This is a genomic window from Streptomyces sp. NPDC002463 (assembly GCF_042889835.1).
Classification (GTDB): domain Bacteria; phylum Actinomycetota; class Actinomycetes; order Streptomycetales; family Streptomycetaceae; genus Streptomyces; species Streptomyces nymphaeiformis.
The window spans coordinates 169,955-225,459 of sequence record NZ_JBIARL010000006.1 but is presented as its reverse complement, the minus strand read 5'-3'; the positions used below and the strand labels follow the sequence as shown (position 1 = coordinate 225,459).

49 protein-coding genes and 2 pseudogenes (2 of these 51 running past the window's edge) are annotated in these 55,505 nt (G+C 73.4%); 29 read left to right on the top strand and 22 right to left on the bottom strand.

The window, feature by feature from the left end; translation table 11 throughout:
- Nucleotides 1-1,039: the start of an FHA domain-containing protein gene (locus ACFYX3_RS15025; RefSeq protein WP_389012877.1), read on the bottom strand. 1,562 nt of this gene lie to the left of the window's left edge; only the first 1,039 of its 2,601 coding nucleotides appear in the window; the start codon lies at nucleotides 1,037-1,039; its stop codon lies beyond the left edge, outside the window.
- 223 nt (nucleotides 1,040-1,262) lie between these two features.
- On the opposite strand from ACFYX3_RS15025, the gene ACFYX3_RS15020 reads away from it, so the two are divergent.
- Nucleotides 1,263-1,925 carry a TetR/AcrR family transcriptional regulator gene (locus ACFYX3_RS15020; protein WP_116165691.1) on the top strand — a complete coding sequence of 221 codons (663 nt, stop codon included), beginning with the start codon at nucleotides 1,263-1,265 and terminating at the stop codon, nucleotides 1,923-1,925.
- Here the strand turns inward: ACFYX3_RS15020 and ACFYX3_RS15015 are convergent.
- The gene (locus tag ACFYX3_RS15015) at nucleotides 1,889-2,695 is read right to left on the bottom strand and encodes a class II aldolase/adducin family protein (protein WP_389012874.1); all 807 of its coding nucleotides are present in this window, start codon (nucleotides 2,693-2,695) and stop codon (nucleotides 1,889-1,891) included. The two genes, ACFYX3_RS15020 and ACFYX3_RS15015, sit on opposite strands and share 37 nt — an antisense overlap.
- A gap of 172 nt (nucleotides 2,696-2,867) precedes the next feature.
- Complete coding sequence (locus tag ACFYX3_RS15010; protein ID WP_389012871.1) at nucleotides 2,868-3,683, bottom strand: DUF3626 domain-containing protein; 816 nt, start codon at nucleotides 3,681-3,683, stop codon at nucleotides 2,868-2,870.
- 133 nt (nucleotides 3,684-3,816) lie between these two features.
- Between ACFYX3_RS15010 and ACFYX3_RS15005 the strand changes: the two genes are divergently transcribed.
- Entirely contained in the window at nucleotides 3,817-4,509 is a 693-nt protein-coding gene (locus ACFYX3_RS15005) for a ThuA domain-containing protein (RefSeq protein WP_389012867.1), read from the top strand.
- Here ACFYX3_RS15005 and ACFYX3_RS15000 read toward each other — a convergent pair.
- Together ACFYX3_RS15000 and ACFYX3_RS14995 are read right to left on the bottom strand one after the other, a co-directional pair.
- Entirely contained in the window at nucleotides 4,482-4,751 is a 270-nt protein-coding gene (locus tag ACFYX3_RS15000; RefSeq protein WP_389012864.1) for a helix-turn-helix domain-containing protein, read from the bottom strand. The two genes, ACFYX3_RS15005 and ACFYX3_RS15000, sit on opposite strands and share 28 nt — an antisense overlap.
- 28 nt (nucleotides 4,752-4,779) lie before the next feature.
- Nucleotides 4,780-5,043: pseudogene (locus ACFYX3_RS14995) on the bottom strand (cupin domain-containing protein); the annotation flags it as partial.
- 361 nt (nucleotides 5,044-5,404) lie between these two features.
- On the opposite strand from ACFYX3_RS14995, the gene ACFYX3_RS14990 reads away from it, so the two are divergent.
- From ACFYX3_RS14990 to ACFYX3_RS14975, 4 genes are all read left to right on the top strand, one after another.
- Complete coding sequence (locus ACFYX3_RS14990) at nucleotides 5,405-6,415, top strand: aldo/keto reductase (protein WP_389012861.1); 1,011 nt, start codon at nucleotides 5,405-5,407, stop codon at nucleotides 6,413-6,415.
- A 47-nt stretch (nucleotides 6,416-6,462) separates the two neighbouring features.
- Entirely contained in the window at nucleotides 6,463-6,882 is a 420-nt protein-coding gene (locus tag ACFYX3_RS14985) for an SRPBCC family protein (RefSeq protein WP_389012858.1), read from the top strand.
- A 64-nt stretch (nucleotides 6,883-6,946) separates the two neighbouring features.
- Complete coding sequence (locus ACFYX3_RS14980; RefSeq protein ID WP_389012855.1) at nucleotides 6,947-7,084, top strand: hypothetical protein; 138 nt, start codon at nucleotides 6,947-6,949, stop codon at nucleotides 7,082-7,084.
- 107 nt (nucleotides 7,085-7,191) lie between these two features.
- The gene (locus ACFYX3_RS14975) at nucleotides 7,192-8,589 is read left to right on the top strand and encodes an NADP-dependent succinic semialdehyde dehydrogenase (RefSeq protein ID WP_389012852.1); all 1,398 of its coding nucleotides are present in this window, start codon (nucleotides 7,192-7,194) and stop codon (nucleotides 8,587-8,589) included.
- A 12-nt stretch (nucleotides 8,590-8,601) separates the two neighbouring features.
- Here the strand turns inward: ACFYX3_RS14975 and ACFYX3_RS14970 are convergent, their stop codons facing one another.
- On the bottom strand, nucleotides 8,602-9,630 hold the full coding sequence (locus tag ACFYX3_RS14970; RefSeq protein WP_389012849.1) for a PHP domain-containing protein: 1,029 nt from the start codon (nucleotides 9,628-9,630) through the stop codon (nucleotides 8,602-8,604).
- Between the two features lie 10 nt (nucleotides 9,631-9,640).
- Complete coding sequence (locus ACFYX3_RS14965; RefSeq protein WP_389012846.1) at nucleotides 9,641-11,725, bottom strand: SpoIIE family protein phosphatase; 2,085 nt, start codon at nucleotides 11,723-11,725, stop codon at nucleotides 9,641-9,643.
- Between the two features lie 126 nt (nucleotides 11,726-11,851).
- On the opposite strand from ACFYX3_RS14965, the gene ACFYX3_RS14960 reads away from it, so the two are divergent.
- On the top strand, nucleotides 11,852-15,190 hold the full coding sequence (locus ACFYX3_RS14960) for an ATP-binding protein (protein WP_389012843.1): 3,339 nt from the start codon (nucleotides 11,852-11,854) through the stop codon (nucleotides 15,188-15,190).
- Here the strand turns inward: ACFYX3_RS14960 and ACFYX3_RS14955 are convergent.
- Nucleotides 15,173-16,018: a siderophore-interacting protein gene (locus ACFYX3_RS14955; RefSeq protein WP_389012840.1), complete on the bottom strand. Its 846-nt coding sequence runs from the start codon at nucleotides 16,016-16,018 to the stop codon at nucleotides 15,173-15,175. The two genes, ACFYX3_RS14960 and ACFYX3_RS14955, sit on opposite strands and share 18 nt — an antisense overlap.
- Nucleotides 16,019-16,209: 191 nt before the next feature.
- Here ACFYX3_RS14955 and ACFYX3_RS14950 point away from each other — a divergent pair, with 191 nt between their 5' ends.
- The gene (locus ACFYX3_RS14950) at nucleotides 16,210-16,413 is read left to right on the top strand and encodes a hypothetical protein (RefSeq protein WP_116162880.1); all 204 of its coding nucleotides are present in this window, start codon (nucleotides 16,210-16,212) and stop codon (nucleotides 16,411-16,413) included.
- Nucleotides 16,414-16,624: 211 nt separating this feature from the next.
- Nucleotides 16,625-17,803, top strand: coding sequence for an acyl-CoA dehydrogenase family protein (locus tag ACFYX3_RS14945; protein ID WP_389012835.1), 1,179 nt, complete (start codon nucleotides 16,625-16,627; stop codon nucleotides 17,801-17,803).
- A gap of 59 nt (nucleotides 17,804-17,862) precedes the next feature.
- Here ACFYX3_RS14945 and ACFYX3_RS14940 read toward each other — a convergent pair whose 3' ends face one another.
- The 5 genes from ACFYX3_RS14940 to ACFYX3_RS14920 form a co-directional block, all read right to left on the bottom strand.
- Nucleotides 17,863-18,639: an alpha-ketoglutarate-dependent dioxygenase AlkB gene (locus tag ACFYX3_RS14940; protein WP_389012832.1), complete on the bottom strand. Its 777-nt coding sequence runs from the start codon at nucleotides 18,637-18,639 to the stop codon at nucleotides 17,863-17,865.
- Nucleotides 18,623-19,843, bottom strand: coding sequence for a hypothetical protein (locus ACFYX3_RS14935; protein ID WP_389012829.1), 1,221 nt, complete (start codon nucleotides 19,841-19,843; stop codon nucleotides 18,623-18,625). The genes ACFYX3_RS14940 and ACFYX3_RS14935 overlap by 17 nt, the downstream gene beginning before the upstream one ends.
- Before the next feature lie 23 nt (nucleotides 19,844-19,866).
- Nucleotides 19,867-20,148, bottom strand: coding sequence for a pyrimidine/purine nucleoside phosphorylase (locus ACFYX3_RS14930; protein WP_116162889.1), 282 nt, complete (start codon nucleotides 20,146-20,148; stop codon nucleotides 19,867-19,869).
- Nucleotides 20,149-20,295: 147 nt separating this feature from the next.
- Nucleotides 20,296-20,853, bottom strand: a complete 558-nt coding sequence (locus ACFYX3_RS14925; RefSeq protein ID WP_389012825.1) for a YciI family protein — start codon at nucleotides 20,851-20,853, stop codon at nucleotides 20,296-20,298.
- A gap of 52 nt (nucleotides 20,854-20,905) precedes the next feature.
- On the bottom strand, nucleotides 20,906-21,796 hold the full coding sequence (locus tag ACFYX3_RS14920) for a potassium channel family protein (protein WP_389012822.1): 891 nt from the start codon (nucleotides 21,794-21,796) through the stop codon (nucleotides 20,906-20,908).
- 142 nt (nucleotides 21,797-21,938) lie between these two features.
- Here ACFYX3_RS14920 and ACFYX3_RS14915 point away from each other — a divergent pair.
- The 3 genes and pseudogenes from ACFYX3_RS14915 to ACFYX3_RS14905 all read left to right on the top strand — a co-directional run bounded on the left by ACFYX3_RS14915 (nucleotide 21,939) and on the right by ACFYX3_RS14905 (nucleotide 26,073).
- Nucleotides 21,939-22,461: pseudogene (locus ACFYX3_RS14915) on the top strand (GNAT family N-acetyltransferase).
- 484 nt (nucleotides 22,462-22,945) lie between these two features.
- Complete coding sequence (locus ACFYX3_RS14910; RefSeq protein ID WP_389012819.1) at nucleotides 22,946-23,860, top strand: oxygenase MpaB family protein; 915 nt, start codon at nucleotides 22,946-22,948, stop codon at nucleotides 23,858-23,860.
- On the top strand, nucleotides 23,842-26,073 hold the full coding sequence (locus ACFYX3_RS14905; RefSeq protein WP_389012816.1) for a tetratricopeptide repeat protein: 2,232 nt from the start codon (nucleotides 23,842-23,844) through the stop codon (nucleotides 26,071-26,073). Before ACFYX3_RS14910 ends, ACFYX3_RS14905 begins: the two co-directional genes overlap by 19 nt.
- Before the next feature lie 67 nt (nucleotides 26,074-26,140).
- Here the strand turns inward: ACFYX3_RS14905 and ACFYX3_RS14900 are convergent, their stop codons facing one another.
- Entirely contained in the window at nucleotides 26,141-26,803 is a 663-nt protein-coding gene (locus tag ACFYX3_RS14900; protein WP_389012813.1) for a M15 family metallopeptidase, read from the bottom strand.
- Nucleotides 26,804-26,874: 71 nt separating this feature from the next.
- On the opposite strand from ACFYX3_RS14900, the gene ACFYX3_RS14895 reads away from it, so the two are divergent.
- From ACFYX3_RS14895 to ACFYX3_RS14880, 4 genes are all read left to right on the top strand, one after another.
- Nucleotides 26,875-28,482 (top strand): phytoene desaturase family protein, encoded by a 1,608-nt coding sequence (locus tag ACFYX3_RS14895; protein ID WP_389012810.1) that lies wholly within the window; start codon nucleotides 26,875-26,877, stop codon nucleotides 28,480-28,482.
- A gap of 323 nt (nucleotides 28,483-28,805) precedes the next feature.
- Nucleotides 28,806-29,840: an L-threonine 3-dehydrogenase gene (gene tdh, locus ACFYX3_RS14890; RefSeq protein ID WP_359516343.1), complete on the top strand. Its 1,035-nt coding sequence runs from the start codon at nucleotides 28,806-28,808 to the stop codon at nucleotides 29,838-29,840.
- A gap of 3 nt (nucleotides 29,841-29,843) precedes the next feature.
- Nucleotides 29,844-31,043 carry a glycine C-acetyltransferase gene (locus ACFYX3_RS14885; protein ID WP_376585357.1) on the top strand — a complete coding sequence of 400 codons (1,200 nt, stop codon included), beginning with the start codon at nucleotides 29,844-29,846 and terminating at the stop codon, nucleotides 31,041-31,043.
- Nucleotides 31,044-31,069: 26 nt separating this feature from the next.
- Nucleotides 31,070-31,993 carry a LysR family transcriptional regulator gene (locus tag ACFYX3_RS14880; protein ID WP_389012806.1) on the top strand — a complete coding sequence of 308 codons (924 nt, stop codon included), beginning with the start codon at nucleotides 31,070-31,072 and terminating at the stop codon, nucleotides 31,991-31,993.
- Nucleotides 31,994-32,070: 77 nt separating this feature from the next.
- Here the strand turns inward: ACFYX3_RS14880 and ACFYX3_RS14875 are convergent, their stop codons facing one another.
- Nucleotides 32,071-33,861: a serine hydrolase gene (locus ACFYX3_RS14875; protein WP_389012803.1), complete on the bottom strand. Its 1,791-nt coding sequence runs from the start codon at nucleotides 33,859-33,861 to the stop codon at nucleotides 32,071-32,073.
- Nucleotides 33,862-33,978: 117 nt separating this feature from the next.
- Here ACFYX3_RS14875 and ACFYX3_RS14870 point away from each other — a divergent pair, with 117 nt between their 5' ends.
- The 3 genes from ACFYX3_RS14870 (at nucleotide 33,979) to ACFYX3_RS14860 (ending at nucleotide 37,391) form a co-directional block, all read left to right on the top strand.
- Entirely contained in the window at nucleotides 33,979-35,091 is a 1,113-nt protein-coding gene (locus tag ACFYX3_RS14870; protein WP_389012800.1) for an NAD(P)H-dependent flavin oxidoreductase, read from the top strand.
- Nucleotides 35,088-36,647, top strand: a complete 1,560-nt coding sequence (locus ACFYX3_RS14865; RefSeq protein WP_389012797.1) for an acyl-CoA synthetase — start codon at nucleotides 35,088-35,090, stop codon at nucleotides 36,645-36,647. Before ACFYX3_RS14870 ends, ACFYX3_RS14865 begins: the two co-directional genes overlap by 4 nt.
- Before the next feature lie 78 nt (nucleotides 36,648-36,725).
- Nucleotides 36,726-37,391 carry a hypothetical protein gene (locus ACFYX3_RS14860; RefSeq protein ID WP_389012794.1) on the top strand — a complete coding sequence of 222 codons (666 nt, stop codon included), beginning with the start codon at nucleotides 36,726-36,728 and terminating at the stop codon, nucleotides 37,389-37,391.
- On the opposite strand, the gene ACFYX3_RS14855 is transcribed toward ACFYX3_RS14860, so the two are convergent.
- Nucleotides 37,388-38,227, bottom strand: coding sequence for a nitroreductase/quinone reductase family protein (locus ACFYX3_RS14855; protein ID WP_389012791.1), 840 nt, complete (start codon nucleotides 38,225-38,227; stop codon nucleotides 37,388-37,390). The two genes, ACFYX3_RS14860 and ACFYX3_RS14855, sit on opposite strands and share 4 nt — an antisense overlap.
- 153 nt (nucleotides 38,228-38,380) lie before the next feature.
- On the opposite strand from ACFYX3_RS14855, the gene ACFYX3_RS14850 reads away from it, so the two are divergent.
- Entirely contained in the window at nucleotides 38,381-38,785 is a 405-nt protein-coding gene (locus ACFYX3_RS14850) for a MarR family winged helix-turn-helix transcriptional regulator (protein ID WP_389013210.1), read from the top strand.
- Between the two features lie 42 nt (nucleotides 38,786-38,827).
- Nucleotides 38,828-39,934 carry a calcium:proton antiporter gene (locus ACFYX3_RS14845; protein ID WP_389012788.1) on the top strand — a complete coding sequence of 369 codons (1,107 nt, stop codon included), beginning with the start codon at nucleotides 38,828-38,830 and terminating at the stop codon, nucleotides 39,932-39,934.
- On the opposite strand, the gene ACFYX3_RS14840 is transcribed toward ACFYX3_RS14845, so the two are convergent.
- On the bottom strand, nucleotides 39,924-42,368 hold the full coding sequence (locus ACFYX3_RS14840) for a penicillin acylase family protein (protein WP_389012785.1): 2,445 nt from the start codon (nucleotides 42,366-42,368) through the stop codon (nucleotides 39,924-39,926). The genes ACFYX3_RS14845 and ACFYX3_RS14840 overlap by 11 nt on opposite strands.
- Before the next feature lie 156 nt (nucleotides 42,369-42,524).
- Here ACFYX3_RS14840 and ACFYX3_RS14835 point away from each other — a divergent pair, with 156 nt between their 5' ends.
- Nucleotides 42,525-44,036: a fatty acyl-CoA synthetase gene (locus tag ACFYX3_RS14835; RefSeq protein WP_389012782.1), complete on the top strand. Its 1,512-nt coding sequence runs from the start codon at nucleotides 42,525-42,527 to the stop codon at nucleotides 44,034-44,036.
- On the opposite strand, the gene ACFYX3_RS14830 is transcribed toward ACFYX3_RS14835, so the two are convergent.
- Both ACFYX3_RS14830 and paaK read right to left on the bottom strand, forming a co-directional pair.
- The gene (locus ACFYX3_RS14830; RefSeq protein WP_116162927.1) at nucleotides 44,027-44,410 is read right to left on the bottom strand and encodes a VOC family protein; all 384 of its coding nucleotides are present in this window, start codon (nucleotides 44,408-44,410) and stop codon (nucleotides 44,027-44,029) included. The genes ACFYX3_RS14835 and ACFYX3_RS14830 overlap by 10 nt on opposite strands.
- Nucleotides 44,411-44,433: 23 nt before the next feature.
- Nucleotides 44,434-45,720, bottom strand: coding sequence for a phenylacetate--CoA ligase PaaK (paaK, locus tag ACFYX3_RS14825; RefSeq protein ID WP_389012779.1), 1,287 nt, complete (start codon nucleotides 45,718-45,720; stop codon nucleotides 44,434-44,436).
- A 287-nt stretch (nucleotides 45,721-46,007) separates the two neighbouring features.
- Here paaK and ACFYX3_RS14820 point away from each other — a divergent pair, with 287 nt between their 5' ends.
- On the top strand, nucleotides 46,008-47,429 hold the full coding sequence (locus ACFYX3_RS14820) for a family 2B encapsulin nanocompartment shell protein (RefSeq protein ID WP_389012776.1): 1,422 nt from the start codon (nucleotides 46,008-46,010) through the stop codon (nucleotides 47,427-47,429).
- 71 nt (nucleotides 47,430-47,500) lie between these two features.
- On the top strand, nucleotides 47,501-48,286 hold the full coding sequence (locus ACFYX3_RS14815; protein ID WP_389012773.1) for a GNAT family N-acetyltransferase: 786 nt from the start codon (nucleotides 47,501-47,503) through the stop codon (nucleotides 48,284-48,286).
- 6 nt (nucleotides 48,287-48,292) lie between these two features.
- Here ACFYX3_RS14815 and ACFYX3_RS14810 read toward each other — a convergent pair whose 3' ends face one another.
- Entirely contained in the window at nucleotides 48,293-48,634 is a 342-nt protein-coding gene (locus ACFYX3_RS14810; protein WP_389012770.1) for an ArsR/SmtB family transcription factor, read from the bottom strand.
- 147 nt (nucleotides 48,635-48,781) lie between these two features.
- Here ACFYX3_RS14810 and ACFYX3_RS14805 point away from each other — a divergent pair, with 147 nt between their 5' ends.
- Entirely contained in the window at nucleotides 48,782-49,786 is a 1,005-nt protein-coding gene (locus ACFYX3_RS14805) for a zinc-dependent alcohol dehydrogenase family protein (protein WP_389012767.1), read from the top strand.
- A gap of 7 nt (nucleotides 49,787-49,793) precedes the next feature.
- Here ACFYX3_RS14805 and ACFYX3_RS14800 read toward each other — a convergent pair whose 3' ends face one another.
- Complete coding sequence (locus ACFYX3_RS14800) at nucleotides 49,794-50,609, bottom strand: pentapeptide repeat-containing protein (RefSeq protein WP_389012764.1); 816 nt, start codon at nucleotides 50,607-50,609, stop codon at nucleotides 49,794-49,796.
- 151 nt (nucleotides 50,610-50,760) lie between these two features.
- Between ACFYX3_RS14800 and ACFYX3_RS14795 the strand changes: the two genes are divergently transcribed.
- From ACFYX3_RS14795 to ACFYX3_RS14780, 4 genes are all read left to right on the top strand, one after another.
- On the top strand, nucleotides 50,761-52,281 hold the full coding sequence (locus ACFYX3_RS14795) for an alpha/beta fold hydrolase (protein ID WP_389012761.1): 1,521 nt from the start codon (nucleotides 50,761-50,763) through the stop codon (nucleotides 52,279-52,281).
- 176 nt (nucleotides 52,282-52,457) lie between these two features.
- A complete protein-coding gene (locus ACFYX3_RS14790; RefSeq protein WP_389012758.1) occupies nucleotides 52,458-52,997 on the top strand; it encodes a hypothetical protein in 540 nt (179 codons plus the stop codon).
- A 2-nt stretch (nucleotides 52,998-52,999) separates the two neighbouring features.
- Entirely contained in the window at nucleotides 53,000-53,389 is a 390-nt protein-coding gene (locus ACFYX3_RS14785; protein ID WP_389013207.1) for a tail fiber domain-containing protein, read from the top strand.
- Complete coding sequence (locus ACFYX3_RS14780) at nucleotides 53,386-54,057, top strand: 2OG-Fe(II) oxygenase (protein WP_382657295.1); 672 nt, start codon at nucleotides 53,386-53,388, stop codon at nucleotides 54,055-54,057. The genes ACFYX3_RS14785 and ACFYX3_RS14780 overlap by 4 nt, the downstream gene beginning before the upstream one ends.
- Here ACFYX3_RS14780 and ACFYX3_RS14775 read toward each other — a convergent pair.
- Nucleotides 54,054-55,505: the 3' portion of an acyl-CoA synthetase gene (locus tag ACFYX3_RS14775; RefSeq protein WP_385657717.1), read on the bottom strand. The gene runs 237 nt beyond the window's last position; only the last 1,452 of its 1,689 coding nucleotides appear in the window; the start codon falls outside the window, past its right edge — the gene reads right to left on this strand; its stop codon occupies nucleotides 54,054-54,056. The genes ACFYX3_RS14780 and ACFYX3_RS14775 overlap by 4 nt on opposite strands.

Sequence of the window (55,505 nt, the reverse complement as noted above, 5' to 3'; positions counted from 1 at the left end):
TCCCGGCGCCGGACGGCCCGACGACCGCGAGCAGGCACTTCTGGCCCACCGGGAACGACACCTCGTCGAGCAGCGTGCGGCGCCCGCGGTCGACGGTCACCGCGAGCGACCGGACGTCCAGCGAGACCTCGCCGGTGTCGGTGAACTCGACGAGCTGCCCGCCGATCAGACAGAACGCGGACCTGCCGATGCCGACGATGTCCTCCGGCGTCACGCGCGCGTCCACGACGGGGGCGCCGTTGAGGAAGGTGCCGTTGTGACTGCCGAGGTCGTGGATCCAGTACGTGCCGTCGGGATGGGCGAGGAGCTCGGCGTGCCGCCGGGAGACGACCAGGTCGGCGACGACGACGTCGTTGTCGGGCGCGCGCCCGATCCGGATGCTGTGGGTCGGCAGCGGCCGCACGGACGTCGGCTGCCGGAAGGTCCCGGTCGCGGCGGGATACGAGACGGAGGGCGGCCGGAGGATCTTGGGCCCGGGCCCGGGGGCGGGTTCCGGGGCGGGCTTCGGCCGGAAGCCGACGGCGGGCGGCTCCGGCAGGGGGAGCGGCGCCTCGGCCGGGAGCCCCTCCACGACCGCCGGGGAGGGCGGGGCCTCGGGCGGCACTTCCCGTACGGCCTCCGGGGGAGGCGGGGGCGGCAGAAGAGGCGGGTCGCCCGGCTCCTGTACGACGGGGGGCGGTTCCCGCACGTCGCGCGGGTCCGCGTCCCGGGCCGGGGCGCCCGTCGAGAGCACCGCGCGCGGTCCGTCGGCCGGATGCCCGAACCGTACGACCGTTCCGGGACCGACCTCCCGCGCGGGGGCGACCCGCAGACCGTCCGCGAACGTGCCGTTCGTACTGCCCTCGTCCGCCAGGGTCCAGTGGCCGTCGGCGGCGCTGAGCACCGCGTGGTGCCAGGACGCCCGGGCGTCCGCGAGCACGATGTCGCTGGTGGGGTCGCGCCCGATGCGATAGACGCGGCTCGGGTTCATGAGCGTCGCGTCCCCGTCGATCTCGAGGACAAGATCGGGCGCCGCGGGCACGACGGGCCGCTCTGCCATGCGTGAATTTTATCCGCCGGTGCCGACGGCCGCCCGGGATGAAGCCGTCGGTGCCGGCCGCCGTCCGGGGAAGGAGGCGTCGGTGCCGGTCGCCGCCGGGGAAGGGGACGTCGGTGCCGGTCGCCGCCGGGCGGAGCCGCCGGGACTCATCGCCGCACGTGAAGGCGACGCCGGTAAGGTGGGCGTCCGCCGCGCGAGCGGCCCGACCGAGGAGGACGCACCCGTGCCGAAAGGTGTCACCAGGCGGCGGCCCCGCACCCGCGCGGCGCTCCTGAAGGCCGCCCTGGAGACCTTCGCCGAGCACGGCTTCCACGCGACGACGATCGAGCAGATCTGCGAGGCCGCCGGCTACACCCGGGGCGCGTACTACTCGAACTTCGCGAGCAAGGAAGAACTCTTCCTCGCCCTCTTCGACGAGCACAGCGAGCGGACCGTACGACGCCTCGCCGAGTCCATCGACGCGCTGACCCCCGACGAGTACACCCTGACCCGGCTCGCGGAGCTCGCCGCCCGCGTCGAACCGGACGAGCGCGCGTGGTACCTCGTCACCACCGAGTTCACCCTGCACGCCATCCGCGACCCGCAGGCCGCCTGGGTGCTCGCCCGCCACGACGAGCGGCTGCGGGCCGAGATCGCCCGCGGCCTCACCCTCGTACTGCGCCGGGCCGGGCGCGAACTGACCGTGGAGGCCGACCGGTTCGCCCGCCTCCTCATCGCCCTGCGCGAGGGCGGTCTCGCGCAGAGCTACGTGGAGCCGGCCGAGCTCCCGCCCGGCACCCTGGAACGGCAGTTCCTCGTGCCGCTCCTGGAGGCGACGACCCGAGAGCTCCCCGGCCCGGGCCCCGAGGGTCAGTCGAACAGGTCGGGGTCGGACGCGGTGATCTGATCCCACAGCGGGCGCGCCTGGAACCAGCCGGCCAGGTGCCCGCCGATCTGCCCCCGGGTGAGCAGGGCCGTCTCGCGGTCGATGAGCTGCGGGGTGCCCGCCGCCATCGCGAGGAGCTGCGCCTGGCAGGAGCGTTCCATGGTGACGAACCACCACACGGCCTCGGCGACCGAGTGGCCGACGGTCAGCAGCCCGTGGTTCTTGAGGATGACCGCCTTGTGGTCGCCGAGGGCCTTCGCGACCCGCTCGCCCTCCTCGGTCTCGTTCACGACGCCCCGGTAGTCGTCGTAGATCCCGTGGTCCTCGAAGAACGCGCAGGCGTCCTGGGTGATCGGGTCGAGCGGGATGCCGAGGCTGGAGAAGGCCTTGCCGTGCAGGGAGTGCGAGTGCGCGGCGGCGATCGCGTCGGGGCGGGCGGCGTGGACGCGGGAGTGGATGACGAACGCGGCCCGGTTCACCGGCCGGCGCCCTTCGAGGACGTTCCCCTCGTGGTCGACCAGGATCAGGTCCGAGGCCTTGATCTGGGTGAAGCTCATGCCGAACGGGTTGACCCAGAAGGCGTTCGGGTCGCCGGGGTCGCGGACCGTGATGTGCCCGGCGACGCCCTCGGAGAAGCCGAACCTCCCGAAGATCCTGAATCCGGCGGCGAGCTGCTCCTTGAGGTACGCGCGCTCCTCCTCGACGGACCCGAAGGTGGGCGGCAGTGGGATGACCGCCCCGTCGGGCAGGGGCCCGACGGCGGCGGCGATCGCGGGAGGCACGGTGCTCATGACGGCTCCTCGGTGAGCGTGACGCGGGGTGGTGCACGGCGCGCCAAAAGATACAGAGATGTATCCGATACGCCAATGCATCAGTTGCCGTTGTGGCGTACGGCTCAGCCGGCGGGACCCGGAACCGGGGGCGGCGAGCCCCCGGCTCACGGCACCCGGCTCCCCTCCGCCGTCAGCTCGTCGGCGCCCCGAACCGGGCCAGGTAGTGCCAGACCCTCTTCACGTCCTGCTGGTCGTACCGCCCCGACGCCGCCGCCTCCTGCACGATTCGCGGGTCGAGCACCCCGTCGACGGCGATCCGGGCCGCGAGCTCCACGTACTCCGGCCCCCGGAAGTCGGGGTACCGCCGCAGCTCGTCGACGGAGACGCGGAAACCCCCGTGCCACTCCACGGGACACGGCAGCCGCCGCGCCGCCTCCTCCACCTCCGTACCCCGGTGGCTCGGGTCCAGAACCAGTGCCTCCACGTCCCGCCCGATCACGACGGGGCCGTGGACCTGCGCCTCGATGTAGTCGTCGAGCGGGTCCTGGTCGTCGGCCTCGGCGAGGGCGATCAGCCGCATCCGGGACGCGACGCCGAAGTCCTCGGGCTCCAGGAAACTGTCCGGGTAGCAGAAGCTCGCGCGTTCCGCGGCGGCCGCGGTGAGCCGCAGATGGGCGGAGCCGAAGCGGGGAGCGGCGCCGAAAGGGCGGCGGCGGAAGTCGAGGGCGCCGTACACCGGGCGGGTGTCCGCCGGGGCCGCGTCGTACGCTCCGCCGAAGATGCGGCTCTCCCAGCGCCAGCGGTCCCCGCCGGGGCGGGCGGTGAGGCCGCCGTTGCTCGTACCGGTGACGAACTGGGAGCGGTAGACCCCTTCGTCCGCGAGCCGGTCCAGGAAGTGCGGATGGAAGTTGAGGGTGACCCGCAGGCCGGGGTCGAGCGGATCGCCGGTGGAGCGGTCGGCGACGTGGGCGAGGGCCTGCCGGGCATGATCGTGAAGGGGTGTCATCGGTGCAGTGTGCGGGAGGGGAAGGGCTTGCGGCCCGCGGTTTTCGGTGGCTACGGTCGCGGGGCGAGGGGGAAAGCGCTTTCTCCCTCCCTGTAGGACCCACACGCCCCGCACCCGCCCTGGAGACCACCGCGTGACCACCGCCGACGTCCTGATCTACACCCGCACGGCGGGATACCGCCACGACTCGATCCCCGCCGGAGCCACCGCCCTCGTCGAGCTGGCGGCGGAGCTGGGACGGGCGGCCGAGGTCACCGAGGACCCGGCGGCCTTCACCCCGGAACGCCTGGCGGGCCGCGCCGCCGTCGTCCTCCTCTCCACGACCGGCAACGTCCTGACGCCCGAGGGGCGCGCCGCCTTCGAGGCCTACCTCCGGGGCGGCGGCTCCCTCCTCGCCGTCCACGCGGCCGCCAACGCCGAACCGGACTGGCCCTTCTACGGCGAACTGCTCGGCACCCGCTTCGACGGCCACCCGGAGATCCAGCCCGGCACGGTCCTCGTCGACGACCGTGACCACCCGGCGACCGCGCCGCTCCCGGAGCGCTGGGACCGGACGGACGAGTGGTACAACTTCACCTCGGACCCCCGGGATTCGGGCGGTTCCGTACGGGTCCTCGCCCGGGCCGACGAGACCACCTACCGGGGCGGCACGCACGGCGCCGACCACCCGCTGGTCTGGTGCCGGGGGATCGACCGGGGCCGCGTCTTCTTCACCGCCCTGGGCCATGCGTCGGAGACGTACGGCACTCCCGTCTTCCGGGCCCACCTCAGGGGAGCCCTGGCCTGGCTGACGGCTGATCACGACGGCGACGGACGCCTTCGGTAGGCGCCCGGGCGCGCGCCCGTGACGCGCTTGAAGGCGACGCCCGGCGCGCTTTCGGAGCCGTATCCGACGGTCCCGGCGAGGGCGGCGAGGGTCTCGCCGCCTCCGCGCGGCTGACGGGCCGCGAGCTCGATGCGCCGGCGCGTGAGGTGCTCCAGGGCCCCTGGCCGACCGTGGACTTGAAGCGCGCGGCCGGGGCGGACCGGGACACCGCGCAGGCGTGCGCCGGTTCGACGACGGTCCACGCCCGCGTCGGGTCCTGGTGCAGGGCCGTCAGGGCCGCGGCCGCCACCGGGTCGGCGGGACCGGCCGGCCCCCCGTCACGGCCTGCGACTCGCGGGCGAGGTGCAGGCGCAGGACGTGGACGAGCGTGACGGCGGCGAGCTGTTCGGCGACGAGGCCGAAGGCCACGGGCCGGTCGGCGAGCTCCCGCTCGATCGCGGCGAGCGCCCACCGCACCGTCTCCGCGTGCGGCGAGTCGGCCGGGATGCGGATGGCCGGGGGCAGCCGGTCGAGCAGCAGCGCCTGCGCGCGGTCCCCTAAGGAGAACCGGCCCCCGACGAGAAGCGTGTCGTCGCCCCTGCCCGCCCGGGCGACACCTGCGGCGCGAAGGGGGCCGGCCCGGAGGCGTGGCCGCGCACGCCCTCAACCCGGAGCCGGCCGACCGGCTCCGGAGTGCGGCGCGGGCCGCCCCGGAGTCCGTTCGACGGTCCTGTTTGCCGTACGGAGCGCCGTCGGGAGGCGTTCCGGAGATGTCCTGGCGGAGGTGTTTGCATTAGCCCGCGTATGCAATTATTGTCTACGAAAGTAAGGCGCGCTTGCATCTAGATGGTCCGGGTGCGGCGCTCGCGCGACCGGTGGTCCCTTTCCGCCGGTCATCCCCCGTAAAGGCACTGTCATGTCGCTCAAGAACCTCCTTCCCGGCCGTCTCGGCTTCGGCACCGCCCCGCTCGGCAACATGTTCCGCGCGATCCCCGACGAGGAGGCCCGCGCCACCGTCGAGGCCGCCTGGGACCACGGGATCCGCTTCTACGACACCGCCCCCTTCTACGGCGCCGGCCTGGCCGAGACCCGTCTCGGCGAGGTCCTCGCCGCCAAGCCCCGCGACTCCTACGTCCTGTCGACCAAGGTGGGCCGCGTGATCCTCGACGAGCACGAGAGCGCCGCCCGCGACCTCGGCGAGAAGGGCGGCCTGTTCGAGCACGGCAACCCGAACAAGATGGTCCACGAGTGGACCGCCGAGGCCACCGAGCGCTCCATCGAGGACAGCCTCAAGCGCCTCGGCACCGACCGTCTCGACATCGTCTGGGTCCACGACATCGCCCAGGACTTCCACGGCGACGCCTGGCTCGGCAAGTTCGAGGAGGCCCGCACCGGCGCCTTCCGGGTCCTGTCCCGGCTGCGGGACGAGGGCGTCATCAAGGCCTGGGGCCTCGGCGTCAACAAGACCGAGCCGATCGAGCTGACCCTCGGCCTCGACGAGCCGCGGCCCGACGGCTTCCTCCTCGCCGGCCGCTACACGCTCCTCGACCACGAGCACGCCCTGACCCGGCTGCTCCCCATGGCCCAGGCGCAGGGCGTCGACATGGTCGTCGGCGGCCCGTACAGCTCCGGCATCCTCGCCGGCGGCACCCACTTCGAGTACCAGCAGGCCCCGGCCGAGATCATCGAGCGCGTCGGGAAGCTGAAGGCCCTGGCCGAGAAGCACGGCGTCTCCATCAAGGCCGTCGCCCTGCAGTTCTCCCTGGCCCACCCTGCCTCCGCCGCCGTCATCCCCGGCGCCACCCGGCCCAGCCGCATCGCCGAGGACACCGCCGCCCTGGACGAGGCCGTCCCGGCCGCGTTCTGGACGGACCTCCGCGCGGCCGGCCTGGTCAGCCCGGCCGCCCTCCTCCCCGACAACGCCTGACCCTCCCGCATCCCACCCCCGCATCCCCCCACAGCAGGAGAAGAACCATGGCCTCCACGTCCGTCAGCCGCGTCGTCCCCGCAACGCCCCAGAAGGTCTGGGACCTCATCGGCGGCTTCGACGCCCTGCCCGACTGGCTCCCCTACATCCCGCAGAGCACCGCGCTCGAAGGCGGCCGTGTCCGCCGCCTGACCAACCCCGACGGCGACGTCATCATCGAGCGCCTCGTCGGCTTCGACGAGGCCGAGCGCCACTACAGCTACGCCATCCTCGAAGCGCCGTTCCCCGTCACCGGCTACGTCTCCACCCTCCGCGTCCACACCGTCCCCGGCCGCGACGACGTCGCCGAGGTCCAGTGGTCCGGCCGCTTCAACCCGGACAACGTGACCGACGCCGAGGCCGAGGAGCTGTTCGCCGGCATCTACCGTGACGGCCTCGAAGCCCTCCACCAGGCCCTCTCCGCCTGACACCCCCACACGACCGCCGGCCCGGGCACGCCCCACGCGCATCCGGCCGGCGGTCGGGCGCGTCGTGGATCCGCGTGCGGGGCCCCGGATCGCGCATCCCGTCCCGCGCTCCACCCTGGCCGGGCCCCTCGCCCTCGTCCTCGTACCGGAACGGGTGCACCGCAAGGTCCTCGTCACGATGCCGGTCGCCGAGGGGGCCTGAGCGGACCGGTGGTGGCCGGGTCACCCCACCGCGTCACCCCTGTTGCGTCCCGCCCCCGGGAGAGCGGAAGGTTACGGACGGGGGCCGATGGCAGGAGGAGACACGTCATGGGCATCGCCACCGTGAACCCGGCGACCGGCGAGACGCTGCGCACCTACGAGGCCCACGGGCCCGAGGAGGTCGAGCGGCGCATCGCCGCCGCGCACGAGGCGTACCGTCAGTACCGCACGACGTCCTTCGCCGAACGCTCCCGGCTCCTGCGCGTCGCCGCGACCCTCCTCGACGAGGACAACGAGGACATCGCCCGCACGATGACCGTCGAGATGGGCAAGCCGATCGCCGCCGCCCGCGCGGAGGCCGCCAAGTGCGCCAAGGCCATGCGCTGGTACGCGAAGAACGCCGAGCAGCTGCTCGCCGACGAGCACCCGGCCGACAGCGACGTCCAGGACTCCGGCGCCGACGTGGCCCGGGTCCACTACCGGCCCCTCGGCCCGATCCTCGCCGTCATGCCGTGGAACTTCCCGCTCTGGCAGGTGATCCGCTTCGCCGCGCCCGCGCTCATGGCGGGCAACACCGGCCTCCTCAAGCACGCCTCCAACGTGCCGAGGACCGCGCTCTACCTCGGCGACCTGTTCCGCCGCGCCGGCTATCCCGACGGCTGCTTCCAGACCCTCCTCATCGGCTCACGCGACGTCGAGGCCGTCCTGCGGGACCCCCGCGTGGTGGCCGCCACCCTCACCGGCAGCGAACCGGCCGGCCGGGCCGTCGCCGCCGTCGCGGGCGACGAGGTGAAGAAGACCGTCCTGGAGCTCGGCGGCAGCGACCCGTACATCGTCATGCCCTCCGCCGACATCGTCGGAGCCGTGAAGACCGCCGTCACCGCTCGCGTGCAGAACAACGGGCAGTCCTGCATCGCCGCCAAGCGGTTCATCGTCCACCACGACGTGTACGACGACTTCTCGGAGCGCTTCACCGCCGCCATGAACGCCCTCACCGTCGGCGACCCGCTCGACGAGTCCACCGACGTCGGCCCCCTCGCCACCGAGCAGGGCCGGGCCGACGTGGAGGCGCTCGTCGACGACGCCGTCGCGCGCGGCGCCACCGTCCTGTGCGGCGGACACCGCCCGGAGGAACCGGAGCTCCGGAGCGGCTGGTACTACCGGCCCACGGTCCTCACCGGCATCACCCCGGACATGCGGATCCACCGGGAGGAGGCCTTCGGGCCTGTCGCCACCGTCTACCCGGTCAGCGACATCGAGGAGGCCGTGGCCGTCGCCAACGACTCGCCGTTCGGCCTGAGTTCCAACGTCTGGACGCGCTCCCAGGAGGACATCGCGTTCTTCGTCCGCGACCTGGAGGCGGGCGGCGTCTTCGTCAACGGCATGACGGCCTCGCACCCGGCGCTGCCCTTCGGCGGCATCAAGCGCTCCGGGTACGGACGGGAGCTCTCCGGCCACGGCATCCGCGAGTTCTGCAACGCGACCACGGTCTGGCAGCGCGCCTGACCCGTCGCCGGTTCAGACCACGGCCCACTCCAACAGCCTTTCCGCCGGCCAGGTGTTGACCACCCGGTCCGGCGGGACCCCGCACTCCTCCGCCCGCGCGCAGCCCAGGATCTGCCACTCCAGCTGACCGGGCGCGTGGGCGTCCGTGTCGACGGCGAAGCACGTGCCCGCCGCGACCGCCGCCCGCAGCAGCCGGCGCGGCGGATCGAGGCGCTCCGGACGGCTGTTGACCTCCACCGCCGTCCCCGACTCGGCACAGGCGGCGAAGACGCGCTCCGCGTCGAACTCCGACTCGGGCCGCAGCCGCCCGCCCGCCACCAGACGTCCCGTGCAGTGTCCGAGCACGTCCACCAGCGGGTTGCGCACGGCCCGTTCGAGCCGGCGGGTCATCGACCGGGCGTCCATCCGGAGCTTCGAGTGGACCGAGGCGACCACCAGGTCCAGGCGCCCGAGGAGCTCCGGTTCCTGGTCGAGCGAGCCGTCGTCCAGGATGTCGCACTCGATCCCGGTGAGCAGCCGGAACGGCGCCCACTCCTCGTTGAGCCGGGCCACCACGTCCAGTTGCTCCCGCAGCCGCTCGGGGGACAGGCCCCGCGCCACCGTGAGCCGCGGCGAGTGGTCGGTGAGCACCGCCCACTCGTGCCCCAGCGCCGCCGCCGCGCGCCCCATGTCCTCGATGGTCGCGCCGCCGTCGGACCAGTCCGAATGCAGATGGCAGTCGCCGCGCAGAGCCGCCCGCAGCGCCTCGCCGCCGTGCCCGTCCGACTCAGCCGGTCCGAGCGAGGCCTCCCACTCCTCCTCCAGGTGCGCCAGGTACTCCGGCACCCGCCCCTCCAGGGCCTCGCGCACCGCCGCCGCCGTCTTCGGGCCGACGCCCTTCAGCGACTCCAGGGTGCCCGCGGCCGCGCGCCGCGCCGCCTCGCCCTCCGGCAGGGCGGCGACGGCCGTGGCGGCCGTACGGAAGGCGCGCGCCTTGTAGCCGGGCGCCCGGCCGCGTTCGAGCAGGAACGCGATGCGGTTCAGGGCGGCCACGGGATCCACGGCGACCTCCTCACCCACCGCCGGGGGAGGACTCGGCACCCACCGGCGCGGGCCCGATCTCGCACCACACCGCCTTGCCCTCGCCCCGCGGCTCCACACCCCACCGCGAGGCCAGCGCGTCGATCAGGAGCAGCCCACGGCCCGAGGTGGCGGCCTCGCCGGGGGTACGCCGCCGGGGCCAGGCGCTCGACCGGTCCTGCACCGAGAGCCGTACCCGCCGCACCGGCTCCGGCAGCACCTCCAGGGTCAGCACCGCCCCGCCCTCGGTGTGCAGCAGCACGTTCACGAGGAGCTCGCCCGTCAACAGCTCGGCGTCGTCGACGAGTTCCGGCATGCCCCAGTCGCGCAGCGCCTGCCCGACGGCCGCCCGCGCGTCCGAGAGGCCCTGCGGGTCGGCCTGGTGGATGTACTGGTGGATGCGCGGCGCCCGGGGCGTGCCCGGGTCCGGGCTGCGCCGCAGCACCAGGAGCGCCACGTCGTCCCCGGAGCCCCACCGCTCCCAGAGCCTCTCGGAGAGGTGGTCGGCGAGCGCCTCCGCCTGCGGCGGACCACTGCTGATCGCACTCGACAGCGCGGCGAGACCGGACTCGATGTCCGCGCCGGGCTGCTCGACGAGCCCGTCCGTGCACAGCACCAGCGTCTCGCCGGGCACGAGGTCGAGCCGCGTCTCCGGGAACTCCTCGTCACCGAACACCGTAGCCAGACCCAGCGGGAGCCCGCCCCGCAGCTTCGGCTGCCCGACCCGCCCGTCGGTGTGCCGGATCAGCGGACCCAGATGCCCGGCCCGTACGGCACGCAGGGTGCCGCTCGCCAGATCCACCTGCGCGTACGTGCAGGTCGCGAAGCGGTTGGTGTCCAGCTCGGCGAGGAACCGGGAGGCCCGGGCGAGGACCGTCGACGGGGCGTGCCCCTCACCGGCGTACGCGCGCAGGGCGATCCGCAGCTGCCCCATGATCGCGGCGGCGTGCGTGTCGTGACCCTGCACGTCGCCGACGACGATCCCGACCCGGCCGCGGGGCAGCGGGATCACGTCGTACCAGTCGCCGCCGACCTGCCGTCCGCTCCACGCCGCGTGATAGCGGACGGCGATCTGGCCGCCGGCGAACTGCGGGATCCGGCGCGGCAGCATCGTCGCCTGCAGCCCGGTGGCCAACTCCCGTTCCTCGTCGAAGAGGATCGCCCGCTGGAGCGACTGGGCGACGATCGCCGCGAGCCCGAGGGCGAGGTTGCGCTCGTCGGCGTTGAACGAGGTGCGGCCCCGGTAGAACAGCGCCATGCCGCCGAGCGACCGCGCCTGCGCCACGAGGGGGAGGTAGCACGCGGCCCGGAACTCCAGGCGCGCCAGGTACGGGGCGAGCTCGGGGAAGTCCCGCCCGAGCGAAGGGAACGAGGAGACGAACCGGGGCCGCCCGCTCAGTACCGTCTCGGCCAGCGGCAGTTTCCGGTCGAGCCGGCGGCTGCGGAAGTCGTTGAGCACGTCGAGGGATTCGCCGCTGAGCGCGATGATGTTGAGCGAGCCGTTCTCGACGAGGCCGAGCGCGAGGCCGTCCGCGCCGAGCCGGGCGAGGCCGCCCGGACCGGTCAGGGCGGCCGTCACGTCGTCCACGGTCACCGCCCGCGACAGCGCGTTCGTCGTCCGCTCGACGATGTTCGTCTGGACCTCGCGCCGCTTCTCCAGCTCCTGCACGAAGGCGAAGTGCGCGACCTCGGCGGTCGTGTCCCGGACGACGCCGACGATCCGCCGGGCCCGGCCGTCCGGCGAGCGCAGGATCCGCGCCTGCACGTGCGTCCAGTGGGGTGATCCGTCGGCCTGCGGAATCGGGAAGTGCGCCGTGTACGAGACGGCGCCGCCCTTCACGGCCTGCCGTACGACACCGTCCAGCTTCGCCCGCTCGTCGGGGTCCAGACGCGTCACGATCGACGCCGGCCGCCCGTCGAAGGCGCCCGGGGTCACGCCGAAGACCAGCAGCCCGGACTCGTCGACATCGATGGTGCCCGTGTCGAGATCCCAGTCGAAGCTGCCGGTCCGGTTCATGGCGAGCCACTCGGCGGGCCCGATCTCGCCACTGCGCGTACGCCGGTCGTCATCGGTCATCCTCCCCATTGTCGAACCAGCACCCCGCCGACGCCATGGCGGTGACACGGCGTGGCGCGAGTTCGCCGTCCCGGAGGAACCCGAGGGCGTCGCACTCCGGCCACCGCACCGGGGCAGAATGGGCCGGTGCAGCCGCCCTACCGCGTTCTCGGTCCCTGCCAGGCCCTCCGTACCGACGACGGGACGGAGGCCGTACTGAGCGGTGCCAGGCTCCGCGCCCTCCTCACCGCGCTCGCCGCGGCCGGCGGGCGCGCGGTCGGCCCCGGCACGCTGATCGACCAGATCTGGGCCGACGGCGACCCGGCCGACGACCAGGACCGTACGGCCGCGCTCCAGGCCCTCGTCGGCCGCCTGCGCCGGGCCCTCGGCCGTGAGGCCGTCGTCTCCGCCCCCGGCGGCTACCGGCTCGCCGCAGACCCGGACTCCGTCGACCTGCACCGCTTCGAACGGCTCGCAGCCGAAGGAACCGCCGCCCTCGCCGCGGGCCACGCCGAACGGGCCGCCGCGCTCCTCGACGAGGCCCTGGGGCTCTGGCGCGGCCCCGCCCTCGCGGACCTGCCCGGCCGGGACACCGACCCCCTGGTCGTACGGGTCGAGCGGCGGCACGCCCAGGCGCGGCGCGACCGGCTCGCCGCCGACCTGGCCCTCGGGCGGGCCGACGCCGTACTCGCGCCCCTCGCCGCGCTCGCCGCCGGACAGCCCCTCGACGAACCCCTCCAGGCACTCCGGATCCGCGCCCTGCGCGCGGCCGGGCGGCCCGCCGAGGCCCTCGCGGCGTACGAGGAGGTACGCGCGGCCCTCACGGACCGCCTCGGCACGGACCCCGGGCCCGAACTGCGCTCCCTGCACGCCGAACTCCTCACCGGGGACGGACCCGTGAGGCCCGAGCGCGCGGTCGGCCTCCCCGCCCGCCTGACCTCCTTCATCGGCCGGGCCGACGAACTCGGCTCGCTCGCCGCCGTCTGGCACGGGCGGCGGCTCGTCACCCTCACCGGGCCGGGCGGCGTCGGCAAGACGCGGCTCGCCCTGGAGGCGGCCGGCACGTACGAAGGGCCCGTCCACCTCGCCGAACTCGCCTCCGTACGCGAGGAGTCCACGGTCGGCCCCGCCGTCCTCACCGCGCTCGGGGCCCGCGAGACCCAGCTCTGGCACACGCCGCCCGTCACCCCGATCGACCCGAAGGACCGGTTCGCCGCCCTCGTCGAGCACTGCGCCGGGCGCCGGATGCTCCTCGTCCTCGACAACTGCGAGCACGTCGTCGCCGAGGCCGCGGACCTCGCGCAGGCGCTCCTCACGCGCTGCCCGGGCGTGACCGTCCTCGCCACGAGCCGCGAGCCCCTGGGGGTGCCGGGGGAGGAGGTACGGCCGCTGGGTCCGCTGCCCATGGACATGGCGCTCCGGCTCCTCGGGGAGCGGGGCGCGGCCGCGCGCCCGGGGTTCGCGGTGACGGAGGACCCGGAGGCGGCGGAGGAGATCTGCCGCCGGCTCGACGGACTGCCCCTGGCGATCGAACTGGCGGCGGCGCGGCTGCGGATGCTGTCGGTGAGCCAGATCGCGGACCGCCTCGACGACCGCTTCCGCCTCCTGACCTCGGGCGCGCGGACGGTCCTGCCGCGCCAGCAGACCCTGCGGGCGGTGGTGGACTGGTCGTGGGACCTCCTCGACGAGACCGAACGGGCGGTGCTGCGACGGCTTGCGGTGTTCACGGGCGGGTGCGATCTCCCGGCGGTCGAGGGGGTGTGCGCGGGCATCGAGGTTCGGGGCGTCCGGGATGCTCCGGGCGCCGACGCGCCGGGCACCGGCATGCCGGGTGCCCACGTGCCCGCCGCCGACGTCCTGGATCTGCTCGGCGCCCTCGTCGACAAGTCGCTCGTGGTGGCCGCGCCCGACGACGGCGGCGGGATGCGGTTCCGCCTCCTGGAGACCGTGGCCGAGTACGCGGGGGAGCGGCTGGACGAGGCCGGGGAACGGGCCGCGGTCGAGCGGCGACACCTCACGTACTACCGGGAGCTCGCCCGCCGGACCGACCCGGAACTGCGCGGCCCGGACCAGCTCGCCGCCCTCGCCCGCTTCGAGCGGGAGCACGACAACCTGCGCGGCGCCCTGCGGACGGCCGTGGTGCTCGGCGACGAGCAGGAGGTGCTCTGCCTCGTCCACGTGCTCAGCTGGTTCTGGCAGCTCCGCAACCACCAGGGCGACGCCCACACCTGGGCCGCCGAGGCCGGCCGCCTCGGCCCCGACCCCTTCCAGGAGCCCGTCCGCCCCGCCGAACCGCTGGAAGGCCGCTGCGTGGACGCGCCGCCGCCGTGGACCGGCGAGCGGTTGTGGGAGGCCCGGCGCGGCGGCCGGCTGTACGCCCTCGCGACCGAGGGCATCGACGCCGGCACCCTCGAACGGCCCGAGACCCGTGCCCGGCTCGCCGCCCTGATCGCCGCGTACCGCCCCGGTCTCCCGCAGACCTGTCGCCAGCCGGGCACGATGTGGTACTTCGCCCGGCTCATGACCGGCGAGCTCACCGGCCTCGACGAGACCCTGACGCTGATCGTCGACGCCGCCCGCGCCCACGGCACCGGCTGGGACCTGGGCTTCGCGCTCCTCATGCGGGCCAAGCTCGTCGGCCGGGGCGCCGACGCCGCCGAGGCGCTTGCCCTCTTCGAGGCCGCGGGCGACTCGTGGGGGATCGCGGAGTCCCTCGCCGCCCGGGGCGAGGCGTACGAGCGCGAGGGCCGGCTCGCCGAGGCCGCCGCCGACTTCGAGGGGGCCACCGACGCCGCCGTCCGCGTCGGTGCGCGCTCCCAGGTGCCGGTGTTCAGGGCCCGCCTCGCGGCCGTACGGCTCCGGCTCCGCCCGGAGGGGGACGCGGCGGCCGAGCGGCTCCTGGCCGAGGCCGCCGACGAGGCCGGGCAGTGGGGCGCCGCCGCCGCCGGTGCCGCCCGGACGCTGCTCGCCCAGCACTACGGAAACACCGGGCGCACCGGCCTCGCCCGTGCCCAGCTCTCCCTCCTGGAGGAGGAGTTCGGGGAGGTCACCCCGGAGCTCTTCCGGGGTCTCGTCGGCGGGGCGTGGGCGTGGCTCGACTGCCTCGACGGCGCCCACGACCGTGCCCTGTCACGCCTCGCGCGGGCCGTCGTGGACATCGAGACCCTCGCCCACCTGGTCGCCCCGTACCTCGTCGTCGCCCAGTTCGGGACCGCCGCCTGGGCCCGGGGCGGACGCGGCGCGCCGGGCGACGCCGAGACGGGGGCCCGGCTCCTCGGCGCGTACGACACCCACGCCGACCATGACGCGGGCGGCGGCTTCCGTCCCTTCACCGCGGAGACCGAGGCCGCGATCCGCGCCCGCGCCGAGGCGGTGCTCCGCGCGGCCCTGTCCCCGGAGGCGTACGGCCGTGGGTACGAGGAGGGCGCGGGCCTCTCCCTCAGGGCGGCGGCCGCCCTGGTCCGGGAGTCAGGCCCCGTCGAGTGACAGGCGTTCGCGCGCCTCGGCCAGGTCCTCCGGGGTCGGCGCGTCGTCCTGGGCGAGACGGCGGCGCCAGTACCCGGTGAAGTGCACCGACCGCCGGTCGACACCCCGCTCCTCCACGAGGTGCCGCCGCAGCCCGCGCACCGCCGAGGCCTCGCCCGCCAGCCAGGCGTACGGCCGGCCGCCCGGCAGGGTGTCCGCCCGCACGGCCGCGGCCGGCGAGTCGCCGTCGCGCAGGCGCCGCACGGTCAGGTCGCCGGCCGTCGGGAGCGGCTGCTCCTCGGCCGCGTCGGGCAGCTGGAGGTACGCGACGGCCCGGTGTCCCGGCGGAAGCGCGGCGACGACCGTGGCGAGCGCGGGGAACGCGCAGGCGTCGGCGTACAGGAGCGTCCAGTCGCCCGCGCCCGGATCGACGGGCACCGCGAAGGCCGCCGACGGCCCGAACATGCCCAGTGCGTCCCCGGGGCGCGCCGACCGCGCCCAGCGCGTCGCGGGGCCGGCGTCCGTGTCCTCCCCGTGGAGGAAGAAGTCGATGGCGACGGTTCCGGCCGCCGGGTCGTGCGCCCGGAGGGTGTAGCTCCGCATCCATGGGCGCACTTCCTCGGGGAGCGCCGCGTAGGCCCCGTACCAGCGCATCGCGTCGCCGTCGGACCCGGGCTCGGGCAGGACCGGCTCGGCCTGGCCCGGCCGCGGGAAGAACAGCTTCACCTGCTGGTCGGGGCCCGCGAGGGCGAAGCCGCCGAGACTCGGACCGCCGAGGGTGACCCGCCGCATGCGCGGGGTCACCGGGCGGACGGCGGTCACCCGAAGGCGGTGCAGGGGCAGGGGCATCGTCGACTCCTCGGTTCGAACGGGTTCGGCCTCCCACGTTCCCGGGCCCTGTCGACACGCCGCCGACACCCCGGCGACACGCGGTCACCGCCGCCGGGGCCCTCGGACCGGCCGCCCGCGTCGGCCCCGGATGCGCGCACGGGGACCGGACACGAGAATGGCGAGTGCCGGACGAACACGTAGGAGGCGGCATGAACGCTGAGCCCGACAAGACGTCCATGGGGGAACGCCCGACGCCCGACAGGATGCTGCACGCTGGTTCGGAGGGCGAGATCACGGCGGAGGACCTGGTCCTCGCCTCCGGCCGTGACGTGAACGAGAAGACCCTCGCCTGGGCGGAAGCCCGCATGGCGAAGAAGGGGCGGCGCACCTCCATGGACGAGCTCCTGCCATAGGACCTGTCCGGCCTTCGGGCCGGTCCTCTCGCTCATCCCCTCTCACGGGCCCCGGATCGGTCGCCGTACCGAACCGGGGCCACGGGCGTCCCGGAGGCGTCCCGAGGCTTCCACATTTGTGGAACACGTTCTACCGTGTCCGCCGTCGCGCGTCGCACCGCATGAGGACGCCACAGGTAGCCGCCGCCGGACGCCGCCACGGGAGGACGCCATGCACCTCGAGTACACGCCCGCACAGAACAGCCTGCGCGCCGAGCTGCGGGGGTACTTCGCCGAGCTGGTCCCGGACGACGTCCACACCCGCTACGCGGACCCGGCCGCTCAGAAGCGCTTCTACCGCGAGACCGTGCGGCGCCTCGGCACGGACGGCTGGCTCGGGGTGGGCTGGCCCACCGAGTACGGCGGGCGCGGCCTCACGCCCATGGAACAGTTCATCTTCTTCGACGAGGCCGCGCAGGCCGGAGTGCCGCTGCCGCTGATGGCGCTGAACACCGTCGGCCCCACGATCATGCAGTACGGCACGGACGAGCAGAAGGCGTACTTCCTGCCCCGGATCCTCTCCGGCGAGATCGACTTCGCCATCGGCTACAGCGAGCCCGACGCGGGCACCGACCTGGCCGCCCTGAAGACCCGCGCGGTGCGGGAGGGCGACACGTACGTCGTCAACGGGCAGAAGATCTGGACGACGAACGGCGACACCGCCGACTGGGTCTGGCTCGCCGTCCGCACGGACCCGGACGCCCCGCCGCACAAGGGCATCACCATGCTCCTCGTGCCGACGAGCGACCCCGGCTACTCCTGCACGATCATCAACACGCTCGCCTCGCACGACACCACCGCGAGCCACTACGACGACGTCCGCGTCCCCGTCTCCCGCCGTGTCGGCGAGGAGAACAAGGGCTGGCGGCTCATCACCAACCAGCTCAACCACGAGCGCGTCACCCTCGCCGCGCACGGCACCATGGCGATCCGCGCCCTCCACGACGTCCAGCGCTGGGCCGCCGACACCACACTCTCCGACGGCCGCCGCGTCATCGACCTCCCCTGGGTCCGCCGCACCCTGGCCCGCACCCACGCCCGCCTCGACGCGATGAAGCTCCTCAACTGGCAGATGGTGAACGCCGTCCAGCACGGCACCCTCACCCCCCAGGACGCCTCCGCCGTCAAGGTGTACGGCTCCGAGGCCCGCCGCGACGCCTACGCGGCCCTCATGGAGGTCGTCGGCTCGGCGGGCGCCCTCAAGGAGGGCTCGGCGGGCGCCGTCCTCCACGGCGAACTCGAACGCGGCTACCGCTCGGCCGTCATCTTCACCTTCGGCGGCGGCAACAACGAGATCCAGCGCGAGATCATCTCCTGGATCGGCCTGGGCATGCCCCGCGTCCGCCGCTAGCTCGGACGGCGGCCCGGGCTTCGCTGTCGGCGCCCGGGCCGGCTCCGAACGTCCGCGGCTCAGACGGGCGGCGTCAGATCGCTGTCGCTGATGGTGTACGTCAGCGGGGGGTAGACGAAGTCCGTCTCGTGGTTCTCGCGGCGCCGCAGTCGGTAGAACTCGGTCCTCTGTTCGTCGTCGGCCGGCATGAGGCGCGCACCCCGCGGGAGGTGTGCGTGTCCGTCGCGAAACCTGACCAGGGTTTTCGACGTGCGGAACGTGACGCCCAGCCATGGGTTGTCCGCCGTCTCCGTCCGGGCGGGCGCGGTCCATACGATCTTGTGCTTGAGACGCCGGTTCGCGTCGACGGAGAACGCGACGACACTGTTGTGGGCGAGAGGGATCTCGGACTTCTCGCCTCCGGCCCCCTTCGATTCGAAGACGAGCTTCCTCGTCGGTCCTGCTTCGGGACGCTCGTAGCAGGAGAAGACGGCGATGAACGAGCCGTCGGCCAGGTCGAGGGCCTGGTCGGAATGGCTGCCCATCGTTTTGTAGGCGTTCGTGTAGCTCTCGATGAGGGCGTTGTTGAAGCCGACGGGAAGCGCTGCGCGTTCCTGGACCTGTTGCGCCAGCCGTTCGTGCACCGGGCCGAAACGCTGCGCCGGGTTTCCGTATCGAGTGGTGGTGCGGACGAGAGGCACGCCGCCCGCCTCGTCGATCCTGGTGAGTGTGGCGCCTCGTCTGCCTTTGCCCAGGTCTTCCCAGTGAGTGGACGCGGACAGCTCCGCGAAGAGGTTCTCCTCGGTCGGCAGAGCGCACGAGAGGATCTCGTCCGAGATCCTAGGCTCGGGGGGCAACGTAGTCTCCCGTGTTCATGCTGAAGAGGAACCTGTCGCCGTAGTCGATGAAGGACGTGGACCTGTTCTCCTCGGCGTACAGCCTGCGCAGCTCGTCCATGCCGGCCGGTGTGGGGGGTTCCAGCCTCACCAGACCTCCTGCCCTCTTGAGGAACGTTTCGCCGTCCTTGTGGACGGCTTCGGTGCTCGAACAGCGCACCACGTATCCCAGGCGGGTCGGAAGCAGCGCGGCGTCCAGCGTCGAGGGCCGGATCTCGTGCGTGTACAGGCGATTGGTGGACAGCGGCACGAAGAACACGGAGCCGGGGTGGAGAGTCACGCTGAACTGCGCGGGGAGCGCCACCCCGTCGCGTTCCGCGGTCGGGTCCTTGAGGTGGAAGCGGAGTCGGGTCAACCCGCTGACACCCTTCACGCCGTAGTCGAAGGCGTCCCCGGCCAGGGGCTCCAGCCCGTCGAGCCGGTCATAGAACGTGCAGAAGGCCATGACGCCGTTGACGGGCATGTCCTTGGTCTTGTCGGCATGGGACGAGATCCTGGCCTTGGACTGCTTGCGCTCGGCCGTGGCAAGGGTGTTGTGGTAGGTCTGGGCGAGGACGTGATTGAGCGGCGCCTGGTCCCGGAAGACGGAGGCGGCCTCGCGGTTCAGGGCCTCGACGATGTGCGTGTCGGTCGGGCGGAAGCCCTCGGTCGGCCCCGAGAGGTTCGTGGAGCAGCGGAGCAGGCGGAAATGCAGTTCGTCACCGTCTTGGGCGACGGGCGTCAGATAGATTCCGCTGCGATGAGCCGTTCCGGGCTTCGTGGACTCCGTCAGGGACTGGAACTCGTGCTCCGTACGGATCCGTTCGAAGTGATCGGTGCCGAGTCCGAAGAACCGGCGGTAGTACACGCCGACGCCGTGTACGCGGAGGGGGACCCGGCCGAGGCCGACGAGGTTCCAGGACGCGTCGAGGTCCTCGTGCCGGCCGTGCGACAGCTCCCGGACGACGAACACCCGGGCAGCCGCGTCGAGCCGGCGGCCGTTGATCCCGGATATGTCGCCACACAGGTAGACGGTCTTCTGCGCGAGGTCGGTTGAACCGGAAGCGAGATCCTCCGGCGTGATCACGGACCCGAAGAAGTCCTCGATCAGGTCGTCGTCCTTCAGCGCCGACGGCGCGACCAGGATGTTGCTCGCGTCCTCGATACGGGCTTCTGCAGTGGTCACGGTCCTCGTCACCGTCCTGGTGTTCAGCGGTATTCGCAGAGGTAGGCGGTCTCCACCGCCACCTTGAGCTGGAACCGGCTCTCGCCGGGAACCTTGAAGTGGGACCCGGCGGCGTACGTCTCCCACTCGTCGGCGCCGGGCAGCCTGACCGTCAGGGCGCCGCTGACCACGTGCATGATCTCCGGCGCCGCGGTGCCGAACTCGTACTCTCCGGGAGCCATGACGCCGATGGTCGCCGGGCCCTCCTCCTGGGTGAACGCGATCGACTTGACCGTGCCGTCGAAGTACTCGTTGACCGTGAACATGGGCGTCCTCGTGTGAGTGGGGCGGATGGGGTGGCCGGGAGATCGTGTACCGGCCACGGGTAGGGGAACCCTAACGGCGCGGGAGCGGTCGTCCGGTCGCCCGCCCGGTTCATCTCACCTGCTGGACGGAGCTGTTCGGCGGGGCGGTCAGGTCGTCGGACGGCCGCCGAAGGACCAGTCGTGGACCTCGATGTCGGCGTACCGGTCGGGGGTCCGCAGGACGGCCGCGGCCGCCGCCGCGTCCGGGGCGCGGACCAGGGCCGCCGTGCCCACCCAGGTGCCGCCGTCGTCGGACAGCAGGGGGCCGTAGGCGATCAGGTCCTCCCGGTCCGCCGGAGGGGTGAGGTCGACGGGCTCGCCCTCCCCGAGGCCCAGGACCAGGTACCGGTTGCCGCCCTCGCGGCCTCCGGGGAACTCCCACATCGTCCGGCCCAGCGTGTTGCGCCACCGCCGCAGCAGGACGTCCCGGTACACCCCGGCCTGGTAGTTCGGCTCGTCGAAGGCGAACGCCCGGGCCGCGGCCGCGTCGGGAAGGTCGACGATGTGCACGCTCCCCGTGCACCTCTCGGCCACCGGGTCGAAGGTCGGCCCGCGTGCGATCAGCTGCTTCGCGAAGCCGTCCATGTACGTCCAGTGCGCCTCCAGGAGGACGTCCCTCAGAGGCATGGACGCGGACCGGTCACGGTGGTGGCAGAGGAATTCCATGGGGCCAGGATGTGGTGCCCGGAGCGATCATGTCGAGGGAATTAGGTGCGCGTCACGGCCCGTGACGCGCACCCGTCCAGGAGCGGCCGTGGTCCGACGCGTACGCCCTGAACACCTCGTCGGAAGGACCGCCCGTGCGCAGGAAGCGTTCGTCGAGGACGGTGGCCAGGTCGTCGAGTGCCGTGCGCAGGACCGACGCCGAGAGCCGGACGTCCGGATGGCGGGCCCGCTCGGCCCGCTCCGCCAGGTCCACGGCGTCGCGGAGCCGGGCGGCCAGGGAGATGCTCTCCTGACCGTCGTAGAAGTAGTACGACTCGGCGTACTGCAGGAAGTCGACGGTGACCGTCGCGAACACGGAGGCCAGGCCGTCCAGGAGCACGGCACCGCCGTCGGAGTCGAGGACCTCGACCGTGAGGCGGTTGCGGCCCAGATGGGACAGGCGCAGCGCGAGCGCCCGGCGGCGGGCGAGGGCCGGATAGATGCCGAGGACCCAGGCGACGGTCGCCGACAGCAGGGCGAAGCCCACCAGGGCCTCCACCGGGGCGAGGATCCGCAGCCACTGCGAGGTCGGAGCGATGTCGCCGAGCCCGAGGGTGGCCAGGGTGACCAGCGAGACGTACAGCGCGTCGACCGGGCCCGCGTGGTCGGCGGGGACGAGGCCGGGGGCGTACGAGAAGTCGTCCGGCATGTGGGGCCAGTAGATGAGGCCCCAGCCGACGGCGATGACGAACGCCCAGACGGTGACGACCGTCATCATGCCCACGGGCCCCGCCAGACCGACCGGCCGCAACCGCGGCCCGCGATGGGCCGAGAGTCGCCAGACACCCAGCATCACCAGGCGGCTCAGCCCGCCGTGCCGGGTCGGGTGCCAGATGGTGTGGAAGACGTCCCGCAGGATGAAGAGGATCAGCGCCGCTCCCGCGAGGACGGGCAGCCACGTCATGCGGGCACCGTCCGCCCCGCGCAGGTCCGCGCGGGCGGACCGAGAAGCTTGCTGGCCATGCTTAGAGGATGCGCGGCCGGGCGGCACCCCGCACGGGGACGGCGGCCTCACGCCCGACGCCGGCCCGTGCCGGCATGGGCGGATGTCGAACGAGGCGCTTGTCGAACCCTGCGGACCGAACCTGGTGGTGCCCCTCGGCGCGGAGCACGCCGACGAGGTCGTCGCCGTCCACCGGGTCGGCGTCGACGAGGGGAACGCCACCTTCGAGACCGCCGCCCCGGCTGGGAGCAGTTCGACGCGGCCAAGCTGCCCGAGCACCGCTTCGCCGCCGTCGACGGGACGGGGCGCGTCCTCGGCTGGGTCGCCGTCACGAAGGTCTCCGACCGGTGCGCGTACGCCGGCGTCGTCGAGCACTCGGTGTACGTGCACCCCGGCGCCCGCGGCCGAGGCGTCGCCTCCGCCCTGCTGAAGGCACTCGTCGACTCCACCGAGGGGCGGGGATCTGGACCGTCCAGTCCGGGATCTTCCCCGAGAACGCCGCGAGCCTGGCTGTGCACGCGCGGGCCGGCTTCCGGGTCGTCGGCACCCGCGCGCGCATCGCCCGGCATCACGGCGTCTGGCGCGACACGGTCCTCGTCGAGCGCCGCGGCCCCCGCGTCGACTGACCGGCGAGGCACCCGAGGCGTCGGCCGAGCCCGCGTCGGGCGCCCGGCGCGCGTGCCAGGAGGGCGCGCCGGCCGTGCGCGGCCGTCTTCGCGAGACGCCCAGGCGGCCGCCATCGTCGTCCTCCTCGATCGTCACGGCGATCTCCCGGTCCGCCCCGCCGCCCCGTTCGTCGCCGACCCGGCCCGCCAGGTATGCGGCGGACCCGGGTCGACGCCCGCCTTCCGTGCCAGGAGCCGAGCGGCCACGTTGTACGCGGCCGCCGGCACCGGCGCCCGCTCCTCCGCCGACGGGACCAGGGCCGCCAGCTATGCGGCGGCCCGGGCGTCCGCCGTGCACCCGCAGATCCGGCGCGAGCGGCAGCACCAGCGGCCCCGGCCGCCCGGCGCCCGGAGGGCGGGCCGGGAACGTCCCGGCCCGGGCCCGCCGCAAGAGGACCGGTCCTGACCGGTTCCCCGGGGCCGGTTCCGGCGTAGCCTGAGCGCCATGAGGCAGGACGCCGACCCCGGGCTCTTCGGCCCCCGCTCCGTGACCTGGCAGCTGCACAGCGACCCGGTGATGTGGATCGCCGGCGTCCGGGCGCTCTGGCTCCAGGCCCTGCACCCCGTCGCCGTCCGCGGCGTCATGATCAACAGCAGTTTCCAGGAGGACCCCTGGGGCCGGCTGATGCGGACCGCGAACTTCGTCGGGACCCTCAGCTACGGGACCACCGAAGCCGCCGAGGCGGCCGGCGCGCGGGTCCGGCGGATCCACCGGCTGCTCGGCGTGGACGACCCCGAACTGCTGCTCTGGGTCCACTGCGCCGAGACCGACTCGTACCTCTCCGTCGCACGCCGCTCCGGGATCCCGCTCACCGACGCCGACGCCGACCGGTACGTCGACGAGCACCGCACCTCGGCCCGGCTCGTCGGCCTCGACCCCGACACCGTCCCGGCGTCCACCGCCGAGCTCGCCGCCTACTTCGAGGCGGTACGCCCCGGACTCGCCGCCGGCCCCGACGCCCGGACCGTCGCCGACTTCCTCCGCCGCCCGCCCGTCAAACCCGCCCTGGTACCGGCGCGCGAGGTGATCTGGCGGCGCGTCACCGCGCTCGCCCACGACACTCTGCCCCCCTACGCCCACGCCCTCTACGGCCACCCCGCCCCGCCTCCGGAGACCGTCACCCGCCGGCTCGTCGCGACCGCCAACCTCCTGCGCTGCATCCCCGCCCGCCTGCGGTGGCGGCTGCCGCCCCGGCACATCCTGCGCGCAGTGGACCGGCTCGGCCCGGATACCCGACCCGACCCGTACGCGTACCCCGCCCCGTATTCACTGTCCGACCCGGCGGCCATACTGGAGGAGCCGAGAAGGCAGTACGGATTCGACGGGGGCGGCAGCACACGATGGGGGACTCCAGACTGATCCAGGGCCGGTACCGCCTGCACGAGGTCATCGGTCGCGGAGGCATGGGCGAGGTGTGGCGCGCCACCGACGAGGCGCTCGGGCGCGGCGTCGCCGTGAAGTGCCTCAAACCGCTCGGCCCGCAGCAGGACCCGCAGGTCCTCGCCGTGGTGCGCGAGCGCTTCCGCCGCGAGGCCCGGGTGGCGGCCGCGCTCCAGCACCGGGGCATCACCGTCGTGCACGACTTCGGCGAGTACGAGGGCGTGCTGTTCCTCGTCATGGAGCTCCTGGAGGGACGCAACCTCAGCCAGCTCCTCGTCTCCAACGACCAGCAGCCGCTGCCCGTCCAGGACGTCGTCGAGATCGCCGACCAGGTCGCCGACGCCCTCGCGTACACGCACCGGCAGGGGATCGTGCACCGCGACCTGAAGCCCGCGAACATCATGCGGCTGCAGGACGGCACGGTGAAGATCTGCGACTTCGGGATAGCGCGCCTCGGTGCCGACATGGGCTTCACCTCGAAGCTCACCGGGACCGGCATCGCCATGGGGACGCCCCACTACATGTCCCCGGAGCAGATCGGGGGCGGTGGCGAGATCGACCACCGCAGCGACCTCTACTCACTGGGCTGCGTGCTGTACGAGCTGGCCACCGGCGCGCCGCCGTTCGACCTCGGCGACTCCTGGGCCATCCTCATCGGCCACCGGGACACGGTGCCGACGCCGCCGCGCGCGATCCGCGCCGAGCTGCCCGACTACTTCGACCGCATCGTCGTCGACCTGCTCGCCAAGGCCCCCGAGGAGCGGCCGTCCGACGCGGGCGACCTGCGCCGCCGGATCGTCTCGGGCCGCTTCGGCACTGCCTCGTTCCCGCCGCCGGCCGAGACGCCCGCGCTCCCCGCCCTGCCGCTGACCGTCCCCATGCCGGTCCCGCTCCCCGAGGAGCCTGCCCCGGCGCCCGCGTGGGTCCGGGGGATCACCGGAGGGCACCGCCCGGCGGCCGTCACCGGACCGCGCCCGGCCGCCCACGACCCCGCCGCCGTCCTCACCACCGAGTGGACCGCCGCCGCACCCGACACCACCCCGCCGCCCGCCCCCGAGCCCCCGGCGGAGCTGGTGGCGGTGCTCGCCGGCCGGTTCCGCGCCGGGATGGGCCTCGGCCGGCTCGGCCGCTGGGACGAGGCCGAGTCCGTACACCGGTCCGTCGCCCGTGACCGCGCCCGCACCCTCGGCGAGGACCATCCCGACACCCTGACCAGCCACTACGAGGTCGGCTTCGCCCTCGCCCGGCTCGACCGCCCCGCCGACGCCCTGCACGTCTTCGGCAGGGTCGCCGAAGCCCGCGCCCGCGTGCTCGGCGACGACCACCCCGACACCCTCGCCGCGCGACAGGAGCGGGCCTACGCCCTGGGCCGCCTCGGACGGCACCCCGAGGCGTACGAGGTGTACGGCGAGGTGCTCGCCGCCCGCGAGCGCACCGTCGGCCCCGACCACCCCGACACCCTGCGCTGCCGCCACAACATGGCGTTCACCCTCGGCCGCCTCGGCCGCCTGGAGGAGTCGTACCGCACCGCCCACGAGGTCGCCGAGGCCCGCGCCCGGCTCCTCGGCGATGCACACCCCGACACGCTCATGACCCGCCACGAGGTGGCGTACACCCTCACCCGGCTCGGCCGCGGGCAGGAGGCGCTCGTCCAGTACCGCGCGGTCGCCGACGCCCGCGCCACCGCCCTGGGCCCCGACCACCCGGACACCCTCGCGGCCCGCTACGAGACCGGCGTCTGCCTCGGCCGGCTCGGCCAGGCCGCCGACGCCCTCGACCTCTGCCGCGACCTCGTCGCCGCCCGCACCCGCGCCCAGGGCCCCGACGGTCCCGAGACGCTGCGCGCCCGCCAGGCCCTCGCCGTCAACCTCGGCCGCCTCGAACGCTGGACGGAGGCGCTCGCCGAATCCCAGAGCGTGCACGCCGACCGCGAGCGGGTCCTCGGCGCCGACCATCCGGACACGCTCACCAGCCGCTGGGAGACGGCCGTCGCCCTCGGCCGGCTCGACCGCTGGGAGGAGGCGCGGGAGTGCCACAGGGCGATCGCCGCCACCCGCACCCGGCTCCTCGGTCCCGCGCACCCCGACACCCTCGCCGCCCTCGACGACGAGGCCCACTGCCTGGAGCGCCTCGGCCGCGACGCCGAAGCGGCCGCCCTCCTCCTGAAGGCGGCGACCCCACCGGGGGCGTGACGGGCCGCAGCCAGGGGCGTGACCGCCCGCCGGAGGCGCGACGTCGGGCGCGCGGTCCCGGATGCGGTCAGTCGAGCCGCGTGAGTTCCCTCGGCCCGTACGGCGCCGCCGCCGCGCCCGTCGCCAGTGCCCAGTACCGGTCGCCGTACGACCAGTGCCACCACTCCGTCGGGTAGTTCACCAGGCCCGCCGTCGTGAGCACGGAGCCGAGCAGCTCCCGGCGGGCGCGCGCCTGCTCGGAGATGCCCTCGGCGTGGGTGTAGCAGGCGCCGCCGCTCTCCTCGGGGTCCGCGTTCATCCGGGTCCCCAGGTCCAGTTCGCGCCCGTCGGCGTCGGCGAGCGTCAGGTCGACGGCCGCCCCGGCGCTGTGCGGGGCGATCTCGGGCGGGGACACGTACCGGCTCGCCGCCGTGAGGATCCGCTCCTCGGGCCACGCGGGGTGCAGCGCGCGCAACTGGCCCGCGTACTCCTCGAAGTACGCCCGCTGGAGGGACGGCGGACGGTACCCCTCGACGAACAGCAGCCGCAGTCCTCCCGGCAGCAGCTCCTGCGCCGTGAGGAGTCGCTCGACGACGCCCTCCCGCAGATGCGCGAACGCGTCCGCCGGGTCCTGCTTGCGCGTGTCGACGAGCAGCGAGCCGACGCCGCGGACGTCCACCAGGCGCTCACCGCACTCCGTCACGGGTATCGCGGCGACCCTCGGATCCGACATCAGGATGATCTCAGCCATGCCGTGATCATGACGGATCATGACCGGACGGCGGGGTTCCCCCGGCACACGGGCGCGTGTGAGCATGAGCCATGACTGCCCCTGATCCACTCCGCGACGCCCAGGCGCCCGCCCTCCCCCAAGCTCTCGACCTCTCTCGAGCAGGGCGGGACCCCCAGTACGACGCCGTCGTCGTCGGAGGCGGGCACAACGGGCTGGTCGCCGCCGCCTATCTGGCCCGCGCAGGACGCTCCGTCCTCGTCCTGGAGCGGCTCGGCTCCACCGGCGGGGCGGCCGTGTCGACGCGCCCGTTCGCCGGGGTCGACGCCCGGCTCTCCCGGTACTCGTACCTCGTCTCACTCCTGCCCGACAAGATCGTGCGGGACCTCGGGCTGCGGTTCGCCGTGCGGAAACGGTCCGTCTCCTCGTACACCCCGAAGGGCGAGGGCGGCCTCCTCGTCGGCGGCGGACCCGACCGCACCCGGGCCTCGTTCGCCGCGCTCACCGGTTCCGACCGCGCGTACGAGGCCTGGCAGGCCTTCTACGCCCGTACCGGCGAGGCCGCCCGCCGGATCTTCCCCACCCTCACCGAACCCCTCCCCACCCGCGAGGGGCTGCGCGCCCGCGTCGACGACGCCGACACCTGGCGGATGCTCTTCGAGGAACCCCTCGGCGTGGCCGTCGAGAGGACCTTCGCCGACGACCTCGTCCGGGGCGTGGTCCTCACCGACGCCCTCATCGGCACGTTCGCCGACGCCCACGACCCCACCCTCCTGCAGAACCGCTGCTTCCTGTACCACGTCATCGGCGGCGGCACCGGCGACTGGGACGTGCCCGTGGGCGGCATGGGCGCCCTCACCGACGCGCTCGCGGACGCCGCCCGGGCCGCCGGGGCCCGCATCCTCACCGGCCACGAGGCCACCCGGATCGAGACCGACGGGCAGCGCGCCGCGATCACCTACCGCACGGCCGACGGCGAGGGCACCGTCGAGGCCGGCCGGGTCCTCGTCAACGCCTCCCCGCAGGAGCTCGCCGCCCTGCTCGGCGAGACGCCCCCGCCGGCCCCTGAAGGCGCCCAGCTCAAGGTCAACATGCTGCTCACCCGGCTGCCGAGGCTCCGCGACCGCTCCGTCGACCCACGCGAGGCCTTCGCCGGCACCTTCCACATCGCCGAGGGGTACGGACAGCTGGCCGCCGCCCACGCCGAGGCCGCCGCCGGGCGCCTGCCCTCCGCGCCGCCGTCCGAGATCTACTGCCACTCCCTCACCGACCCGACGATCCTCGGCCCGGAACTCGCCGCCTCGGGCCACCAGACGCTGACCCTGTTCGGCCTGCACACCCCCGCCCGGCTGTTCGCCGACGACAACGACGGGACGCGCGCGCAGCTCCTGAAGGCGACCCTGGCCCAGCTCGACGCCCACCTGGACGAGCCGATCGCCGACTGCCTCGCCCTCGACGCGGAGGGCCGCCCCTGCATCGAGGCGAAGACCCCGCTCGACCTCGAACGCGAACTGCGGCTGCCCGGCGGTCACATCTTCCACCGCGACCTCTCCTTCCCGTATGGGGACGAGGGCACCGGCCGCTGGGGCGTCGAGACCCGGTACGCCAACGTCCTCCTGTGCGGCGCGGGCGCGATCCGTGGCGGGGGAGTGAGCGGCATCCCCGGCCACAACGCGGCGATGGCGGCGCTGGGGCGCTGAGGGGACCACGGCGGGCCTCGGCGCGACGGTCGCGCCGAGGCGCCGGCCGGACGCCGCCGAGGCGCCGGCCGGACGCCCACGGGGCCGACCCGACCCCCGACAGGGCCTCGCCGTGAGGCCGCCTCCCCCGGTGGTCTCTCCGTTCGGCCCCGTTGACGTCGCCCTCTCCCCGCCTGGGGTGTGAAGCTGATCTGCGAGCGCGCTTAAGAAATCCTCGATGGACCGCAAGCCTCGCGTACGGAAGATTCTCTTCCAGGGATCTTGGGCACACAGTCGTGCCCGCACCCTCACATCACAGGACACGCACGTCGGGAGCCGTTGCATTGAAGGCGCTGGTCAAGCTGAACGCGGAGCCGGGACTCTGGCTCACGGACGTGCCCGAGCCGGAGACGGGTCCCGGCGACGTCCTCATCAAGGTCAAGCGGACCGGTATCTGCGGGACCGACCTGCACATCCGCTCCTGGGACGGCTGGGCGCAGAAGACGATCGCCACGCCGCTGACGATCGGCCACGAGTTCGTCGGCGAGGTCGTCTCCGTCGGCCGTGACGTCGCCGACATCAACATCGGCGACCTGGTCAGCGGCGAGGGCCACCTCGTCTGCGGCAAGTGCCGCAACTGCCTGGCAGGCCGCCGCCACCTCTGCCGTGCCACCGTCGGCCTCGGCGTCGGCCGCGACGGCGCCTTCGCCGAGTACGTGGCGCTTCCCGCCTCCAACGTGTGGGTCCACCGCGTCCCCGTCGACCTCGACGTCGCCGCGATCTTCGACCCCTTCGGCAACGCCGTGCACACGGCCCTCTCCTTCCCGCTCGTCGGCGAGGACGTCCTCGTCACCGGCGCCGGCCCGATCGGCATCATGGCCGCCGCCGTCGCCAAGCACGCCGGCGCCCGCAACGTCGTCATCACCGACGTCAGCGAGGAGCGCCTGGCCCTGGCGCGCAAGACGGGCGTCTCGCTCGCCCTCAACGTCGCCGAGCAGACCATCGCCGACGGCCAGCGCACCCTCGGGCTCAAGGAGGGCTTCGACGTCGGCCTGGAGATGTCCGGCAACCCGCACGCGATGCGCGACATGATCGCCAACATGACCCACGGCGGCAAGATCGCCATGCTCGGCCTGCCCGCCGAGGACTTCGCCGTCGACTGGGCGAAGATCGTCACCTCCATGATCACGGTCAAGGGCATCTACGGCCGCGAGATGTTCGAGACCTGGTACGCGATGTCGGTGCTCCTGGAGGGCGGGCTCGACCTCAGCCCGGTCATCACCGGCCGCTACGACTACACCGACTTCGAGGCCGCCTTCGACGACGCGGCCTCCGGCAAGAGCGGCAAGATCATCCTCGACTGGACCACGGGAGCCTGACCCATGTTCGATTCCGTACGCGACTCCGTCCGCGCCACCCTCGAAGAGATCGAGCAGGCCGGACTGCACAAGCCCGAGCGGGTCATCGGCACCCCCCAGTCCGCGACCGTCGAGGTCACCTCGGGCGGCCGCCCCGGCGAGGTGCTCAACTTCTGCGCCAACAACTACCTGGGCCTCGCCGACAACCCCGAGATCATCGCCGCCGCCCACGAGGCGCTGGACCGCTGGGGCTACGGCATGGCCTCCGTCCGCTTCATCTGCGGCACGCAGGAGGTGCACAAGGAGCTGGAGGCCCGCATCTCCTCCTTCCTCGGCCAGGAGGACACGATCCTCTACTCCTCCTGCTTCGACGCCAACGGCGGCGTCTTCGAGACGATCCTCGGCGCCGAGGACGCGGTCATCTCCGACGCCCTCAACCACGCCTCGATCATCGACGGCATCCGCCTCTCCAAGGCCCGCCGCTTCCGCTACGCCAACCGCGACATGGCCGACCTGGAGCAGCAGCTCAAGGAGGCCACGGACGGCGGCGCCCGGCGCAAGCTGATCGTCACCGACGGCGTCTTCTCGATGGACGGCTACGTCGCTCCGCTCGACGAGATCTGCGACCTGGCCGAGCGCTACGACGCCATGGTGATGGTCGACGACTCGCACGCGGTCGGCTTCGTCGGCCCCGGCGGCCGCGGCACCCCCGAGCTGCACGGCGTCATGGACCGCGTCGACATCATCACCGGCACCCTCGGCAAGGCCCTCGGCGGCGCCTCCGGCGGTTACGTCGCGGCCCGCGCCGAGATCGTCGCCCTGCTGCGCCAGCGGTCCCGCCCGTACCTCTTCTCGAACACCCTCGCCCCGGTCATCGCCGCCGCCTCCCTCAAGGTCCTCGACCTGCTGGAGTCCGCCGGCGACCTGCGCGAGCGCCTCAACGCCAACACGGCGCTGTTCCGCTCCCGCATGACCGAGGAGGGCTTCGACATCCTCCCCGGCGACCACGCCATCGCCCCCGTCATGATCGGCGACGCCGCCGAGGCCGGCCGGATGGCCGAGCTGCTCCTGGAGCGCGGCGTGTACGTGATCGGCTTCTCGTACCCGGTCGTGCCGCAGGGCCAGGCCCGCATCCGCGTCCAGCTCTCCGCCGCCCACTCGACGGAGGACGTGAACCGGGCCGTGGACGCCTTCGTCGACGCCCGGGCCGCCCTGCGCGGCTAGTGTCCGCAGGCTGAGACACTAGGGGCATGATCGAAGCGCGGCGGTTGCACATCCTCCGTGCGGTGGCCGACCACCGCACGGTCACGGCGGCAGCCGCCGCGCTCTATCTCACCCCTTCCGCGGTCTCCCAGCAGCTCGCCGCCCTGGAGCAGGAGACCGGCCACCGCCTGGTGGAGCGCAGCGCCCGCGGCGCGCGCCTCACCCCGGCCGGCGAGATCCTGCTCAGCCACGCCAACGCCGTGCTCGCCCAGTTGGAGCGCGCCGAGGCCGAGCTCGCCGCCTACGGCTCCGGCGACGCCGGTACGGTCACGGTCGCCGCGTTCGCCACCGGCATCGGGCTCGTGGTGGCGCCCGCCATCGCGGCCCTCGACCGCACCGCGCCCGGCATCCGGGTCCGGGTCCGGGACGCGGAGGGCGACGAGAGCCTGCTCATGGTCCTGGACCGGCAGGTGGACGTGGCCGTCGCCGTCGAGTACCGGGGCGCACCGGGCGAGGACGACGCCCGGCTCACCCGGGTCCCGCTCTACGCCGAGCCGTTCGACGCGGTCCTGCCGCCCGGCCACCCCCTGGCGGCCGGCGAACGGGTCGCGCTCGGCGACCTCGCCAAGGACACCTGGATCGGGCAGTCCACCGGCAACCCCTGCCACGACGTGACCGTCCTGGCCTGCGAGTACGCCGGGTTCGCCCCGCGCTTCGCGCATGTCTCCGACGACTTCCGGGCCGTCGCCGCCCTCGCCTCGGCTGCCGCCGGAGTGGCGCTCGTGCCGCGCTCGGCGCTGCGCGGGATGGACCTTTCCGGCGTCGAGGTCCGCCCCGTGGACGGGGTCGCGCCCACCCGCCGGGTCTTCGCGGCGGTACGGCGCGGAGCCGAGGAACACCCCCTGATCAGCCCGCTCCTGACGGAACTCCGCACGGCGGCGGCACCGGAACGGGCGGAAGCCGAGCACTGAAGGGCCCGATCGGCCGGTGGCTCCCGGCTCCGACGGATCCGGTCAGTCGGCGGACGCCGGGTGTCGAAGAAGTCCGGTCAGTCCTCCGACGCCGTCCACCCCACCGCCTCCACCCGCGCCCCGTCCGCGGGCCGGGCCTCGTCGAAGAGCGGTAGCCCGGCGGCGTCGAGGACCCGCAGCCCGTCCACGTAGACCCCGCGCCCGATGTACCGCTTGTCCGTCGCGTACCGCCAGCGCAGCCGTACGGGAAGGGCGTCGGCCTCGGGGACCTCGGCCGTGAGCCGGTGCCAGGCCCGGCCGGACCAGCCGCTCACCGCCCCGGTCGGGTGCGGTTCCGGCTCCTCTCCCGGGCGTACGGTGACGAACGGCAGCGGCACCCAGGTCGCCCCTCCGTCCCGGGAGGCCTCCAGGACGGCGGTGTCCGCGGCCGGTTCGGTGTCCCACCACAGCGCGCACGCGAAGCGGGCGGCGCCCGGCACCGGCGGCAGGGTGAGCGTGCCGGCGGTGTCGCCGTCCATGCCGGAGAACCAGGAGGTACGGCCCCGGGCGGGCCGCACCGGCACCGCCCTGGCCAGCCGGTCCGCCGTGGCGACGCGCGGCGCGGAGCCCGAGCGCCAGCTGCGCACCGGGTGCACGGAGTTGCCGAGCACGATCAGGAACGCGTCGGTCGTCGGGTCGAGGACGAGGCTGGTGCCGGTGAAGCCGGTGTGCCCGGCCGTGCGCGGGGTGGCCATCGCGCCCATGTACCAGTGCTGGTAGAGCTCGAAGCCGAGCCCGTGCTCGTCGCCGGGGAAGGCGGTGTTGAAGTCGGTGAACATCAGCTCCACCGAGGCGGGGGAGAGGACGCGGGCCCGGCCGTACGCGCCGCCGTTGAGCAGGGTGCGGGCGAGGATCGCGAGGTCCCAGGCGCGGGAGAAGATCCCGGCGTGGCCGGCGACGCCGCCGAGGGCGTAGGCGTTCTCGTCGTGGACCTCGCCGTGGACCATGCCCCGGTCGAGGCCGGACCAGGGCGGCCGGGCGTCCTCGGTGGCGGCGATCCCCGGCCGCCAGGAGGGCGGCGGATTGAAACGCGTGCGGTGCATCCCGAGCGGAGCGGTGATCTCGTCGTGGAGCAGGACGTCCAGACCGCGACCGGTGATCTGCTCCAGGATCAGCTGGAGCGTGATCAGGTTGAGGTCGGAGTAGAGGTACGCGGAGCCCGGCGGGTGCGCGGGGGTCTCCGCCCACAGCAGCCGCAGCTTCCCCTCCCGCGTCGGCTCCCGGTAGAGCGGGATCCAGGACCGGAACCCGGAGGTGTGCGTGAGCAGCTGCCGTACGGTGACGTCCTGCTTCCCGCCCCCGCCGAACTCCGGCAGGTACGCGGTGACCCGCGCCTCCGACTCCAGTGCCCCGCGCTCGATCTGCTGCACCGCCAGGATCGAGGTGAACAGCTTGGAGACCGACGCCAGGTCGAAGACGGTGTCCTCGGTCATGGGGACGCACTGTTCCGGCGGCAGCTCGATCCCCGTGTCGCTCTTCTCGTCGTACGCGGCGTACCGCACGGCCGAGCCGATCGCCCGGTGCAGGGCGACGGTCCCGCCCCGCCCGGCGAGCAGGACGGCGCCCGCGTACCAGGGGTGCGTGGGGGACGGCCCGAGGAAGCGCTCGGCCTCCGCGACGAGCCCGTCCAGATGCGGCGCGAGCAGCCCGGCCCGCTCCGCCGAGCCCCGCCGCAGCGTGATCCGGCGCGCGGCCGGTCCCGCACCCGGCCGAGGGCCGGACGCGGCCCCTGGCACCGCACCGATCATCAGCGCACCTCCGAGGGCCGGCACTCCACCGCCGAACGCGCGGCGGCTCGGCCCTCCGTCCCGTCCCGCATCCTCCGTCATGCCCACCCTCTCCCACGCGGAGCGCCGGCGAAACACGGACGCACCGGCCGCAAAGAATCTGACGATGCATCAGAAAACCTCTTCCTTCCGCCGCGCCGCTGCGGCATCCTGCCGCCCATGAAGACGGAGCTGAGTCGCACCCTGGGAATCGAGCACGCCATCTTCGGCTTCACGCCCTTCCCCGCGGTGGCCGCCGCACTCACCAGAGCCGGCGGGTTCGGCGTCCTCGGCGCGGTCCGCTACACCGCGCCCGACGACCTCGCCCGCGACCTCGACTGGATGCAGGAGCACACCGACGGCCTGCCCTACGGCCTCGACGTCGTGATGCCCGCGAAGAAGGCGGTCGAAGGGGTCACCGAGGCCGAGATCGAGGCCATGATCCCCGAGGAGCACCGGGCGTTCGTCCGCGCCACCCTCGCCAAGCACGGCGTCCCCGAACTCGCCGAGGGCGAGGCCTCCGGCTGGCGGATCACCGGCTGGATGGAGCAGGTCGCCCGCAGTCAGCTCGACGTGGCCTTCGACTACCCCATCAAACTCCTCGCCAACGCCCTCGGCTCACCGCCGCCCGACGTCGTCGCCCGCGCCCACGACCACGGCGTCCTCGTCGCCGCCCTCGCCGGCAGCGCCCGCCACGCCCGCCACCATGCCGACGCCGGCATCGACATCGTCGTCGCCCAGGGGTACGAGGCGGGCGGCCACACCGGCGAGATCGCCTCCATGGTCCTCACGCCCGAGGTCGTCGACGCCGTCTCCCCGCTGCCGGTCCTCGCCGCCGGCGGCATCGGCAGCGGCGAGCAGATCGCCGCCGGACTCGCCCTCGGCGCGCAGGGCGTCTGGCTCGGCTCGATCTGGCTCACCACCACCGAGGCCGAGCTGCACTCCCGCGCCCTCACCGCCAAGCTGCTCGCCGCGGGATCCGGCGACACGGTCCGCTCCCGCGCCCTCACCGGCAAGCCCGCCCGCCAGCTCCGTACCGAGTGGACCGACGCCTGGGACGACCCGGCGGGACCCGGTCCGCTCCCCATGCCGCTCCAGGGACTCCTGGTCGCCGAGGCCGTCTCCCGTATCCAGAAGTACGAGGTCGAACCGCTCCTCGGCACCCCGGTAGGGCAGATCGTCGGCCGGATGAACTCCGAGCGCAGCGTCCAGCAGGTCGTCGACGAGCTCACCCGCGGCTTCGAGAAGGCCGTCGACCGCATCAACCGCATCGCCGGACGGAGCGCGTCATGAGCACAGAAAGCCAGACCCCCACCGGATTCTGGGCCCAGGCCGCCGCCGACCCCGGCCGTACGGTCCTCGTCGCGCCCGACGGCGAGGAGTGGAGCGCCGGCCGGCTGCACGCCGAGGCGAACCGTCTCGTCCACGGGCTGCGCGCCGCCGGTCTCGAACGCGGTGACGCGTTCGCCGTCGTCCTGCCCAACGGCCCCGAGTTCTTCACCGCCCATCTCGCCGCCACCCAGGCCGGGTTCTACCTCGTCCCCGTCAACCACCACTTCGTCGGCCCCGAGATCGCCTGGATCGTCGCCGACTCCGGCGCCAAGGTCCTGGTGGCGCACGAGCGGTTCGCCGAGGCCGTGACCCTCGCCGCCGACGAGGCCGGCCTCGCGCCCACCCACCGGTACGCCGTCGGCGCGATCCCCGGCTTCCGCCCGTACGCCGAACTGCTCGACGGGCAGGACGGATCCGCGCCCGGGGACCGCACCCTCGGCTGGGTCATGAACTACACCTCCGGCACCACCGGCCGACCCCGGGGCATCCGCCGCCCGCTCCCCGGGAAGCTCCCCGAGGAGACCCATCTCGGAGGCTTCCTCGGCATCTTCGGCATCCGGCCCGCCGACGGCAACGTCCATCTCGTCTGCTCGCCGCTCTACCACACGGCCGTGCTCCAGTTCGCGGCCGCCGCCCTGCACATCGGCCACCCGCTCGTCCTCATGGACCGGTGGGCGCCCGAGGAGATGCTCCGGCTCATCGACCGGTACTCCTGCACCCACACCCACATGGTCCCCACCCAGTTCCACCGCCTGCTCGCCCTCCCGGAGGAGGTACGGGAGCGGTACGACGTCTCGTCCATGCGCCACGCCATCCACGGCGCCGCACCCTGCCCCGAGCACGTCAAGCGGGCGATGATCGACTGGTGGGGCCGCTGCGTCGAGGAGTACTACGCGGCCAGCGAGGGCGGCGGCGCCTTCGCGACCGCCGAGGAGTGGCTCAAGCGGCCGGGGACCGTCGGCCGGGCCTGGCCCATCAGCGAACTCGCCGTCTTCGGCGACGACGGGAAGCGGCTGCCGCCCGGCGAACTCGGCACCGTCTACCTCAAGATGAACACCGGCGGCTTCCAGTACCACAAGGACGAGGCGAAGACCGCGAAGAACCGCATCGGCGACTTCTTCACCGTCGGCGACCTCGGCGTCCTCGACGAGGACGGCTACCTCTTCCTCCGCGACCGGAAGATCGACATGATCATCTCCGGCGGGGTCAACATCTACCCCGCCGAGATCGAGGCGGCCCTGCTCGCCCACCCCGCCGTCGCGGACGCCGCCGCCTTCGGCATCCCGCACGCCGACTGGGGCGAGGAGGTCAAGGCGGTCGTCGAGGCGGCCGAGGGGCACGAGCCGGGGGACGCGCTCGCCGCCGAGATCCTGGCCCACTGCGCAGACCGCCTCGCCGGCTTCAAGCGCCCGAAGTCGGTCGACTTCGTCGCGGCCATGCCCCGCGACCCGAACGGCAAGCTGTACAAGCGCCGCCTGCGCGACCCGTACTGGGAAGGCCGTGAGCGCCCGCTCTAGGGGGACCTGCACCTGACGGAAGCCCGTCCGGCCAGGGTGCGGCGGACCAGTGGTTTCGGCGAGGTGTCCGAGGGGTGCATGGAACAGCGGGTGCGTGTGCACAAGGCCAGGCTCGGCGGCGCCGAGGCCAGAGTCGTCCGGCCGGATCCGGTCCGGTCGCGCCTCGCCCTGCGCGACGACGGCCACTGGCTGTCGATGTATGTGGACCGGGGCGGCGCCGAGCAGCTCACCGCGCTGTGGGGGCCGGCGGCCCGGTCCGCCCGGTCCCTGATCCACCTGCCGATCCGGGCCAACGCGGTCCCCGACAGGGCCGCGGTGGAAGGGGAACCGGTGGCGCTCGACCTGGTCCTGGTCCACCACAGCCTGCAGTTCCCCACCGCCTCGTGGAAGGAGGTGCGGGCCCGGCTCGGTGCGGGCAGGCCGCACACCGCCGCCACCCCGGGCGGTGACTTCCCCGACGAGAGCGCCGTCGACCACGAGCGCAGGTACCACTCGACGTTCCGGGACCACCTCGGCTTCGGCATCGCCGCCCACACCCTCTTCGTCGTGGGCAGCGCCACCGCGTTCCGGGAGCACGGCTCCGCACTGCGCGGTCTCGTCGACGAGGCGCCGTCCCACCGGCACCGCCATCCGGGCGCACGGCACTTCTGTGTGGAGCTCGGCTCCGGCCCGTGGACGCGTCCGAGGACCCGCCGGAACGTGCCGGGTGCCCTCCACATCCAGTACTGCGAGGACTGGCGCTAGCGCTCCGGGGCCAGGGCCGGGAGGAGCTGGGACTCCTCGTACGCGAAGTGCTCCTCCAGGTTCGTCGCCAGGCGTTCGACCTCGGTGCGCAGGGTCGCCGGGGCGGCGCCCGAGGTCAGCAGGGCCTCCAGCTCCCCGACCGTGCGGGCGACCGCCTCGTGCTCCCGGCGCATCCGGTCCAGGGAGTGGGCGAGGTCCGGGAACTGCCGCTCCAGGAGGTCGAAGACGCCGTCCTCGTTGTGGTGGTGGGCGCCGAGTGCGCCGCAGAAGCCGAGGCAGTGGCGGGCGAGCCGGCCTCCGAGCGTCGGTGCCGGGGAGTCCAGGCCCTCGCGGAGCGCGGCGAGTTCGGCGCGGAGCTCGTCGTGGACCTTGACGAGGTGGGCGGCGATCGCCCGGTGCCGCGCCGGGTCGGTGAGGTCCACGCGGTGCAGGGCCACGACGGGGATGACCCGGTCCGTGCCGGCCTGGTAGGCGGCGAACGCGGGATCCCGGTCGCACTGCTCCGCGTACAGCCGGTCCCGCTCCTCGCCCTCCGTCACGACCGCCCGGGCCGCGAAGCGTTCGACGGTCCCCTCGGGGGTGCCGAGCTCGACGGTCACATGGGCGTCGGCGCGGAGGTTGTGGAACCAGGCGGGGTGCCTGGGCCCGCCGGCGTTCGAGGCGAAGACGAGGAGCCGTGCCCCGTCGCGTCCGTACACGGCCGGATGGGTGTGCGGCCGGCCGCTGCGGGCGCCGGTGGTGGTGAGGAGGAGTAAGGAGACGCCTTCGAACATCCCGCCCACGCGGCCGCCGTTGGCGCGGAACTCCTCGATGACCCGCCCGTTGAAATCGGACATGACGGTGCCCTTCGGTAGCATCGATCACGACAGATCTATTTGCTTTGAAAGCAAAGCTAAATCGGAGGATGCAGGGTGTCAATCGAGGACAACGGCGACCGGCGCGCCGACGGCCCGGGCGTCGACGAGGCCGTCCGTACGCTGCTGCTGCTCATGCCCCGCATGGTCGGACGGGTCAAGCGGATCAGGATCCCCGAGGAGCTGCAGTCCCTCACCCTCGCGCCCCGCCACCTCTCCCTCCTCGCCTACCTGCTCTTCGACGGGCCGCTCGGCGTCAACGAGCTCGCCGCCCGCCTCGAGGTCGCCCCGACCACCGTGAGCCTGATGGTCGGCGACCTCGCCAAGCAGGGGGTCCTGGAGCGGACCGAGGACCCCGCCGACCGGCGGCGGAAGATCGTCTCCATCGCCGAGGCCCACCGCCCCGCCATCGACGGCTGGCTGGGCCGCAGCGCCGGCGCCTGGCGCGCGGCCCTCGCGCCCCTCGGTCCGGCCGAGCGCAGGATGTTCATCGAGACCCTCGCCGCCTACGAGAACGGCCTCACCGATCCCGAACGCTGAACGAATCGGGCGTAAAGGCCCTCTTGTGGCAATATGCGGATCATGAGTTCGACAGTGACGGCAAGGGCACGGCAGTGGACCACCTGGGGGCCGGTGGTGGCGGCGCTTGTGCTCGCCCTCGCCTGGGGGCGCGAGCTCCCGGGCTTCGCGGTGGGGATCGTCGTCGTCTGTCTGTTCGCCGGGGTGCTCTCGGCCGTCCATCACGCCGAGGTCATCGCCCACCGCATCGGCGAACCCTTCGGCTCCCTCGTCCTCGCCGTGGCCGTCACCGTCATCGAGGTCGGACTGATCGTCATGCTGATGATCGGAGGCGGAGACAAGGCGACGAGCTACGCCCGCGACACGGTCTTCGCCGCCGTCATGATCACCTGCAACGGCATCGTCGGCCTCTCCCTGCTCGTCGGCGCGCTGCGCAACCGGATCGCCGTCTTCAACGCGGAGGGCTCCGGCGGAGAGCTCGCCGTCGTCTGCACCCTCGCGACCATGACGCTCGTCCTGCCGACCTTCACGACGAGCCACCCGGGCCCCGAGTTCTCCGCCGCACAGCTCGCCTTCGCCGCGGTCTCCTCGCTCATCCTCTACGGGGTGTTCGTCGCCGTCCAGACGGTCCGGCACCGCGACTACTTCCTGCCCGTGCCGCGGCCGGACCGGGGGATTCCGGAGTCGGCGGACGAGCACGCCGCGCCGCCCACCGCCCGCGACGCCTGGTTCAGCCTCGGTCTGCTCGTGGTCGCCCTCGTCGCCGTCGTCGGCAACGCCAAGCTCGTCTCGCCCACCATCGAGGACGCCGTCGCGTCCGCGGGCCTGCCCAAGGCGGTCGTCGGCGTCGTCATCGCCCTGATGGTGCTGCTTCCCGAGACGCTCGCCGCCGTGCGCGCGGCGAGCCGGGACCGCATGCAGACCAGCATGAACCTGGCGTACGGCTCGGCCATCGCCAGCATCGGCCTGACGATCCCCTCGATCGCGCTCGCCTCGATCTGGCTGGAGGGGCCCCTGATCCTCGGCCTGGGGCCCCTCCACATGGTGCTGTTCGTGCTCACGGCCGTGGTGAGCGCCCTGACGGTGGTGCCGGGACGGGCCACCCTCCTTCAGGGCAGCGTCCACCTCTCGATCTTCGCGGCCTTCGTGTTCCTGTCGTTCAGCCCCTGACGACCTCCACCTTCAGCGCGGGCGAGCGCAGGATGTCCTTCTCGCAGAACCGGGAGGTCACCCAGCGCTCGCCCGCGAACAGCCGGGTCTGGTCGCTGTAGTGCGGGGACGCCGGGTTCGACGACTGGGAGTACGAGAGCAGGGTGCGGGCCACCGGGCACCGGCTGCCGTCCCAGCCCACCGCCTGCACGTGGCTGGTCCCGTGCGCGACCTCCACGTAGCCGCCGCCCGCCGCGTTCCACACGGGCTCGGCCTTGTTCCAGATGCCCAGCGACTCGGTCCCGCCGCTCACCGGGATCCGTTCCCCGTTCCGTACGACGAACTGGTGGGCGCCGAGCGGCGCGTCCAGCGCGATGCCCGCCGCGCGCAGCTCCGCCGCCGCGGCCGCGAGGGCCTTTCCGAACTCCGGGAGTCCGGTGTTCAGGGTGTTCGGGGTGCGGACCGGGTCGGCGGCCGAGAACGGCACCTTCCACTGGTCGGCCGGCTTCACCGTGCCGGTGAACTTCCGCCAGAACCGGTCGAAGAGCAGCGCGCCCCGGCTGTCGGTGTTCACCGTCCGGTCCCATTCTTCGATTACCCGGCAGACCTCCGGGTCCTCCGGCAGCGCCGACGCACAGGCCTTCGCCGCGTCGGCGGCCGCCATGTCACCGGCCGGGGCGCGGTTGGCGAACTGCTGGCGCTGGAGGTCGGCCACCGTGAGCCGGCCCCGGTCCGCCATCGCCGCCACGTCCTCGATCCCGCCCCGGGTGCGCAGCGAGCGAGGTGTCGCCACCGTGCCGAAGATCCGCTCGTAACCGGTCAGCGGCCGGTCGGCGTTGGCCAGCCAGGCGCTGTCGTTGGAGTTCTCCACGTACGGGGTGTCCCGCAGGACCGGCATCCGGGCCGGCCCGAAGACGCCCGGCTGCACCGCGTCCGGGTCGGAGCCGAGTGCGCAGTCCGACCGCGAGCCGTCGAGCACGGCGACGCCCGAGGCCGGGTAGGTGGCCCGGCCGAGCGGGGTGGAGCAGCGCGCGGCGAGCTCGTCGGTGATCCGGGGGAGCACCTGCGACTGGGTGAAGAGGGAGTGCCCCGCCGAGTCCGCCGCGATCGTGTTGACCCAGGGCAGCCCCTGCGTGCGCTTCAGGGTGTCGACGACGTCCTGCGTGGACCGGGCCCTGCCGAAGCCGAGCGCGGTGTCGGAGCCGCGCAGGTTGGCGGCGTTGGGGTCGTTCAGCGCGTACGCGGTGGTCGCGGTCCACGGCAGCGGCAGCTGTGCGCCGAGGCCGCCGACGACCGGTCCGTACCGGGTCCACCACTGGGTACGGGTGACGGGGGCGCCGTCCTTCACCGCGACGGTCACCGCGCGCGGGGTCATCCGCTCCGGCTTCCCGTCCACCAGATAGGCGGTCGGGTCGCCGGGCACGAGCGTCAGCTGGTGGAGGCTGAGGGGGACTCCGGTGGCGACGGTGTGGCTCCAGGCGACCTTGTCGTTGAAGCCGATGTTGACGACGGCGGTGCCGAGGAGGGAGGCGCCGGAGACGTTCAGTTCGCCCGGGATGGTCTGTTGCGACTGCCAGAAGCGGCGGCCGCCCTGCCACGGGTAGTGCGGGTTCCCCAGGAGCAGCCCGCGCCCGTTCGCCGTGGTGGTGCCGGAGAAGGCGACGGCGTTGGAGCCCATCGTGGCGTTCTCGGGAGCGAACAGCTCGCGTGCAGCCTCGGCGGCGTCGTCCGGATCGGGGACGGCGTCGGAGGCGGCGGTGACAGCGAGTGGGGCGGCACCCGAGGAGTCGGTGCCGGCGGGCGGGGCGGCGGCCGGGGGAGAGACGGGCGGCCGGGCGGCCGTGATGCCGTCCACGGCCCTGCCCTGTCCGCCGAGCACCGAGACGGCGAAGCCGCGCCGGGCCACGTCGAGCGCGGTGACCGGGCGGACCCAGTCGGCGTCCGCGCAGGCCGGATCGGTGATCCGGTTCTTGCGCAGCCAGGCGTTGTAGCCGGCCGCCCAGCCGCGCATCAGCTCCTTCAGGTCCCGGCTCGGTCCGGCCGGTGCCGGTGTGGCGAGCAGGTCCTCGACCGTGCCCGCGTCCTTCACGCCACGGAAGTACAGGTCGCTGGAGAGGTTCGTGCCGGCGGAGGACAGCGAGCCGTCGGGGGCCGCGTCCGGGCCGAAGTACCGGGAGCGTTCGCCGTTCACGGTCAGGAAGCCGTCGGCGAGCACGCAGACCTGGTCGGCGGCCTGGGCCCAGCCCGTGCCGAAACCGAGGTTCGCGTAGTCCCTGGCCACGATGTGCGGGATGCCGTACTCGGTGTAGCGGATGACGGCCGACAGGCCCCGGTCGGACGGGCGGTCGCCCCGGTCCCCGGAGTCGGCGGCCGCCGCGCCGGGCAGCGAGGCGGTGACGACGGCGAGGGCCGCGCCGGTGAGCGCCAGGTGTTTCAGACGGGTGCGGAGGTGCAAGATGCCTCCCAACGGGCAGACGGGCACTGCGGATCGGACCATGCACGCAGCTGCCCGCCCCCGTGTCAACATCCCGTTCGGTATCCGAGGTCCCGTCATGCGGGGCACACCGCACGGTACTTGACCTTCCGCACGTCACCCGCCGAGGATCACCGCATGGATCGACTCCTCAGCCGTACCGTCGACGGTGTCCTGCGCGCGAGCGCCCGGCGCGTGCCCGACCGGATCGCCGTCCGGTACGCCGACCGCACCTGGACGTACGCGGAGCTGGACGCGGCCGTCACCACCGCCGCCGCAGTCCTGCGGGAGCCGCACCACGGCCTCGCCCTGCCGGAGTACGCCCGGGTCGCCACGTACGGCCACAACTCCGACGCCTACCTCATCGCGTTCCTCGCCTGCGCCCGGGCCGGGCTCGTCCACGTGCCGGTCAACCACCACCTGACCGGCGAGGACCTCGCGTACGTCCTGGAGCAGTCGGACAGCTCGCTCGTGCTCGCCGACCCCGCCCTCACCGGCCGGATCCCCGAGGGCTTCGCGGTCAAGGCGCTGCGGGACGCGCCCGGTTCGCTGCTCGACGCGCTCGCCGAACCGGAGGAGTACCTCACCGACCGGGACGCCCGCGACCTCGCCCAGCTGCTCTACACCTCGGGCACCACCGCACTCCCCAAGGGCGCGATGATGACCCACCTCGCCCTCGTCCACGAGTACGCGAGCGCGATCGAGGCCCTCGACCTGAGCGAGGACGACCGGCCGGTGCACGCGCTGCCGCTGTACCACTCGGCGCAGATGCACGTCTTCCTGCTGCCCTACCTCGCCGTCGGCGCCGAGAACACGATCGTCGACGGACCCGACCCGGCCGTCCTGTTCGACCTCGTCGAGGCGGGCCGCGCCGACAGCCTCTTCGCCCCGCCGACCGTCTGGATCGGCCTCGCCAACCACCCCGACTTCGCCGCCCGCGACCTCTCGGCCCTCCGCAAGGCCTACTACGGGGCCTCGATCATGCCGGTCCCCGTCCTGGAGCGGCTGCGCGTCCGGCTGCCCGAGCTCGCCTTCTACAACTGCTTCGGCCAGTCGGAGATCGGACCCCTCGCCACCGTCCTCGGCCCCGACGAGCACGAGGGCCGGATGGACTCCTGCGGCCGCCCCGTACGCCACGTCGAGGCCCGCGTCGTCGGCGAGGACGGCGAGGACGTCCCCGACGGCACCCCGGGGGAGATCGTCTACCGCTCCCCGCAGCTGTGCGAGGGCTACTGGCGCAAGCCCGAGGAGACCGAGGAGGCCTTCCGGGGCGGCTGGTTCCACTCCGGGGACCTCGCGGTCCGCGACGCCGAGGGCTACCTCACGATCGTCGACCGGGTGAAGGACGTCATCAACTCCGGTGGCGTGCTCGTCGCCTCACGCCAGGTCGAGGACGCGCTCTACACCCACCCCGGGGTCGCCGAGGCGGCCGTCATCGGCCTCCCCGACGAGCGGTGGATCGAGGCGGTTACGGCCGTCGTCGTCCCGCGCGGGGACGTCACCGAGGCCGAACTCCTCGGCCATGCCCGCGAGAAGCTCGCCCACTTCAAGGCGCCGAAGCGGGTCTTCCTCGTGGACGCCCTTCCTCGCAACGCCAGCGGCAAGATCCTCAAGCGGGACCTGAGGGACCGCTTCGGCGGTCAGCTCTGACCCTTCTCCTCCATCACGCAGAGGATGTTGCCCTCGCTGTCCTTGAACCAGGCACCCCGCATGGTGCCCGCCTCGGCCACGCCGTCGACCGTCTTGAGGTCGGGCAGGTCGTAGTCCTCGAACGTGACGCCCTTGGAGCGCAGCGTCGTCATCTCCGCGTCGAGGTCGGCGACCTTCCAGCTCGCCAGCGTGTGATCGGCCTTGCCGCCGTACGGCGTCTCGTAGAGGCCGATGGTCGTCCCACCGCACTCGTACCTGGTGTCCTCCGGCGCGTCCTTCGTGAGGGGCAGACCGAGGGTCTCCGAGTAGAACTGCTTGGCCCGGTTCATGTCACTGACCGGAATGATCGCGGCTATGGGGGAGTCCGACAGCATCGCAACCACCTCCTCCCCCCAGGCTACGCGCCCCGGAGGTCCACGATCCGCTTGATCTTGCCCACCGAGCGCTCCAGCGTCTCCGGGTCGACGACCTCCACGGCCACCGAGACCCCGACCCCGTCCTTCACCGCCGCGGCGATGGCCCGCGCCGCCTCCGCGCGCTCCTCCTGCGTCGCGTCCGGGCGGGCCTCGGCGCGCACGGTCAGGGCGTCGAGCCGGCCCTCGCGGGTCAGCCGCAGCTGGAAGTGGGGTGCCACGCCCGGGGTGCGGAGCACGATCTCCTCGATCTGGGTGGGGAAGAGGTTCACCCCGCGCAGGATGATCATGTCGTCGCTGCGTCCGGTGACCTTCTCCATCCGGCGGAAGACCCGCGCGGTCCCCGGCAGCAGACGGGTGAGGTCGCGCGTGCGGTAGCGGATCACCGGCATCGCCTCCTTGGTGAGCGAGGTGAAGACCAGCTCGCCCTCCTCCCCGTCGGGCAGCACCTCGCCGGTGAACGGGTCCACGACCTCCGGGTAGAAGTGGTCCTCCCAGATGTGCAGGCCGTCCTTGGTCTCCACGCACTCCTGCGCCACGCCGGGGCCGATGACCTCCGACAGGCCGTAGATGTCGACCGCGTCGATCGCGAACCGCTCCTCGATCTCCTTGCGCATCTCCTCCGTCCACGGCTCCGCGCCGAAGACGCCCACCTTCAGCGAGGTCGACCGCGGGTCCACGCCCTGCCGTTCGAACTCGTCGAGCAGCGTCAGCATGTACGAGGGGGTCACCATGATGATCTCGGGCCGGAAGTCCTGGATGAGCTGCACCTGGCGGGCCGTCATGCCGCCGGACGCCGGGATCACCGTGCACCCGAGGCGCTCCGCGCCGTAGTGGGCGCCGAGCCCACCGGTGAACAGGCCGTACCCGTACGCCACATGGACCTTGTGGCCGGGGCGCGCCCCGGCCGCGCGCAGGGAGCGGGCCACCATGTCGGCCCACATGTCCAGGTCGGCCTCGGTGTAGCCGACGACGGTCGGCCGGCCGGTGGTGCCGCTGGAGGCGTGGATCCGCCGGATCCGGGACTGGTCGACGGCGAACATGCCGAAGGGGTAGTGGTCGCGCAGGTCCGACTTGGCGGTGAACGGGAAGCGGGCCAGGTCCGCGAGCGTACGGCAGTCGTCCGGGGTCAGCCCGGCCGCGTCGAAGGACCGCCGGTAGAAGTCCACGTTCTCGTACGCGTGGCGCAGGGTCGCGCGCAGCCGCTCCAACTGGAGGGCCGCCAGCTCCTCGCGCCCGAGCCGTTCGCCGCTGTCCAGCAGTTCCGTCATGCGCCACTCCTCCGCTGTCGTAAAACGGACAACCGATCATTCGGTTGATCCGTTCCGGGTCAGTAAAACCGGAGGTACCCGGGGCTTGGCAAGGGGGGTGGACGAACTTTTCCCGACCGTGTGACCGTCCGGACGGCGGAGCGTGCACGGCGCTCGCGGGGCGGCCGCCGCCACGCGGCGCTCCCACCCGTTCGCGCCGCACCCGGACGAGGGACGACACGGTGCGTTACACCTGGACGCGGAGAGTGACGAACGAGTCCGCGAACGCCCCAGAAAGCGAGTCACCCATGTCGGTCGACACCGAACCGGCGGCCACCCCGCCCGCCATCGAGCTCCGCCAGGTCCAGCTCAGCCTCAGCACCGCAGCCGCCCGCAACCTCGCCACCACCACCAAGTCCGAACCCCAGATGCAGGGCATCAGCTCCCGCTGGCTGCTCCGCACGCTCCCCTGGGTGCACACCCCCGGCGGTGTCTACCGGGTCAACCGGCGCCTCTCGTACGTGGTCGGAGACGGCCGCGTCACCTTCGTGAAGAGCGGCTCCCGGGTCGAGGTCATCCCCGCCGAGCTGGCCGAACTCCCGCTGCTGCGCGGCTTCGACGATCCCACCGCGCTCGGCGCGCTCGCCGACCGCTTCGTCCAGCAGGAGTACGGGCCCGGCCAGGTCGTCGTGGAGGCCGGCGGGAACGCCGACCACGTCTACCTCATCGCCCACGGCAAGATCGAGAAGCTCGGCACCGGACAGTACGGCGACGAGACCGTCCTCGGCCGGCTCGGCGACGGCGACACCTTCGGCGGCCAGGTGCTCGCCGGGGACGGGACCTGGGACTTCACCGCCAAGGCCGTCACCGCCGTGACCCTCCTTGCGCTGCCCCGCACGGCCTACCTCGCCGTGGCCGAGCAGTACGAGAACCTCCGCGACCACGTCCAGGGCGGCGGGGCCGACGGCCACCAGCGCTCCACCAACCTGTTCGGCGAGGCGGCCATCGAGCTCAGCGCCGGCCACGTCGGCGAGGCCGTGCTGCCCCACGCGTACGCGGACTACGAGCTCAGGCCGCGCGAGTACGAACTCAGCGTCGCCCAGACCGTCCTGAAGGTCCACACCCGCGTCGCCGACCTCTACAACCAGCCGATGAACCAGACGCAGCAGCAGCTCCGTCTGACGATCCAGGAGCTCCGCGAGCGCCAGGAGCACGAGCTCGTCAACAACCCCGAGTTCGGTCTGCTCCACAACGCCGACTTCGACCAGCGCATCCAGACCCACTCGGGCCCGCCGACCCCGGACGACCTCGACGACCTGCTCAGCATGCGCCGCGACACCGACTACATCTTCGCCCACCCCCGGGCCATCGCCGCCTTCGGCAAGGAGTGCAACAAGCGCGGTCTCGTGCTCGGCACGGTCGACGTCGAGGGGCGCCCGATGCCGGCCTGGCGAGGGGTCCCCATCCTGCCCTGCGGGAAGATCCCGGTCACCGACCGGCAGAGCTCCTCGATCATCGCCGTCCGCACCGGCGAGAACAACGAGGGCGTCATCGGCCTCCACCAGACCGGCCTGCCCGACGAGATCGAGCCCAGCCTCAACTGCCGCTTCATGGGCATCGACGAGAAGGCGATCATCTCCTACCTCGTCTCCGCCTACTACTCCGCCGCCATCCTCGTGCCGGACGCGGTCGGCATCCTGGAGAACGTCGAGGTCCGTCCGCGCGCCTGACCCGCCGACCGGGCGGGGTGCCGGGCAAATCCCGTTGCCCCGCGCCGGACGCCGGTGCTGGAGTGGCCCGCATGGAACCTCAGCACCTGCGCGACCTCCACGACCTCCAGCTGCGCCGCGAGGCCCGCCCCGACGGGCCCGGCTGCCGCGTCGAGCGCGTCGGCGCCGTCGTCCGCCAGACCGGCCCCGCGCACGCGTGGAACGGCGTCCTCTGGTCCGGGCTCGACGCGCACGACGGGCCCGCCGCGGACGCCGCGATCGCCGCGCAGATCGCGCACTACCGCGCCGCCGGCCTGTCCTTCGAGTGGAAGCTGTACGCGCACGACACCCCCGCCGACCTCGGCGACCGCCTCCTCGCGGCGGGCCTCGCCCCCGAGGAACCCGAGACCGTGATGGCCGCCGAGGCCGCCGCCCTGCCCCGCGAGGTCCCGCTCCCGGAGGGCGTCGAACTCCGCGCGGTCACCGACGAGACCGGGGTCCGCCAGGTGGTCGAGGTCCACGAGCGGGCCTTCGGCACCGACAGCTCCCGCCTCGGCCGCCAGCTCCTGGACCGGCTCGCGGCCGACCCCGGCACGGTCACCGCCGTCGTCGCCCTCGCCGCGGGGGAGCCCGTCAGCGCCGCCCGCATGGAGCTGTACCCCGGCACGGACTTCGCGGGCCTCTGGGGCGGCGGCACCGTCGAGGGCTGGCGCGGCCGCGGCCTCTACCGCGCCCTGGTCTCCCACCGCTCCCGCATCGCCGCCGAACGCGGCCACCGCTACGTCCAGGTCGACGCGGCGGACACCAGCCGCCCGATCCTCCGGCGCCTCGGCTTCCTGACGCTGACGACCACGACGCCGTACGTGTACGAGGTCTGAGGCCGCCTACCCCTGGTCGTGGGCGGTCACCACCGCGCGCAGGAGTCCCGGGAAGCGCTCCTCGAACTCCTCGCGGCGCAGCGCGTTCATACGGGAGGTCCCCGCGTAGTGCTGGCGGATGAGGCCGGCCTCGCGCAGGACGTGGAAGTGATGGGTGGCCGTGGACTTGCTGACCGGCAGGTCGATGGTCCCGCAGGCGAGGTCCTCGCGGGCCGCGTACAGCTCGGCGACGATCCGCCGCCTGACCGGGTCGACCAGGGCGTCCAGGACCTGCTGCAGGCCGATGTCGCGCATGTCGGGGTGGGGCGGGACGCGGTCCCGCCGGTCGGTGCCTGTCACTGCTCTCATCGTCGTGTCGCCTCCGGGAGCATCGTACGACAGGCGTCAAAGTTCTATGGCCATCGAAGTTTGACAGTGGTCGAACCTTGCGCTTGGCTGGGGCCCGGCGGCGGAGCGGTCCGCCCGCCGCCGTCACCGAACGGGAGGGGAAGCCCGATGAGCAAGGCCAGGACGGTGCGGTTCCACGAGTACGGCGGCCCGGAGGTGCTCCGCCTGGAGGACGTGGAGGTCGGCGAGCCCGGCCCCGGCGAAGTCCTCCTCCGGATCGAGGCCATCGGCCTCAACCGCGCCGAGGCGCTCTTCCGCGGCGGCCACTACATCGAGCCGGCCCGGAGCTTCCCCGCCCGGCTCGGCCTGGAGGCCTCGGGCGTCGTCGAGGCCCTCGGGGAGGGGGTCGACGGGCTCGCCGCCGGGCAGGCGGTGAGCGTGGTGCCCTCGTTCTCGATGAACGACCACGGGGTCTACGCCGAGCGCGCGATCGTCCCGGCCTCCTCCCTCGTGCCCCGCCCCGAGGGGCTCGGCCCCGTCGAGGGCGCCGCCGTGTGGATGCCGTACGTCACGGCCTACGGCGGACTCGTCGAGGTCGGCGGGATGCGCGCGGGCGACACCGTCGTCCTGACCGGCGCCTCCAGCAGCGTCGGGCTCGCCGCGATCAGGACCGCGCACCGGATCGGCGCCACACCCCTCGCCACCACCCGCACCCGGGCCAAGAAGGACGCCCTGCTCAAGGCGGGGGCGGCCGAGGTGATCGTCACCGACGAGGAGGACGTCGCCGAGCGGGTACGGGACCTCACCGGCGGGCGCGGCGCCGACCTGGCCTTCGACGGCGTCGCGGGCCCCGGCCTCACCGACCTCGTCAGGTCCGTCGTCCCCGGCGGCACCGTGCTGCTCTACGGAGCCGTGAGCGGGCTGCCGACCCCGTACCCCGGCTTCGACCTGGGGATGCCCGCCGTCTCCCTGAGGACCTACACGATGCCGGAGACGACCAGGGACCCGGAGCGGCTGCGCCGGGCTCGCGCCTTCGTCGAGTCCGGACTGCGCACCGGCTTCTTCGAAGCGGCCGTCGACCGCACCTTCCCGCTCGACGAGATCGTCGCCGCGCACCGGGCCATGGAGGCCGGCCGGCAGGTGGGCAAGATCGTCGTGACCGTGCCCGAGTGAGGGGCCGTCAGGCGGTCCAGTGCGCGGGGCGGTCGAAGCCCTCCGGGAGGCGGGTCGCGGTGTTCCCGCGCGCCGAGTTCAGCTGGGGCTGCGTCAGGAACAGCGCGCCCGTCAGATCCGCGTCCGACAGGTCGGCGTCCCGCAGGTCGGCGCCGATCAGGTCCGCGAGCGACAGGTCCGCCCCCGTCAGGTCGGCGGCGATGAGCAGCGCCCCGCGCAGGTCGGTGCCCCGCAGCTTCGCCCCGCGCAGCCGCTTGCCGATCAGGTCCGCCCCGCGCCGGCTCTTCGGCCGCCCGCCGGCCGTGGCGCGCACCAGCTCGCTCGTCCGCAGGAGCAGCGGGTTGACCTCGGCGCGCACCGGGCCCACGTCCAGCTTCTCCAGGGCGTCCGGCGTGCCGCCGGTGAGCTCCTCGACCCGGGCCAGCGCGGCCCGCAGCTCGGCGTGGACGGGGCGGGCCGTCGGCAGGGCGAGGGCCTCCGTGAGGTAGCGCAGCAGCTCGTGCAGCTGGCGCACCACCGGGAAGACCTCGTACATCTGCCGGGCCGTCTCCGGAGCCTCGCGCCAGGACACGCCGCCGAAGGTCACCTGGGAGACCTGCTGGCCGGCGCCGAAGCAGTCGTACACCGTGCAGCCCTGGAAGCCGCTCGGCCGCAGCCGCGTGTGGATCCCGCAGCGGAAGTCCTCCTGGAGGTTCCGGCAGGGCTCGCCCGACGACTTGTTCACGGCGAAGTCGGCCGACTTGGCGAAGGGCAGTGCCACACAGCACAGGCCGAAGCAGTTCGCGCAGTCGCCGCGCAGGGCGGATTCCCGGGTGTCGGGCACGGTGGAACGCTTCCTTCGCAGTTCGGGGACGGTCCTCCACCGTATCGCGCGGCCGCTCCGCCGCTCCCGGCGCGGCGCTCACGGCCCCCGGCATGGCGCTCACGGCGAAACCGATTGCGAAGATCCACCCGGGCCGGTGAGGATCGGCGGCATGCCGACGTTCACGACCCATGACGGAACCCAGCTCGCCTACCGCGTCCAGGGGGAGGGGGAGCCGCTCGTCTGCCTGGCGGGCGGGCCGCTGCGCGACGCCGGCTACCTCGGCGACCTCGGTGGACTCGCCGCCCACCGCACCCTCGTCCTGCTCGACGCCCGCGGCACCGGCGAGAGCGCCGCCCCCGCCGACCCCGGCACGTACCGCTGCGACCGGCAGGTCGGCGACGTCGAGGCCCTCCGCGCCCACCTCGGCCTGGACCGGATCGACCTCCTCGGCCACTCCGCGGCCGGCAACCTCGCCGTCCTGTACGCCGCCGCCCACCCCGAACGGATCCGCTCCCTCGTCCTCGTCACCTCCCTCGGGCGCGCCCTCGGCGTCGGGACCACCGACGAGGAGTGGGACAAGGCCGTCGAGGTCTTCGCCGACCAGGACTGGTACCCGGAGGCCAGGGCCGCGCTCGACACCATCGGCCCCGACACCCCCCTCCGGCGCGTCTACGAGATCACCGCCCCCTTCGCGTACGGCCGCTGGGACGCCGCCGCCCGGGAGCACGCGGCGGGCACGGGGCGGGAGACGAACTGGGAGGCCGCACCCGCCTACCACGGCGAGGGCGCCTACGACCCGGAGACGACCCGCCGCGCGCTCGGCGCGCTCACCGCGCCCGTCCTGATCGTGGCCGGCGAGTACGACGCGGGCCCGACCCCCGCGAAGGCGGCCGAGGCGGCGGCCTGCTTCCCCCACGCGGAGCTCGTCGTCCAGCCGGGCGCCGGACACCATCCGTGGGTCGACGACGCGGACGCCTTCGTCCGCCCGGTCGCCGCCTTCCTCGACCCGGCCGTCCGCACGGTCACCGTGGACGGCGTGCGGATCGCCTACCGGGTCGCGGGACCCGAGGGCGCCCGGCCCGTCGTCCTGGTCCACGGCCGCGGCAACAACGGCACGACCTGGACGGAGATCGGCGCGGACCTGGCCGCCGACCACCGGGTGTACGCCCTCGACCTGCCCGGCCACGGACTCAGCGACCGGACCGGCCGCTACGGCTTCGAGGACTTCCGCGACGAACTCGGCGGCTTCCTCCGGGCCCTCGGCCTCGCCGGCGCCACCGTCGTCGCCCACTCGATGGGCGCCGCCGCCGCGTACCTCCTGGCCCAGCGCGAACCCGGCCTGATCGGCCGCCTCGTCCTGGAGGAGGCACCGGCCTTCGTGCCGCTCGACCCGCCGCGGCCCGTCGCCGAACGCCCCGAGGGCCCCCTCGCCTTCGACTGGGAGATCGTCCTCACCACCGACGCCCAGCTGAACGCCCCCGACCCGGCCTGGCGCGAGGAGCTCTCCGCGATCACGGCCCCCACCCTCGTCCTCGCCGGTGGTCCGACCAGCCACGTCCCCCAGGACCAGCTCGCCGTCCTCGCCGCCTCCATTCCCGACGCCCGCCTCGTCACGATCGCGGTCGGCCACCTCGTCCACAACGCCGCACCGGACGAATTCCTCGCGGCAGTAAGGGAGTTCGGTCTGTAACCGCCCGCCGCTGGCCGTCGGTTGGCCGGTATGAATCGTCCGTGTTCGTCACGGCGCCGCCGACGATTCATCAGATGGTGCGTACTCGTGTTCATCGCGGGTTCACGCCGTACGGGTGTGGCTACGGTCGTCCGCGTCGTCCCGCCGGGGGCGTCACCGGTCGATCGGGAGTGGACATGAGTTCTGTCGGACGTAGGACCGCCGCGGTGATGGCAGCCGCTCTGGCGTCACTGGGCGCGGGGGGTGCCGTCCCCGCGACCGCGGTCACCTCGTCGCCCGCGCCGTGCAGCGGTGCGGAATGCCCCAGCCTGAAGCCGGTCAGGCTGGTGGCCAGCCAGGCCACCCTGAACGTCACCCAGATGCAGCTGGAGAACATCCACGCGATCGCCTCCGACGCCGTCACCGGGGAGCCCGTCAGGGGCGTGAAGATCGTGTTCGCCACCATCGGCGGCCGGACGCTCGGTGCGGCCTACACCGACTACGACGGCGTGGCCGCGATCACCGCCCCGGAGAACCTGGGTCCCGGAACCCTCCAGGAACTCCTCGGCGGCTACGAAGCGGCGCTGCAGGGCGACGGCGTCCACACCCCGGTCGGAGCCCACGGGGCGATCACCGTCGGCACCGACCAGGGGCCCGGAGTGCCCGCCGGCCCGTGCTCCATCTGCAGTGACCGCGGGCTCAAGCAGGACGTCGTCCCGGTCGACTGGAGCCGGTGACGATGCGCATCTTCCCCCGACGGTCCCGGGCGGCCGGTCACGGTCCCGCGGGCATCGGCGAGGCCGGTGCCCGGGACGGCGCCGCCGTGGCCCCCGTCGGCGCCGTCAACGGACACAAGGTCCTGGAGACGGTGGCCGCGCTGCCCATCAGCACCTGGCGCTACGTCTGGGAGCCCGACGACGTCCGCCACCTCGGACCGATGGCCCAGGACTGGCACGCCGCCTTCGGCCTCAACCGCGACGACACCAGGATCCCGGTCGTCGACGGCCTCGGCGTGGCCCTGGTCTGCGTCCAGGCGCTCCACCGCCACGTGACGGAGCTGGAGGCCGAAGTGGCCCGGCTGCGGGAGTCCGCCGCCGTGGCCTCGTCCCCGTCCGAGGTGGGGCGATGACGGCGCGGCAGGATCTGTCGCCGGTGTCCACGGACGCGGTCTTCCGGCTTCCGGTGACGGTCTGCCGCATCACCGGGTTCCTCGGCGAGCGGACGGCCGGCGTCCTCCTGGAGCGTGCCGTCGCCTCCACGGGGGACCGACTGAAGCCCTCCATGATCCGGGACCGGGAGCTGGACCCCGACCTGCGCCGGTCCCGGTCGTGCCCGGACTTCGAGGCGCCCGAGCTGCTCGCGGCCATCGACGACGTCCGGGAGTCGGTCGAGCGCGCGCTGGGAGTCGACTGCCGGTACACCGAACCCGGTTACGGGCTCAACGTGCACAACGACGGGGACTTCTACCGGCCGCACCAGGACAGCAGCATCGCGTACGCCCCCCGGCGCCTGCTCACGTTCGTGTACTACCTCCACCGCACGCCCCGGCCGTTCACCGGCGGCGAGCTGCGCGTCTTCGACGCCGCCCTGCCGCTGCACACCGACACCACCGGGGCATGGGAGGAACGCACCTGGCGGGACTGGGAACCCGAGCACGACAGCATCGTGTTCTTCCTGCCCACCGCCTGGCACGAGGTGCGCCCGGTCGCGTGCCCCGGACAGCGGCACGAGGACAGCCGCTTCGCCGTCAACGGCTGGCTCTGCGCCCCCGACCCCGCGCACCGCCACGCGGACTAGTCGCGCTGCTCCCCGTCGGCCTCCACCGCCACCGCGCGGGCCCAGCGGTAGTCCGCCTTGCCGCTGGGGGAGCGCTGGATGCGGTCGGTGAGGACCAGCTGGCGGGGGACCTTGTAGCCCGCCAGCTGTTGTCGGCAGTGGGTCTGGAGGGCCTCCAGGTCCAGCGGACGCGCGTCCGGCCGGAGTTGGACGACCGCGGCGACGTGATTGCCCCAGCGGGCGTCCGGGACGCCGGCGACCAGGGCGTCGTACACGTCGGGGTGCGACTTGAGCGCCTGCTCGACCTCCTCCGGGTACACCTTCTCGCCGCCCGTGTTGATGCACTGGGAGCCTCGGCCCAGGACGGTGACCACCCCGCTCTCGTCCACCGTCGCCATGTCGCCGAGCAGGACCCACCGCACCCCGTCCCGCTCGAAGAAGGTCTCGGCGGTCTTCGCCGGGTCGTTGTAGTAGCCGAGCGGGACGTGCCCGCGCTGCGCGAGCCGGCCGGTCTCGCCCGGTGCGACGGGGACGCGGGTCGCCGGGTCGACGACCTGGGTGCGCTCGTTGACGTGCAGCCGGAAGCCCTTGGCCGGGCCGGAGTCGTCGGTGGCCCGGCCGTTGGAACCCGACTCGGTGGAGCCGAAGTTGTTGAGCAGCGTGACGTTCGGCATGAGCTCCTGGAGCTGCGCCCGCACCGTCTCGGACATGATCGCCCCGGAGGACGAGAGGCTGAAGAGGGCGGAGAGGTCCGTGCCCCGCAGCGGTCCGCGCAGCGCGTCCACGAGCGGGCGCAGCATCGCGTCCCCGACCAGGGAGATGCTGGACACCTTCTCCTTCTCCAGGGTGCGCAGCACCTCCTCGGGCACGTACTTGCGGTGCAGGACGACCCGCTGCCCGTAGTTGAGGGCGATGAACGCGGTCAGCGTGGAGGTGCCGTGCATGAGGGGCGGCGCGGGGAAGAAGGTGATGCCGGCGCCGCCGGCCGCGACCCGCTCCGCCAGCTCCTCGGGGCGCTTCACGGGCTCGCCCGCGGGGTCGCCCCCGAACAGCCCCGCGAAGAACAGGTCCTCCTGGCGCCACAGGACGCCCTTGGGCATGCCCGTGGTGCCGCCGGTGTAGATGATGAAGAGGTCGTCGGGGGAGCGGGGGCCGAAACCGCGATCCGGAGAACCGGAGGCCTCCGCGTCGGCGAACGGCACGCAGTCGAGCGCCGGGGCGTCCTGGAATGGGGCGCTGTGCTGCGCAGCAGCTCCTTGAGGGGTGGTGGCCGGGCGACGGGAGGGCGGGTTCCCCACCCTCACGAGGTGCCGCAGCTTCTCCGTCTGCGGCAGCGCCGCCGCGACCCGGTCGGTGAACTCGGCGTCGAAGACGAGCGCGGCCAGGTCGGCGTCCCGGTAGAGGTAGACGAGCTCCTCCTCCACGTACCGGTAGTTCACGTTGACCGGCACGATCCGCGCCTTGAGGCA

What these genes read in the sequence shown, in the direction of transcription:
- ACFYX3_RS14865 (WP_389012797.1), top strand. Translation starts at nt 35,088, where the DNA reads ATGAGCACAGAAAGCCAGACCCCCACCGGATTCTGGGCCCAGGCCGCC.
- ACFYX3_RS14920 (WP_389012822.1), bottom strand. Translation starts at nt 21,796, where the DNA reads ATGACGTGGCTGCCCGTCCTCGCGGGAGCGGCGCTGATCCTCTTCATC.
- ACFYX3_RS14885 (WP_376585357.1), top strand. Translation starts at nt 29,844, where the DNA reads ATGTTCGATTCCGTACGCGACTCCGTCCGCGCCACCCTCGAAGAGATC.
- ACFYX3_RS14780 (WP_382657295.1), top strand. Translation starts at nt 53,386, where the DNA reads ATGACGGCGCGGCAGGATCTGTCGCCGGTGTCCACGGACGCGGTCTTC.
- ACFYX3_RS14820 (WP_389012776.1), top strand. Translation starts at nt 46,008, where the DNA reads ATGTCGGTCGACACCGAACCGGCGGCCACCCCGCCCGCCATCGAGCTC.
- ACFYX3_RS14830 (WP_116162927.1), bottom strand. Translation starts at nt 44,410, where the DNA reads ATGCTGTCGGACTCCCCCATAGCCGCGATCATTCCGGTCAGTGACATG.
- ACFYX3_RS14785 (WP_389013207.1), top strand. Translation starts at nt 53,000, where the DNA reads ATGCGCATCTTCCCCCGACGGTCCCGGGCGGCCGGTCACGGTCCCGCG.
- ACFYX3_RS14990 (WP_389012861.1), top strand. Translation starts at nt 5,405, where the DNA reads ATGTCGCTCAAGAACCTCCTTCCCGGCCGTCTCGGCTTCGGCACCGCC.
- ACFYX3_RS14810 (WP_389012770.1), bottom strand. Translation starts at nt 48,634, where the DNA reads ATGAGAGCAGTGACAGGCACCGACCGGCGGGACCGCGTCCCGCCCCAC.
- ACFYX3_RS14835 (WP_389012782.1), top strand. Translation starts at nt 42,525, where the DNA reads ATGGATCGACTCCTCAGCCGTACCGTCGACGGTGTCCTGCGCGCGAGC.
- ACFYX3_RS14975 (WP_389012852.1), top strand. Translation starts at nt 7,192, where the DNA reads ATGGGCATCGCCACCGTGAACCCGGCGACCGGCGAGACGCTGCGCACC.
- ACFYX3_RS14950 (WP_116162880.1), top strand. Translation starts at nt 16,210, where the DNA reads ATGAACGCTGAGCCCGACAAGACGTCCATGGGGGAACGCCCGACGCCC.
- ACFYX3_RS14790 (WP_389012758.1), top strand. Translation starts at nt 52,458, where the DNA reads ATGAGTTCTGTCGGACGTAGGACCGCCGCGGTGATGGCAGCCGCTCTG.
- paaK (WP_389012779.1), bottom strand. Translation starts at nt 45,720, where the DNA reads ATGACGGAACTGCTGGACAGCGGCGAACGGCTCGGGCGCGAGGAGCTG.
- ACFYX3_RS14965 (WP_389012846.1), bottom strand. Translation starts at nt 11,725, where the DNA reads ATGACCGATGACGACCGGCGTACGCGCAGTGGCGAGATCGGGCCCGCC.
- ACFYX3_RS14925 (WP_389012825.1), bottom strand. Translation starts at nt 20,853, where the DNA reads ATGGAATTCCTCTGCCACCACCGTGACCGGTCCGCGTCCATGCCTCTG.
- ACFYX3_RS14955 (WP_389012840.1), bottom strand. Translation starts at nt 16,018, where the DNA reads ATGCCCCTGCCCCTGCACCGCCTTCGGGTGACCGCCGTCCGCCCGGTG.
- ACFYX3_RS15010 (WP_389012871.1), bottom strand. Translation starts at nt 3,683, where the DNA reads ATGACACCCCTTCACGATCATGCCCGGCAGGCCCTCGCCCACGTCGCC.
- ACFYX3_RS14845 (WP_389012788.1), top strand. Translation starts at nt 38,828, where the DNA reads ATGAGTTCGACAGTGACGGCAAGGGCACGGCAGTGGACCACCTGGGGG.
- ACFYX3_RS14910 (WP_389012819.1), top strand. Translation starts at nt 22,946, where the DNA reads ATGAGGCAGGACGCCGACCCCGGGCTCTTCGGCCCCCGCTCCGTGACC.
- ACFYX3_RS14875 (WP_389012803.1), bottom strand. Translation starts at nt 33,861, where the DNA reads ATGACGGAGGATGCGGGACGGGACGGAGGGCCGAGCCGCCGCGCGTTC.
- ACFYX3_RS14850 (WP_389013210.1), top strand. Translation starts at nt 38,381, where the DNA reads ATGCCCCGCATGGTCGGACGGGTCAAGCGGATCAGGATCCCCGAGGAG.
- ACFYX3_RS14900 (WP_389012813.1), bottom strand. Translation starts at nt 26,803, where the DNA reads ATGGCTGAGATCATCCTGATGTCGGATCCGAGGGTCGCCGCGATACCC.
- ACFYX3_RS14895 (WP_389012810.1), top strand. Translation starts at nt 26,875, where the DNA reads ATGACTGCCCCTGATCCACTCCGCGACGCCCAGGCGCCCGCCCTCCCC.
- ACFYX3_RS14930 (WP_116162889.1), bottom strand. Translation starts at nt 20,148, where the DNA reads ATGTTCACGGTCAACGAGTACTTCGACGGCACGGTCAAGTCGATCGCG.
- ACFYX3_RS14945 (WP_389012835.1), top strand. Translation starts at nt 16,625, where the DNA reads ATGCACCTCGAGTACACGCCCGCACAGAACAGCCTGCGCGCCGAGCTG.
- ACFYX3_RS14855 (WP_389012791.1), bottom strand. Translation starts at nt 38,227, where the DNA reads ATGTCCGATTTCAACGGGCGGGTCATCGAGGAGTTCCGCGCCAACGGC.
- ACFYX3_RS14905 (WP_389012816.1), top strand. Translation starts at nt 23,842, where the DNA reads ATGGGGGACTCCAGACTGATCCAGGGCCGGTACCGCCTGCACGAGGTC.
- ACFYX3_RS14815 (WP_389012773.1), top strand. Translation starts at nt 47,501, where the DNA reads ATGGAACCTCAGCACCTGCGCGACCTCCACGACCTCCAGCTGCGCCGC.
- ACFYX3_RS14860 (WP_389012794.1), top strand. Translation starts at nt 36,726, where the DNA reads ATGGAACAGCGGGTGCGTGTGCACAAGGCCAGGCTCGGCGGCGCCGAG.
- ACFYX3_RS14805 (WP_389012767.1), top strand. Translation starts at nt 48,782, where the DNA reads ATGAGCAAGGCCAGGACGGTGCGGTTCCACGAGTACGGCGGCCCGGAG.
- ACFYX3_RS14880 (WP_389012806.1), top strand. Translation starts at nt 31,070, where the DNA reads ATGATCGAAGCGCGGCGGTTGCACATCCTCCGTGCGGTGGCCGACCAC.
- ACFYX3_RS15015 (WP_389012874.1), bottom strand. Translation starts at nt 2,695, where the DNA reads ATGAGCACCGTGCCTCCCGCGATCGCCGCCGCCGTCGGGCCCCTGCCC.
- ACFYX3_RS14870 (WP_389012800.1), top strand. Translation starts at nt 33,979, where the DNA reads ATGAAGACGGAGCTGAGTCGCACCCTGGGAATCGAGCACGCCATCTTC.
- ACFYX3_RS14985 (WP_389012858.1), top strand. Translation starts at nt 6,463, where the DNA reads ATGGCCTCCACGTCCGTCAGCCGCGTCGTCCCCGCAACGCCCCAGAAG.
- ACFYX3_RS14795 (WP_389012761.1), top strand. Translation starts at nt 50,761, where the DNA reads ATGCCGACGTTCACGACCCATGACGGAACCCAGCTCGCCTACCGCGTC.